Source organism: Desulfovibrio sp. 6_1_46AFAA, from assembly GCF_000224635.1.
In the GTDB taxonomy this organism is placed as follows: Bacteria; Desulfobacterota; Desulfovibrionia; order Desulfovibrionales; family Desulfovibrionaceae; genus Desulfovibrio; species Desulfovibrio fairfieldensis.
On the sequence record NZ_JH114302.1, the window covers coordinates 518,590 to 575,432 of the forward strand.

Consider the following 56,843-nt stretch of genomic DNA (forward strand, 5'->3'; position numbering starts at 1 on the left):
GGCCCGGCGGACTGCATCCGCGAGCGGCTGGCGGCGGCTTTCGGCCTGCCTGTGGCCAGCCCGCCGCACGCCGCCGTGGCCAACGCCGTGGGCGCGGCCCTGACCCTGCCCACGGCCGGGCTGGAAATTTACGCGGACACGGGCCGGGGCCTGCTGCGCGCGCCCGCCCTGGATCTGGAGGAGCGCATCAACAGGGGCTTTACTCTGGACGCCGCCGAGCGCCGCGCCGGGGAACTGCTTGCGGCCCACCTGGCCGCCGAGGGCGTGCCGGATGCGGCCGTGGAAGTGCTGGAGGCCGACCTTTTCGCCACCCTGGACGACAGCGGCTACGGCTCCAAGGACATCCGGGTGGCCTGCCAGGTCGTGCCGGGCATTGCCGGGAGGTTATAGGGGAAGCGCCGATTACTGGTCTTTTTGCCCTCTGCCGGCGCCGGGCTCACTTCACGCGAAGGTCGAATCTGTTTGAATATGCTCCCTCCGCCCGCAGTTCGCCTGTCTTGGCAGAGAACAAAAATCCTCACTACTCGGCGTTTCCCCAAGATGTCCCCATGTTGAAATGCTCTGATGCCGTACGACTGCCGCCGGCTGACTGAACCCTATGAAAAGCGAAGCGTTTCAGATCTAGAGCATTTTCACTTTGAAATTGCTCTAACGCCGCACACGGTACGGCGTGGTTTCCGCCGGAATGCCAACTTTGAAATTTGTAAAATTTCAAAGTTAATCTGCTCTAGTTTGCTCTTGGGGAGAAAGCGCATGACCGCCTCGTATATCCTGGCTCTGGACCAGGGCACCACCAGCTCGCGGGCCATTCTGTTCGACCGCCGGGGCCGCATGCTCCAGGTGGCGCAAAAAGAATTCACCCAGATCTATCCCCGGCCCGGCTGGGTGGAGCACAGCCCGGACGAGATTTTCGACACCCAGGCCCATGTGGCCCGCGACTGCCTCAAGCAGGCCGGGGTGCAGGGGCATGAGCTGGCCGCCGTGGGCATCACCAACCAGCGGGAAACCACCGTGGTCTGGGACCGGGCCGGCGGCGCGCCGGTGTATAACGCCATCGTCTGGCAGGACCGCCGCACCGCCGCTGTCTGCGACCGGCTGCGTGCCGAAGGCAAGGCTGAAATCATCCGTCAAAAGACCGGCCTGGTGCTGGACGCCTATTTCTCCGGCACCAAGATCGGCTGGATTCTGGACAACGTGCCCGGCGCGCGGGCCAGGGCCGAGGCGGGCGAGCTGCTCTTCGGCACCGTGGATTCCTGGCTGATCTGGAATTTCAGCAAACGCGGCGCGCATCTCACCGACCCCTCCAATGCCAGCCGCACCTTGCTGTTCAACATTCATACCGGCCAATGGGACGACGAGCTGCTGGACATGCTGGGCGTGCCGCGCGCCATGCTGCCCGAGGTTGTTCCTTCCTCCAGCCTCATGGCCCGCGTCCATCCCGAGTTTTTCGGCCACCCCGTGCCCGTGGCGGGCGCGGCGGGCGACCAGCAGGCCGCCGCCTTCGGCAATGCCTGCCTGCACGAGGGCATGGTCAAAAACACTTACGGCACGGGCTGTTTCCTGCTGCTGAACACCGGCGCGCGGCCCAGGGAGAGCCGGAACAACCTGCTGGCCACCGTGGCCTGGGAAACGCCGCGCGGCAGAAGCTATGCCCTGGAGGGCAGCGTTTTCGCGGGCGGGGCCGTGGTCCAGTGGCTGCGCGACGGCCTGGGCTTCATTCGGGATTCGTCGGAAATGGAAGGGCTGGCCGCCAGCGTGCCGGACAACGGCGGCGTCTATCTGGTGCCCGCCTTCACGGGCCTGGGCGCTCCGCATTGGGACCAGTATGCGCGCGGCATCCTGGTGGGTCTGACCAGGGGCACGGAGCGCGGGCACATTGCCAGGGCGGCCATTGAGGCCATCGCTCTCCAGACGCTGGACGTCATGGAGGCCATGCGGGCGGATGCCGGTCTGGATCTCAGCCTGCTGCGCGTGGACGGCGGGGCCAGCCGCAACAATATGCTCATGCAGTGCCAGGCCGACCTCACCGGCGTGGCCGTGGAACGACCGGTGGTTACGGAAACCACTGCCCTGGGGGCCGCCTGCCTGGCGGGTCTGGCCGTGGGCTTCTGGCAGGACGAGGAGGAAGCGGCCTCCCTCTGGCAACTGGACCGCCGCTTTGAGCCAAAAATGCCTGAGGAGCGGCGCGCCGAGCTGCTCCACCACTGGCGCCGGGCCGTGGAGCGCTCCCGCCGCTGGATCGAGACCGAGGAGTGAAGCCCGCATGCGGATAGTTCTTTTTGAGCCCGAAATCCCTCCCAATACCGGCAATGTGGCCCGGCTCTGCGCTGCCACCGGTACGGAGCTGCACCTCATCGAACCCCTGGGCTTCAAGCTGGAAAACCGCTATCTCAAGCGCGCCGGTCTGGACTACTGGCCCAATGTGCGCCTGTTCACCTGGCCGGACTGGCGGGTTTTCGCGCAACGTCCCGGCAGGCCCGCGACGGAGCGCTGGGTCATGACCTCGGCCAAGAGCCGCCACGGCAGCGCGCCTGTGCAGCATTTCGCCTTCCAGCCGGAAGACAGCCTGATCTTCGGCCCGGAAACGCGCGGCCTGCCTCCGGAAATGCTGGACGCCTCGCCGCATCATGTGCGCATCCCCATGCGTGAGGGCGGGGTACGCAGCCTGAATCTCTCCACCTCGGCGGGCATTGTGCTGTATATGGCTCTGGCCGCCAGCGGCCTGCTGGAACAATGGACCTGAGCCTCCTGCGGTCTTTGTTCCCGTACTCGGTGTGGGACTGCTGGTGGCTGGCCCCCGTGGCCCTGCTGCTGGATCTCCGGCTGGGCGATCCCGCCTTGCCCTGGCCGCATCCGGTCTGTTTCGCGGGCCGTCTGCTGGGCCGCCTGGAAGGCCCGGCCCGGCGCTGGATGCGGCGCGGCGGCGCGGCAGGCGAAAAACGGCGCGGGCGGCTGGCGGGGCTGGTCTGCCTGTTTTTGCTGACCGGCGTGAGCGGTCTGGCGGTCTGGCTGCTGATTTCGCTGCCGTTGCTGGGGGTGCTGTCGGCCGTGTATCTGGCCTGGGCCGGACTGGCCATGGGCAGCCTGCTGGATACGGGTAGGGAAGTGTTGCGCCGGGTGGAAACATACCCCGAGCCTGAAGCGCGCGAGGCCCTGTCCTGGCTGGTCAGCCGGGATACCGGCCGTATGGACCGTCCGCTGATGCGCAAGACCCTGGCTGACACCCTCTCGGAAAATTTTACCGACGCGCTGCTGGCCCCGTTTTTCTGGCTCTTGCTGGCCGGTCCCGTGGGCCTGTGGATGTACAAGGCCGTAAGCACCACGGATTCCATGTGGGGCTATCTGACGGAGCGCTGGCGCTGGCTGGGTTGGGCCGGGGCCCGCGCCGACGACTGCCTGGCCTTCATTCCCGCGCGCCTTTCCGTGGGGGCTTTACGGCTGACGGATGTTCTGCTGCGCTGTCTGAGGCCCGCGGCGCGGATCTGGGACGGTTCATGGCCGGGCTTACGGCTGGTGGCCCGGCAGGCGGTGGGCATGCCCAGCCCCAATTCCGGCTGGTCCATGACCGCCTGCGCCTGGCTCTGCCGGGCGCGCATGGCCGGGCCTTCGGTCTATTTCGGCGCACTGGTGGGCAAGCCCTGGCTGGGACCGTCGCGTGAATCCGCCGCCCCCTGGGACCGCGCCCGCCTGCTGGCCTTGTGCGCGCTTATGCGCTATAGCGCCCTTTACGGCGGCCTGTCGCTCTGGCTGGCCTGCCTCTTACTCCGTTTTTTCTTTGCCTGAAGGATGCTCCATGTTGCTGGCCGTATTGTATGCCTTTTGTCTGGCTGTGGGCTTTCTGACCGGGGCCACCGGCGTGGGCGGCGTGCTGGTGCCGCCCGCCCTGGTGCTGTTGAGCGGGCTTGAAACCCATACGGCTATGGGCACGTCCCTGGCCGCCATGTTTTTTCTGACCCTTCTGGGCACCTGGATGTTCTGGCGGCTGGGCCTGATCCGCTGGCGCGAGGCCCTGCCCCTGGTCCTCGGCGGCGGTCTGGCGGGCTGGCCCGGCGCCTGGTGCAACGCCCGTCTGGACGCCGGGCCGCTGATCTACATTCTGGGCGCGGTCATTGTGCTGGCCGGGCTGTGTGCCCTGCGGCCGCCGACGGCCCGCGACAAGGGCAATCTCTTCTGGCATGGAAAGGCGGGCCTGTTCGGCATCGGCGCGGCCACGGGCTTTGTGGCCGGGCTCACCGGCGTGGGCGGGGGGGTGCTCTCCGTGCCCTGGATGATCATTGTGGGCTATGCGCCGCTGACGGCCGTGGCCCTGTCCATGCCTTTCCAGGTGCTGGCGACCCTGTCCGGCTCCCTGGCCAATGTGACCGGGGGCTATCTGGATTACAACCTGCTGCCCGGCGTGACCCTGGCCTGTCTGTTCGGCTTCTGGCGGGGCGTGGCCGCGGCCCGGCGCATGTCGCCCCTGCTGCTGCGCCGGGCCATCGGCGTGGTCTGCTGCGCTTTGGGCGTTTTTTTGCTTGTGCGCCAGCTCATGTCTTAGCATACTCCAGCCATGAATATAGCCGCCGTATTCATCCGCCGTCCGGTCGCCACCGCCCTGCTCATGCTGGGCATGCTCTTTTTCGGCGTTACCGGCTACCTTTCCCTGCCGGTGAACCAGCTGCCCAACGTGGACTTTCCCACCATCCAGGTCATGGCCGACCTGGCGGGCGCGGACCCGGAGACCATGGCCGCCTCCGTGGCGACGCCCCTGGAAAAGGAATTTTTCACCATCGCGGGCATTGATTCCATTTCCTCGGTCAATGCCGTGGGCCGTACCCGCATCACCATCCAGTTCGCCCTGGACAGGAATATCGACGCGGCGGCCCTGGACGTGCAGTCGGCCATCGGTCTGGCCCAGCGCCGCCTGCCCACCAGCATGACCACGCCCCCCAGTTTCCGCAAGGTCAACCCGGCGGACATGCCCATTCTCTATCTGCGCGTTTCCTCGCCGACCCTGCCGCTGTACCAGCTCAACGAATACGCGGATACGCTCATCGGCCAGCGCCTGTCCATGGTGGAAGGCGTGGCCCAGGTGGTCATTTACGGCCAGAAGAAATACGCCGTGCGCGTGCAACTGGACCCGGACGAGCTGGCCTCGCGCGGGCTGGGCATCGACGAGGTGGCCGACGCCGTGGCCGCCGCCAACTCCATGCTGCCCACCGGTTCCCTGGAGGGCGAGCAGCGGGCCAGCTCCATCAAATCCTCGGGCCAGCTGCTCAACGCCCGGGCCTTCCGCGACACGGTGGTGGCCTACCGTAACGGCGCGCCCGTGCGCCTGCGCGATCTGGGCACGGTGGAAGACAGCGTGCAGCAGGACAAACAGATCTCCTGGAGCAACGGCGGCGTGCCCAGCATCACCCTGGCCGTGGAGCGCCAGCCCGGCACCAACACCGTGCAGGTGGTGGACGCCATCCGCAAGCTGCTGCCCGCCCTGGAGCGCCAGGTGCCGCCTTCGGTCAAGGTGGACGTTTTTTACGACCGTTCTGAATCCATCCGCGAATCCGTGGCCGACGTGAAGTTCACCCTGGTGCTCACGGTTTTTCTGGTGGTGCTGGTCATCTTCATCTTTCTGCGCAATCTCCCGGCCACGGTCATTCCCAGCCTGGCGCTGCCTATGTCCGTGATTTCCACCTTCGCGGTCATGGCCATGCTGGGCTACAGCCTGGACAATCTCTCGCTCATGGCCCTGACGCTCGCCGTGGGCTTTGTGGTGGACGACGCCATCGTCATGCTGGAAAACATCGTCCGCCACCAGGAAATGGGCAAGGACCCCCTCAGGGCGGCTTACGACGGCTCGGCGGAAATCGGCTTCACCATTGTCTCCATGACCATCTCCCTGGCGGCGGTCTTCATTCCCGTGCTGTTCATGGGCGGCATCGTGGGGCGGCTGTTCCGAGAGTTCGCGGTGGTCATCATCACGGCCATCCTCTGTTCCGGCGTGGTTTCGCTCACGCTCACGCCCATGCTCTGCGCCTATTTCCTGAAAGCCGGGCAGAAGCACAAGGCCGGATATGAGGGCATGTACGGCAGGCTGGAACGCATGTTCGACTGCCTGGCGGCGGGTTATGCCCGTTCGCTGGATTACGTGCTGCGCCATCGCCTGGCCGCGCTCGGCGCCTCCCTGGGCCTGCTGGTCCTGACCATCTGGCTGGGCGTGGTCATGCCCAAGGGTTTTCTGCCCGCCGAGGACATGGGCTTTCTGGTCGCCAGCACCGAAGCGGAGCAGGGCGTTTCCTTCCAGGGCATGGTGGAGGCCCAGCACAAGCTGGATACCCTGCTGGAAAAACAGCCCCATGTCTCCATGTTCAACTCCGTGGTGGGCATTGTGGGCTCCAGCCAGAGCATGAACAACGGCATTCTGCTCATGCACCTCAAGCCTCATGACCAGCGCCCGAACATCGAGACCGTGGCCCAGCGCCTGCGGCGGGAGCTGAACACCTCCCCGGCCCTGCGGGTTTTTGTGCGCGTGCCCCCGGCCATCAATATCGGCGGGCGCTCCTCCAAGGCTCTCTATCAGTATACCCTGTCCGGACCGGACATGGCGGCCCTTTACGACAGCGCCCAGAAGGTGGAGGAGGCCCTGCGCAAGCTGCCCGAAATCCAGGATGTGAACAGCGATCTGCAGCTCAAGAACCCGGAGCTGCGCGTGACCATCGACCGCAACCGGGCCGCCGCTCTGGGCGTGAGCCCGCAGCAGATTGAGCTGGCCCTGCAATCGGCCTACGGCTCGCGCGAGATTTCCACTATTTACGCGCCCACCAATGACTACAAGGTCTTTGTGGAACTACAGAAGCGCTTCCAGCAGGACAGCTCGGCCCTGTCCCGTCTGTATGTGCGCTCCAAAGACGGGGATCTGGTGCCTCTGGACACCCTGGCCAAACTCTCGCCCGGCGTGGGACCTATCGCCGTGAACCACAACGGGCAGTTCCCGGCCGTGACCATCTCGTACAATCTGCGGCCCGGCGTGGCTCTGAGCCAGGGCGTGGGGGCAGTGGAAGCCACGGCCCGGCCTTTGCTGCCCGATTCGGTGACCGCCGAATCCCAGGGCACGGCCCAGGCCTTTCAGAATTCTCTTCAGGGCATGGGCTGGCTGCTGATCCTGGCCATTGTGGTCATCTATCTGGTGCTGGGCATCCTCTATGAGAGCTTCATCCATCCCCTGACCATTCTCTCCGGTCTGCCTTCGGCGGGTTTCGGCGCGCTGGCGACGCTCTGGCTGTTCGGCCTGGAACTGGATCTCTACGGCTTTGTGGGCGTGATCATGCTGCTGGGCATTGTCAAGAAAAACGCCATCATGATGCTGGACTTCGCCCTGGAGGCCCAGCGGCGCGACCCCTCGATTACGCCCCTGGCCGCCATTACCGAAGGCTGTCACGTGCGCTTCCGGCCCATCATGATGACGACCATGGCCGCGCTCATGGGCGCGCTGCCCATCGCCATCGGCATCGGGGCCGGGGCCGAGGCCCGGCGGCCTCTGGGCCTGGCCGTGGTGGGCGGCCTGTGTTTTTCGCAGATCGTGACCCTCTACATCACGCCGGTGTATTACTATTATATGGAAAAGTTCTCCCGCCGCCTGAACCGCAACTACGGCGGGCGGTTCCATGACGGCGGAGCGGAGGCCAGAGCCGATTCCGGCGCATGATGCACGAGGTTACTGTGAAAAAGATATATGTTCTTCTGCTGGCGTTGCTCTGCGCCGCCCCGGCCGGGGCCGCCGAGAGCACACGCTGTTTCAATGCCGACGGCCCCAAACTTTCCGTGCAGTCTGGCGTGGTGCGCGACGGACTGCGCCTTCTGCTGCGCGTGCCCGGACTCAGGGGGGACAACTTTCTGCGCGCGGCGCGCAACTACGTCAACAGCGAGTCGTCCTGGAAAGCCCCGCGAGGCTATACGATCACGCGCGTGGCCCTTAAAAACTGCGGCGCCGAACTCCTGCACAAGGACGGCGAGCCCCGTGAGCGGGCGGTTTTGCTGTTGCACGGCGGGGCCTATATCCTGAAACTTTCCAATATCTACCGCGGCATGGCCGTGCGCTATTCGCGCATGGCCGGGGATGCCGACGTGTTCAGCCCGGACTATCGCCTGGCCCCGAAACACGTCTTTCCGGCGGCCCTGGACGACGCCCTGGACGCCTGGAACTGGCTGCTGGCCCAGGGCTACAAGCCGGAAAACATTCTGGTGGTGGGGGACAGCGCGGGCGGCAATCTGGCTCTGGCCCTGACCCTCAGTCTGCGCGACGCGGGCAGGCCGCTGCCCCGCGCCCTGGTCTGCATGTCGCCGTGGACGGATATGACCGGCTCGGGCGAATCGCACATCAAAAATGCGGATATTGATCCCATTTTCGGCAACAATCCCGAATATATGCCGCCCAAGGACGGGGCCATGCCCAAGACCCTGCCCTTTATCTTGAGCTATGTGGGCAAGACAGACCCTAAAAATCCCTATCTTTCCCCGGTCTTCGCCTCCTACACGGGCTTTCCGCCCATGCTGATCCAGGTGGGCACGGACGAAATTCTGGAAAGCGACTCCGAAATCGTCTACCGGCATGCCGTGGACGCGGGCGTGGACGCCACCCTGACCCGTTATTACGGTTTGTTCCACGTTTTCCAGATTTTCGGGGACGCCCTGCCGGAAAGCAGGCACGCCTGGGGAGAGGTCAGACAGTTCATCGCCCTGAAATTTCTTGCCCCGCTGCCGCACTGACATGTCGACGCCCATGCCTGAAACGCCCGCTGCGCGCTGCCGCCGTTGCGGAGAATGCTGCCTGCGCGGCGGCCCGACGCTGATGCGCGAGGATGCCCCCCTGTTGGCAGGGGAGGGGGCTTTGCCTTTGGAGGCCCTGGTCTGCCTGCGGGCCGGAGAGTGGGCGCGTGACGACGCGCGCGGCGTGTTGCGGCCTCTGGACAGGGAACTGCTTAAATTGGCGGGCACGGGCGAGCCCGGCCACCCCTGGCGCTGTCTGTACTACAGGGACGGCGCGGGCTGCGGCATCTACGCCCGGCGTCCCGTGCAGTGCCGCGTTCTGCTCTGCGCGGACACCGCCCCCCTGGAGGCTTTGCTGGCCAACAGGCAAAACCTGGGCCGTTGCGCCGCCCTGGAGGTTTGGGCGGAGGCTTTGGCGGGTGCCGGGCCGGGGCTGCCGTCCGCCGCGCGCGCCTGCTGGCCGGAACTGGCCGGAGCCCATGACGAGGCCTGCCCTGCGGGCAAGGCTCTGGCCCTGGCGTCGGCTCTGGGCTTCCGGCCCCGCCTTGCGCCCGCTCCGGCCCCGCTCGCGGAGGAAGATCGGGAAGCCGCGCGCGCCGAACTGGCGGAGCTGGTCCGTTACGATGCCGCCTTCCGCGAACTCTGCGCCACGCGCGGCCGCGTGCCCGCGCGGGTGTTGCCTTTTCTGTTGGGCAGGCCGCTGGCGGCCCTGCTGTGGGACGTGGGCCTGCGGGTGGGATAAACAGCTTGGGCAATTGAATGGACAGAGCGAAAAAGAAAAATACTCTTGCGCCAGCCTTCCCGCAAAACCAGCTCCCCGCTCACTTGCCGACTGTCTCGGCCGCGTTCGCGGGAATGAGGAAAGAAGACTCACTTACGGACGCAAATGAATATCCGACGATTGAGGCATTCATTCGATTGCCCTGCGGGACAAGCCGCGCCCGGTTGACAGAAGCCCGCGCCCGCCCTACCTTTGCCGCAACCAACTCCCGATCACGACAGTAACTTTACTAAGGATGTAGTCATGCCTTTGTGCAGCGTTGAAGAAGCCGTTGCCGACATCCGGCAGGGCAAAATGGTCATTCTGGTGGACGATGAGGACCGCGAGAACGAGGGCGACCTGACCATGGCCGCCGAACACGTCACGCCGGAAGCCATCAATTTCATGGCCCGTTTCGGGCGCGGCCTGATCTGCCTGCCCATGGCCCCGGAACTGACCGACCGCCTGCAACTGCCTTTGATGACCCAGCGCAACGGTTCGCGTTTCGGAACCAATTTCACGATTTCCATTGAGGCCCGCGAGGGCATTTCCACCGGCATTTCCGCCGCTGACCGCGCCGCCACCATCAAGGCCGCCGTGGCGGACAACGCCCGGCCCGAGGATATCGTTTCGCCCGGCCATGTTTTTCCGCTCCGGGCCAAAGCCGGGGGCGTGCTGTCGCGCACCGGCCAGACCGAGGGCAGCGTGGACCTGGCCCGCCTGGCGGGCCTCAAACCGGCGGCCGTGATCTGCGAGATCATGCGCGACGACGGCACAATGGCCCGCATGCCGGACCTGGAGAAATTCGCCGCCGAGCACGATATCAAGATTGCGGCGGTCAGAGACATCATCCGCTACCGTTTGGAACGCGGCCAGGTTTCCGTGCGTTGCGACGCGCACGCCCATTTGCCCAGTCTGTACGGCGACTTCACGGTCTATGCCTACGAGAGCGAACTGGAGCCCGGCACCCATCTGGCCCTGGTCAAGGGCGACATCAGCGGGCCGGAACCCGTGCTGGTGCGCGTGCACAGCCAGTGCCTGACCGGCGATGCCCTGGGCTCGTTGCGCTGCGATTGCCGGGGACAGCTCGGCGCGGCCCTGCGCCAGATCGAACAGGAAGGGCGCGGGGTGCTCCTCTACATGCGCCAGGAAGGGCGCGGCATCGGCCTTGCCAACAAGATCCGGGCCTATGCCCTGCAGGACCAGGGCTACGATACGGTGGAGGCCAACCGCATGCTGGGCTTCCCCGACGACCTGCGGGATTACGGTACCGGCGCGCAGATCCTGGTGGATCTGGGCATCCGCAAGATCCGCCTGCTGACCAATAATCCCAAGAAAATCGTGGGGCTTTCGGGCTACGGCATTGAAATCGTGGAGCGCGTGCCCATCGAAATCGAATCCTGCCCGGAAAATGAAGCCTATCTGCGCACCAAGAAAGAGAAGATGGCGCACCTGCTGAGCGGCATCCGCTGCCATTAGGGGCTTTGGCACTATGCCTTTTTGCCCGCGCGCTGCGTTAGGTTTCACCTGCTTTTTCAGTCGAGTGCCAAAAGAGTACACTCCTTCAAAGCAGGCTTATCTTTCTTGCGGGCGAACAAAAATTTTATAGTGTCAACAGCCCCTAGTCTGTCTCTGGCCTGTCTGTTCCCGGCGCTGATTGTATTTCATGCCCGGATTTCCCATGGGAAATCCGGGCATGGCGTTTTTGAGCGTTTGCGGGTAACTAACAGACATGGCGCGCGTTCCGGGGCACGGAGTGGAACGCGCCTGCCGGGTCGAATGCCTGAGTTACGGCCCTGCATCCCGGAGGGAGGACCACCGGGAGAAAACAATGAAGATACAAGAGCTGATCAAAACCCAGTCCGAGCTGCTGTGGCGGTTCATGGGTTTCTTCCAGAGCCCCTTTCTGCGCGTGCTGCATGCGCTGGTGGTTCTTTTCGTCATCCTGCAGCTATGCAGCAGCACGTTGATGCGGGTAACGCCGGACGGAGCTTCCTGGACGGCCTGGTATCACATGCTGGAGGGGATGAGCCTGTGCGTTCTGGGCGTGATTGTCGCGGCCTACAGCCTGGGCAAGCACGGCCTGAAATATTTTTTCCCCTATCTCTGGGGCGACGTGGATCAGATCCGCAAGGACCTGATCGCCAGCCTGCACGGCCGGCTCGTGGCGCCCCGGCCCGGCGGCCTGGCTACTTCCGTACAGGGCCTGGGCCTGGGCGCGTTGCTGCTGACCGCCTTTTCCGGCCTGACCTGGTTCTTGCTCTGGCGGGACGGTTCTCCCGCCGCGCATGGCTGGCGCGTGACGCACGAGTGGCTCGCCTGGCTGGTAATCGTGTACTTCATCGGCCACGGCGGCATGGCCTTGCTGCATTTCTTTGTCTGGCAGCGGCAGGTGGCGAAAAAGTAAGGGAAGCGCTGATTACTGATCTTTTTACCCTCCGACCGCGGTTCGCCGTGCTCCAGCCGTAGCCGTGAACGGCTCAAGCAAGCCGCTGACGCGGCAACGGCTTACGCCCTTGATCGAGACAGAAATCTTCATTAATCAGCGCTTCCCCAACCGTTTTTTCGGAGTCCCGGTCCGCTTCAAGGCATCGCGATTCCGGAAAATCGCCGCGCCTTGCATCCACACCGCCCACGGGCGGTGTTTTTGCATCCGCACGGGCATTGACGAAAGGGCTGTTCGGCTCCATATGTAAATAAGAATAATTCTTTTTAAAGGGAAAGGGCGAGGCATGAAGTACTGGCTTTTCAAGACGGAACCCGGCTGTTTTTCCTGGCAGGACCTGGAGAATTCTCCCGATCAGACCTCGCCCTGGGACGGGGTGCGCAACTATCAGGCCCGCAACTTCATGCGTGCCATGCGGGTGGGCGATCTGGGATTTTTCTACCACAGCGGGCAGCAGCCAGGCATTGTGGGCATTGTGGAAATTGTGCGCGCGGCCTACCCGGACGCCACGGCCCAGGACCCGGAGAATCAGCATTTCGACCCCAAGGCCACGCCGGAAAAGCCCATTTGGGAAATGGTGGATGTGCGCCTGCGCCGCGCCCTGCCGCATCCTTTGAGCCGCAAGGAGTTGGCTGCCTGGCCCGAGTTGTCCGGCATGGAACTGATGAAGCGGGGCAGCCGCCTTTCCGTGCAACCCGTGGACGCCAAAGCCTTCGCCTTCATTTGCAACCTGGCCGGGATCCAGCGCCCTTGACCCTTCCGGTCGCAAGCCGCGTGCCGCGCGGGCATGCCTGTACAGCGGCCGCCGGGCGAGGTCGGGTCATTGCGAGCGGCTCCAGCGCCGCTGAAGTTTGCTGCTATGTTGATGGTGATACCACTGCATTTTTTTGGAAAGTCCTCTTTGCAAAAATGACAAAGCAGGCTATACAGTCACATTGTGCAAAGAATCCCAAGCGTTGGCGCGGTTTCCGCGCTCCGGGACCGGACTTTCACAGTTTTCGGGCCGCGCCGTGCGCGGCCTGTTCCCGTAAGGCAATGCGACAGCGGAAAGGTCCGTTGTTCCGGCGGTTGCGGACAGGCTCCCAGTGTCTGATTTTTCAAATGAAACACACAGAACCCGTAGGGTATCGCGGCGGCGTAGCCGCCGTGAGCCGGCGAAAACATGGTTTTTCGCCGGCGATTCCGCGAAAATTGAGGGCATGACCAGGCTCGAAATTTTCGCGATCAGACATCGGGGCGGCTCCGCCGGGGCAAAGGCCGACGTCCCGCAAAGGGCGAATCGTCCATTTGCGGAATGTTTCAGGATACGATGATGCGAGAGCGTGCAAGGAGGCTCTATGGCAAGCCAGGCGTTGATCAAGGATTTTGAGGACCTGATCGGCAAGGAAAATGTGTTCACTTCCGAGGCCGACCGCCAGAGTTATTCATTTGACTCGGCGGTGCTTGAACCCGTGGTTCCGGCGATGGTGCTCCGGCCCACGACCACCGAGCAGCTGGGCCTCTGCGTCAATAAACTTTATGACAACGGCATTCCCATGACCGTGCGCGGCGCGGGCACCAACCTGTCCGGCGGCACCATTCCGGACCACAGCGATACCGTGGTGGTCTTGACCACCGGCCTGAACCGCATCCTGGAGATCAATTCCAATGACCTCTACGCTGTGGTGGAACCGGGCGTGATCACCGCTGACTTCGCCGCCGCCGTGGCCAAGAAAAATCTCTTCTATCCGCCGGATCCGGGCTCCCAGGCCGTGTCCACCATCGGCGGCAATATCGCCGAGAACGCGGGCGGCCTGCGCGGCCTCAAGTACGGCGTGACCAAGGATTACCTCATGGGCGTCGAATTTTTCGACGCCACGGGCGAGGTGGTCAAAACCGGCTCGCGTACGGTGAAATGCGTCACCGGCTACAATCTGGCGGGCATGCTGATCCAGTCCGAGGGCACACTGGGCGTCATTTCCCAGGCCATTCTCAAGCTGGTGCCGCCGCCCAAGGCCTCCAAGGCCCTTATGGCGGTCTTCGACGACATGCAGAACGCCGCCGAGGCCGTGGCCGGGATCATTGCGGCCCACGTGCTGCCCTGTACCTTGGAATTTCTGGACAACAACACCATCGTGCGCGTGGACGACTTCACCAGGGCCGGTCTGCCGCGCGACGCGGCGGCCATCCTGCTCATTGAGGTGGACGGCCACCCCGCTCAGGTGGCGGACGACGCTGAGGCCGTGGAGCGCGTGCTCAAGGAAAACAAGGCTGTGGCCGTGCATGTGCCCAAGGACGCGGCCGAGAAATTCAAACTCTGGGAAGCCCGGCGCATGGCCCTGCCGGTGCTGGCCCGCTGCCGTCCCACCACCGTGCTGGAAGACGCCACCGTGCCCCGTTCGCAGATCCCGGCCATGATGAAGGCCGTCAACGACATCGCGGCCAAATACAAGGTGGAGGTGGGTACCTTCGGCCATGCCGGCGACGGCAACCTGCACCCCACCTTTCTTTGCGACAAGCGCGACGCCGAAGAGTTCAAGCGGGTGGAGGAGGCCATCGACGAAATGTTCGACACGGCCATCAGGCTCCAGGGCACCCTCTCGGGCGAGCACGGCATCGGCACGGCCAAGGCCAAGTGGATGGAAAAGGAAACCTCGCGCGGCACGATCCTGTTCTCACAGCGGCTGCGCCGCGCCCTGGACCCCAAGGGCCTGCTCAATTCCACTAAATTAGTGGGGATTTAGTTCATGAACAATCTGCACGAATTGGCCCAGCGCCTCATGGCGCTGGACGACAGGATCACCGCCTGCATGAAGTGCGGCATGTGCCAGTCGGTCTGCCCCATGTTCGGGGCCTCCGGCAAGGAAGCCGACGTGGCGCGCGGCAAGCTTTTCCTGATCAACAATATGGCCCATGAGCTGCTCAAGGACCCCGAGGCCCTGGCCGACAAGCTCGGCCGCTGTCTGCTCTGCGGCTCCTGCCAGGCCGCCTGCCCTCCGGGCGTGAAAATCATGGAAGTCTTCATGGAGGCGCGCGAGCTGGTCAACGCCTATATCGGCCTGCACCCGGTGAAGAAAATGGTTTTCCGCACTCTGCTGGCCAAGCCCGGCCTGTTCAACTTCGCCATGCGCGTGGGCGCGCCCATGCAAGGCCTGATCTTTCGCAAAACCGGCGACGCCCAAGGCACGGTCTGCGCGCCCATGCTCAACTTCATGCTGGGCGACAGGCATATCCGGCCGTTGGCGAAAAAGCCCCTGCACGCCGTTTACGGCGCGCTGGACGAGCCCCGGCCTTCCCGGTCCGAAGGCGGCCTGAAAGTGGCTTTTTACCCGGGTTGCCTGGGCGACAAGATGTACACGGACATGGCCGAAGCCTGCCTCAAGGTGTTGCGTCACCACAAGGTGGCGGTCTTCATGCCCGTGGGCCTTGCCTGCTGCGGTATTCCCGCGCTGTCCTCCGGCGACGCCGAGGGCATGATCAAGCAGATGAAGGTCAATCTTGAAGTGCTCGGCAAGGGTGATTTCGACTATTTGCTGAGCCCCTGCGCTTCCTGCACCTCCACCATCAAGGAGCTCTGGCCGCGTTACGCCGGACGCCTGGGCAGCCTGGAACAGAAACAGGCTGAAAAACTGGCGGAAAAGACCATGGATATCAACGCGTTTTTGGTGGACGTGCTCAAGGTGGAAGCAGCGGCTGCCTCTGGCGATGCCGTGCCCGTCACCTATCACGATTCCTGTCACCTCAAGAAATCGCTGGGCGTGACCGCGCAGCCGCGCGCGGTCATCGCGGCCAACCCCGGCTACAAGCTCACGGAAATGGAAGAGGCCGACCGCTGCTGCGGCTGCGGCGGTTCCTTCAACCTTTTCCACTACGATTATTCACGCCGGATCGGCCAGCGCAAGCGCGACAATGTGGTTGCCACGGGCGCGCAGGTAGTGGCGGCGGCCTGTCCGGCCTGCATGATGCAACTGGAGGATGTGCTTTCGCACAACAACGACCCCGTGCGGGTCAAACATCCGGTGGAAATCTACGCGGAAAGCCTGAAGTAGGCGTCAGGCTCCGTATCGCCCCCCGGCGGCGGTGGAATGCGAACAACGTTCCGCCGTCTGCCGTTCGGCGCGCTTCACGCTGTATATCCGTTCAAGTCAAAAGGTGTTAACGCCGTTCAAAGGAGTACGCTATGCCCCCTGTGAACCCGGAACTGGTAGAGGCCTTCAGCGCCAAAGCCGCCATAGTCAACGCCGTGGTGCAGGAAGTGCCGTCCATGGCGGCGGCCCTGCAGTATGTGGTGGATGTCTGTGAAAACAAAGCCCCGGCCGAACTGCTGGCCGACGAGCCCGGCGTGCAGCAGGGCCCGCTGGGCCCCAACAAGGTGCCCACCCGTGTGCAGCGCATTGTGGCCGCGCCGGACCTTGACGACGAGGATTTCGCCGCCCTGGCCCTGGCCTGCGAGGAAAAGGGCTTTGCCTGCCTGCGCAACGGCCTGCGCAACCATCTGGCCGGCATCGACGTTGGCCTGTCCCGCGCCGATCTCGGCGTGGCCGGCAGCGGCACCTGCATGATGAACACGGATAACGAGGACGTGCGTCTGGCCGGCATGATCTCGGAAATCCACGTCATCCTGCTGCGCAAGTCCGACATTTATCCCGATCTTCCTTCCATTGCCCAGCTTCTGCGCGAACGCATGAACGCCGCGCCCGCCACGTACACCACGCTGATCACCGGCCCGAGCCGCACCGCGGACATCGAGCGGGTGGGCGCTGTGGGCGTGCACGGCCCGCTGGAACTGCACATCATTCTTCTGGAGGACTGAGGCCATGCATGAAGCCCCCAAATCTCTTTCCGATTACCGCAAGCAAATCGATGAGGCCCTGCAGGACGATTTTCTGCGCCGCACTCTGGACACCTTTGCCGTGTCCTACCGGGCCAACCGCGAAGCCGTCTTCCAGGAAGTGGACGAGCGCGGCCTCATCGCCAAGATAGCCGAAGCCAAGGACTACGCCTGCCAGCACATGGAGGAACTCTACCAGCAGTTCAAGGAGCAGGCGGAAAAGCGCGGCGTGCACGTGCATCGCGCGGCCACGGCCAAGGAAGCCAATGAGATCATCGCCCGCATCGCCAAGGAAAACGACGTCAAGCGGGTGGTCAAATCCAAATCCATGACCGCCGAGGAAATCCAGCTCAATCCCGCACTGGAGGCCGAAGGCCTGATCGTGGACGAGACGGACCTGGGCGAATGGATCATCCAGCTGCGCCATGAAGGCCCCTCCCACATGGTCATGCCCGCCATCCATCTTTCGCGCTACCAGGTGGCCGACGACTTCACCAAGGCCACGGGCGAAAAGCAGGACACCGACGTCCAGAAGCTGGTCAAGGTGGCCCGCGTGCAGTTGCGCCGCAAGTTCATCGCGGCGGACATGGGCGTCAGCGGCTGCAACTTCGCCGTGGCCGAAAACGGGGCCGTGTCCACCGTGACCAACGAGGGCAATGCCCGCATGGTCACCACCCTGCCGCGCGTACATGTGGCCATTGCCGGTCTGGACAAACTGATCCCCACCCTGGACCAGGCCCTCACCGCCCTGCTGGTGCTGCCGCGCAACGCCACGGCCCAGCGCCTGACCTCCTATGTGACCTGGATGTGCGGGGCCGGTCCCTGCGCTTCCGCGCCGGGCAACAAAAAGATCATGCACGTGGTCTTTCTGGACAACGGCCGTACCGAAATCGCCAAGGACCCGCTGTTCTCGCAGATTTTCCGCTGCGTGCGCTGCGGCGCCTGCGCCAACGTCTGTCCGGTGTTCCGCCTGGTGGGCGGCCACAAGATGGGCTACATCTACATCGGCGCCATCGGCCTGATCCTGACCTATTTCTTCCACGGCAAGGACAAGGCCAAGGTGCTCTGCCAGAACTGCGTGGGCTGCGAATCCTGCGCCAATGTCTGCGCGGGCGGCATCGACCTGCCGCGTCTGATCCGCGAGATCCGCAGCCGGGTCACGGAAGAGCAGGGCGGCGGAGCTCAGGCGGCTCTTCTGGCCTCGGTGATGAAAAACCGCAAGCTTTTCCACAGCCTGCTCAAGTTCGCCAAATACGCCCAGAAACCCTTTACCGGCGGCACGCAGTTCCAGCGTCATCTTCCGGCCATATTCCTGGGCAAGCACGGCTTCAAGGCCTTGCCCGCCATTGCGAACAAGTCCTTCCGCGACCGCTGGCCGGAAATCGCGCCCAAGGCCCAGAATCCCACCATGCGGGTGGCCATCTTCAGCGGCTGCGCCCAGGATTTCGTCTATCCCGAGCAGCTTGAAGCCTGCGTGAAGATTCTGGCGGCCAAAAACGTGGAAGTGGAATTTCCCATGGAGCAGACCTGCTGCGGCCTGCCCCTGGAAATGATGGGCCAGCGCAAAACCTCGGTGGACGTGGCCAAGCAGAACATTCAGGCCTTTGCCGTGGGCAAGTACGACGCCATCATCACGCTTTGCGCCAGTTGCGCGTCGCATCTGAAGCACACCTATCCGAAAATCCTGGAGAATGAGCCGGATATCCTGCCCCAGGCCAAGATTTTCGCGGACAAGGTTATCGACTTCAGCTCCTTCGTGCGCGACCGCCTGGGCCTCAAGCCCGAGGACTTCACCAATTCCGGCGAAAGGGTCACCTACCACGCCTCCTGCCACCTCTGCCGGGGCCTGGGCGTCAAGGAGGCCCCGCGTGAACTCATCGCGGACGCGGCCCAGTACGTGCCCTGCGAGGAGGAAGAAGTCTGCTGCGGCTTCGGCGGCACGTATTCCATGAAATTCCCGGAAATCTCGGCCCAACTGCTGGACAAGAAGCTGAAGAACGTCCGTGAAACACGCGCCGCCCGCCTGGTGGTGGACTGCCCCGGTTGCGTCATGCAGCTGCGCGGCGGCGCTGAAAAGACGGGTCTTAACGTCAAAGTGCAGCACATCGCGGAACTTCTGGCCGAAAACCTCAAACGTTAGTGCGGCGCGCCACGGAGGCAGGGGCGCCGGGGGCTCCCGTTCCGGGAACCCCCGGCCGCGCCGAAAAAAACCTCAAATAAGGGCACGCCGTTGCAAAGAAAAAAGCGGCGTGCCCTTGCGTTTTTATAGCGTTTTACGTTATCGATGAAGAACTGGTATCAAAGGTGCTCTGTTCCGCGTGCCGGCGCGGAGGGGGCGGGATCGGCCTGGAAAAAACGCCGGATGTTTTCCGGCGGAGGAATGGCCTAGGGCAGTTCACGCATGACGTGCGTCAACTGCTCCGGTCCCGCGGACCCGGTTAACTAAGGGAGGTTTTCATGTCTATTGGAATGCTGGCGTTACTGGCGGTCATCCCCATTGTGGCGGCCCTTGTCCTGATGGTGGGTTTGCGTTGGCCCGCCACACGGGCCATGCCCGTAGCCTGGCTCGCCTGCGTGATCTGCGGCCTGATCGGCTGGAATCTGGACGTCATGTATCTGCTGGCGCTTTCCCTGCAAGGCGTGGTGGTGGCCGTGGGCGTGCTGATTATCGTCTTCGGCGCCATTCTTATTTTGTACACCCTGGAAAAAAGCGGGGGCATGGAGACCATCCAGCACGGCATGCAGAATGTAAGCCGTGACCGGCGCCTCCAGGCCATCATCATCGGCTTCATGTTCGGCGCGTTCATCGAAGGCGCGGCGGGCTTCGGCACACCGGCGGCCCTGGCCGCGCCCCTGCTGCTCGCCCTGGGCTTCCCGGCCATGGCGGCCGCGGTGATCTGCCTGGTCTTTAACAGCGTGCCCGTGACCTTCGGCGCGGTGGGCACGCCGGTCATCGTGGGCTTCGGCTTCCTGAAAGGCCCCGTGGCCGAAGCCGTCGCCAACAATCCCAACCTCCCTTTCACCACGTATGACGGTTTCTGCAAAGCCGTGGGCCAGTGGGCCACTTTCATGCATGCCCCCATGGCCATCATTCTGACCATCTTCATGCTCGGCTTCCTGACTCGCTTCTTCGGCGCGGAAAAGTCCTGGTCCATCGGCTTCCGGGCCTGGAAATACTGCGTGTTCGCCGCGGTCTGCTTCCTGATCCCCTATCTGCTCTGCGCCTGGCTGCTCGGGCCGGAATTCCCCAGCATGCTCGGCGGCCTGCTCGGCCTGGCCGTGGTGATCTGGGGCACCAAGAAAGGCTTCTGCGTGCCCAAGGACGTCTGGGGCTTCGCGCCGCACAGTGAATGGGACCCCTCCTGGTCCGGCACCGTGCCTTTGAACACCAAGACCGAATTCCAGGCCCACATGAGCCAGTTCATGGCCTGGTTGCCCTATGTGATCATCTGCGCTCTGCTGGTCATCTCCCGTATTCCCCAGCTGGGCCTCAAGGCCTGGCTCACGGCCCAGAAGCTGAACTTTGTCGACATCCTGGGCTTCAAGGGTGTCAGCGCCAGCATTGATTACCTCTACGTGCCCGGCACCTTCTTCATCGTGGTGGCCCTGCTGACCATTCTGCTGCATAAGATGCCCGGCTCCGCCGTGAAGGACGCCTGGGCCGAGAGCTTCCGCAAGATGAAGGCCCCGACCATCGCCCTGATCTTCGCCGTGGCTCTGGTGTCCATCTTCCGCGGCTCCGCCACCAACCCGCTGGGCGCGCCCTCCATGCCCTTGGCTCTGGCCCAGGCCGTGGCCGCCGCCGCCGGCAGCGTCTGGCCCATGCTGGCCGCTTTCGTGGGTGGCCTCGGCGCGTTCATCACCGGTTCCAACACGGTTTCCGACCTGATGTTCGGCGAATTCCAGTGGGGCATGGCCGCCACCCTGCACCTGCCCCGCCAGATCATCGTGGCCGCCCAGGCCGTGGGCGGCGCCATGGGCAATATGATCTGCGTGCACAACATCGTGGCCGCCTGCGCCGTGGTGGGCCTCTCCGGCCGTGAAGGCGAGGTGCTCAAGCGTACCTTCTGGCCCTTCATGCTCTACGGCGTTGTTGTGGGCATCATCTGCTGGGTGCTCATCGCCATGAATCCCAACGTGTTCTAAAATCTGATCCACAGGCGTCCGGCCCCGTACGGGGCCGGACGCCTGTGGGCCTTGCCGACGCTATGCCTTTTTGCCCTCCTGCCGCGTGCGGCAGCCTCGGTCGAGTGCCAGATCTCTGCTGTCCTTATTCGTAAGCAGCTTCGCTGTAACGGCTGAGGCAAGAGTACACTTCCTCAAAGCAGTTTTCTCTTCCTTGCGGGCGAACAAAAATTCTATAACCTTGACAGGCACTGGAGCGTTGACAACATCAACGCGGTCAAAAATCAGAAGCAGGTCACGGCGTTGCCGTGCCGCGAGCTGCCCGAAGGGTGCCCGGCAAGTTTTTCTGAAAACGAGCCGATGGCGGCACAAGCACCGTGCAAGCGGGGTTTGCCATCAGTCTGAGAGGGGCGGCCATGATCCATTCTCTGCTTGCCATCTGCGTGGGCGCGTCGGCCGGGGCCGTCTTGCGCTGGCTGCTCGGCCTGGCGCTGAACCCCGTCTTTCCGACCCTGCCCTTGGGCACCCTGGCCGCCAACTGGCTGGGGGGCTATATCATCGGCCTGGTGCTCAGCATTTTTGCCTTTTTCCCTTCGCTGGGCGCGGAATGGCGCCTACTGGTGGTGACGGGCTTTCTGGGCGCGCTGACCACCTTCTCCACCTTTTCCGCGGAAGTGGCGACCCTGATTCAGCAGGGGCGATTGTTCTGGGCCGGAGGAGCCGTGGCGCTGCATGTCTGCGGTTCTCTGGCCATGACTTTTCTGGGCATGGGCACCTTTGCCCTGATCCGCTGTCTTTTGGGCTCGTGGCGCTGACAAGTCGTCTTTTGCTGTCGGCCCTGAAGCGCTACGACGGACATCGCGTGAACACCCGTGAATGACGTGCACTGCGGGCGGGCAAGGCGGAACGCGCAAGCCGCGGGGAATGGGTTCATTCTCAAGACACATTCATCTGAGGAAGGAGGCGGGCATGCGGGGCTGGCAACTGACGTTTTACACGCAGCAGGGCCGCAGCCACGGCACGCGCAGCATTGCCGAATGGCTGGTGGCGGAGGCAAAGGCTCTCGGCATCAGCGGCGCGACCATGAGCACGGCCCAAGGCGGTTACGGACGAGACGGCAGGCTGCATTGGGCCAACTTTTTCGAGCTGTCCGAGCAGCCGCTGGAAGTGACCATGGCGCTCAGTGACGAAGCGGCGGAACGCCTGCTCGCCCGCATTGCGGCCGAAGGCCTGCGCATTTTTTATACCAAAGTGCCGGTGGAGTTCGGCATTACCGGCGAAAAATAGGCGCGCTTCTGATGTTCCAGAGCGCGCCTGTCATAAGAATCTGTCCGGGAAAGCATGGCCGCTGTGGCGGTCATGGGCGGAAAGGCGCGGGATTGCCTTGGCGGCGAGTATTCAGAATCTCATGAACGGCAGCGTGTTCTTTGCCGCGCACTACACGCCAACGGGCACTGCCGCCCCTATTGGGAACAATGTCAATACCCAGAGCGGCGCAAGGAGACCCTTGCTCCGCTTGCCGTCAGATTTTTCTTCTCTGATTTTTTCAGGCTGGACCGGCTGTATCACGCCTAAGGCATTGTACCCCTGAAACAGCAGCATCCGCTGCAATCCTTCCCGACGCGGCCGCTTTTTCGCCATATTTCGCTCAGAAGCCATAAGAGCGCATGATCCCAGGCGTTTTTCCCGGCCGCGTGAGGAGGGCTTATGCCCGGCAGGCTCTAGTGCGCCGGCAGCGACGGAATACGCCACCAATACCAGAGGCTGACCAGGGTATTGTCCTGAGGCTGCCACTCGCCGCAATGCTCAAAATGGTGCAGAACCTGCTGCTCAATGGGGCTCAGAACCCGGTCCGGGTTTTCATGCTGCCTGAGGCGGAAGAAGATGGCCAGGCATTCAAAAAGACTGAAACAGTCTTCATCGCCGGCAATACCCGCTCCCAGCAGCTTGACGAATTCCTGGTAGAACGGATTGGTCTCAGGTACGCACGCGTCAAAATCCGCCACATTTTCTATGAGGAATTTCAAGCCCTGGCAGAACAGCAATTGGGTCGGCTCCGATGAAACATGCGCCAGACGGGCCGAGTACAGTTTTTCCATATCGTTCAGATATGTGGAAAGGGGCATGGTTTCGCTCCTGTGCGGGTGAATTCTGCTGGATTATAGTCAAACTTTTATAAAAATCCAGTTTTTATTTGTTTTACGATATTTCTGGAAAATCAAATAAATAGCTCAAGTTCGGCGGCAAAAAGCCCGCCGTCTCCACTTCGCCCTGAACTAATTCAGGCTACGGCGGGGTTGCAGATACTGCGGCTGAAAAAACAGACGGTACCTTTTTGCCGGGGAAAGATGGGCCGGCTTAGCTACTTGCCCTTCAATGGAGAGAGGCTTGTCGGAAAGACCGAAGGGCTGAAGTTGGTCCGGCGAGGGCGCGGCGCGCGCGAAACCTTCGCCTGTAAGATAAATCACCGGCATGCTGCTGGCGGCGCTGCCCGCCATCAATACCGTGCCGCCGGTCAACAGTCCGCCGTCGGCGGCGTCCCGCGCCGCAGTGGCGTTGAGCAGGCTGGGCATACGGACATCGGTGCGGCGCAGCACATCCAGAAAATCGTTGCCCGTGCGTCCCACAAAGGTCAGCAGGGAGGAACCGTCGCCGGATACCAGCAAACTGACCGGCATAGTGCCCCCATGAATGCCCATATATGTGGGCCGCGCTCCGGCGGGCATGATTACCCAGCCGTCGGCGGCCTTCACCCCGCTGTCCACAGCCGCCGCGCACATCCCCGGAAACGCCGGTGCCGGCAGCAGGCATAGCATGCAAATGATCAGTATCTTCATGCTGTTATACGAACCCCAGCTGGTTTTGAGGGCGTCTTTCCCTACGCCCGTCGCCGGACCCGGTCAGAAATGGATAGATATATATCCCGGGGAGCGGTTTTCTGGCCCCACGGACCGTCGTCCGGTATAAAACCGGCTTTGAAAGCATCTATGTACTGTGGAGAGGCTAGTGATTCGCACTAGCGTTGTCAAGCCGCCGGTACCTTTCGCAACGCGGCTCAGCGAGAGCGGTGCTGCCGTGGACGCGGCGCGGGCGCGGGGAGCTGCGGCGCGGGCGGAGGCGGCGGCGTCAGGTCCGGCGGCGGGGGAATGACGGGCAGATTTTTACCGCTGCCCAGAACATGAAGAAAAAAGTCGCTGAGGGCGTCATCCATGTGCCGGTGAATGGCCCGGCGCTCCTCCGGGCTCACGGAGCGGCAGAGTTCGGGCAGCTCAGCGGCCAGGGCCTCCGGGCAGGGAGACATCAGCGCGCCGGTATCCGCGCCCGGAAGACTGAGATAGCGAGCCTTGCCGTTCAGCAGCCGGGCAATGGCATCGGCGTGCAGGGACGGGCGGTTCATGGCGTCGCTTTCGGCGGCGATCAGCAGCAGCGGCGGGTAAAAATAGCGGAAGGACGCGGGGCTGAACAGCATGCCGAAACTGGGGGCGGCAGCGGCCACGGCCTTGATCCGGGGATCGGCCAGGCTTTCCGTCAGCGGCAGGCTTTGGCAGATGGCGTTTACCCGGTCCCTGGCCCAGCGGTTGCAATACATATCCCGGCGTCCGGCTTTTGCGCAGTATTCCGGCCAGGAGGCGCAGTCAGGCAGGGCCCCGCCCAGCAGCAGGGCGGCGGTGCCCCCCGTGCCGAAGCCCAGCAGGCCGATGCGGTTTTTATCAATGCTGGCGGCAAGCTCCTGGTCGGCCAGCAAAAGGTCGATGGTGGACGAAAGTTCTTTGGCCCTGGTTTCCAGCTGCCGCCAGGTGAAAAGCAGGCTCATATTGTCCATGCAGTCTTGGGAATGGGTGGGCGCGGCCACCACAAAGCCGCAGGAAGCCAGCCAGGCGGCTGTGTCATGGTAGGAAAAACGCGTGCCCGGCGACGCGTGGGACAAGAGCAGCAGGGGAAAGCGCCCCTCCACCGGCTTGCCGTTACGCGCGGCGGCAATGGTCCAGGGCGCGTAATTAAGTTCGCGCGGGGGCCGGAGGCTGGGATACCAGATATTGACGTCCAGGCGCAGATTGGTGTCCGCCGACCACTGTCCCAGCGTGCGGAAGCCTACCTGGTAGGAATCGGCCGCCGCGGCGCTGCCTGCCGGGACAGCCGACAAAAGAAAAAACAGCAGCGGAATGAAGAGCCGGATGTGGTATGGTGAAAATGCGCGCCGCCCCGGCGGACGTTGGCGTCCGCACCCGAGGGCGGAGCACGCGCCGAGAAGAGGCGGATGGGCAAAGGGGGTCTGTTCTGAGAGATATCGGGGCATAGGCGTTGTTGTGCCACAAGCCGGCTTGCGGTACAAGAGTGGGGCCGGAACGGGGCGGAGTGCCCGCCGCGAAACCGGCAGGCAAGGAGATCATCCCGGATGGAAATGGTCAGTTATTTTCTGGATTTTGTGCTGCACATTGACGTGCATCTGTTTGAGCTGGTGGAGCAGTACGGGCTCTGGGTCTATGCAATTCTTTTCGTCATCGTCTTTTGTGAAACCGGCCTGGTGGTCACGCCTTTTCTGCCGGGCGATTCCCTGCTGTTCGCTTCCGGCGTGGTGGCGGGCGCGGGGCTCATGGGCTACGGCGAGATCATGCTGGTGCTGCTGGCCGCCGGTATTTTGGGCGACGCCGTGAACTACTGCATCGGACGGCATGTGGGACCGGCCATTTTTTCCCGCGAAAACCGGCTGATCAAGAAAGAGCATTTGCTCAAGGCCCATCAGTTTTATGAGCGGCACGGCGGCAAAGCCATTGTGCTGGCGCGTTTTGTGCCCATTGTGCGCACATTTGCGCCCTTTGTGGCGGGCATCGCCCTGATGCACCCAACCACCTTCTTTTTCTACAATATTACCGGCTGCATTCTCTGGGTGGGCGGGCTTGTGTCCGCCGGTTATTTCCTGGGCAACCTCACCTGGGTGCGCGAGAATTTCGGCATCATCGTCTATGCCATTATCGTCATTTCCGTATTGCCGGTGGTCATTGAACTGATCCGGGCCCGATGGGGCGGCAGAAAAAAGGGGGGCCACGCCTGAGGGGACGCGTCGCCTTATTCCTGAGCGTCGATCAGGGCCAGCAGGCGCCGCGGCGCGAGAACTTCAATGTGGGCACGCTGCACCACCAGCAGCCCCTCGGCCTGAAGCTGCTGTAAAACGCCGCTGACCGTGGGCTGGGTGGAACCGATCATGGCGGCGATCTGCTCTTGCGAAACGGGCATATCGCCCCGTACCGGAGCCTGCCAGGCCGGCGCTGCGACGTCGGCGGGCAGGTTGTCGCAGACGAGACAGAGCAGCAGACGCAGCAGCCGGTCGCGCACGGTGGAGGATGTCAGGCGACAGATATGATCGTTGCAGTAGCGCAGGCGGTTGCCGAGCACATTGATCACCCGCCGGGCCATGCTGAAGCGGCTTTCCAGCATGGCGCTGAATGCGGCGGCATCCATGACGTGGATGACGCTGGGCATCAGGGTCTGGGCATTGGCCATGCGCAGGCTGCCTTCCAGCACTTCCGAAAGGCCGAACATTTCGCCTGTGCGACGCAGAAAAAACATGGGTTCCTTGCCGTCGCCGGCCACGCCGAAAATCCGCACCAGTCCCTTTTCCATATAGTAGCAGGCGTCGCCCGGGTCGCCGCGCGAGAAAAGACGTTCGCCTTTCTTCAGGCACAAACGGGTCGCGCGGGAAAGAAAGAGGGCTTTTTCCTGCTCCAGCCCGTCGAAAAAACAGCTCTTGCGTAGAACATGCAGAAAAGACATGGCATTCCCGCAAGCGCGGCGTCCGGCCTGTTCCCGGAGGTAGGGGCCGGACGCCGCGCGGCTTCGCGGTGGGTCAGTTTGTCCGGTTTCGATAGCTGTATGTGCTTTCGACGCCGTTGATGTCGCGGCATTTCCAGGTAATGCTGTTCCTGCCGAGGATGGGGCGCAGCCGTGCGCCGAAATAGCCTATCTGGTACGGGATGCGCAGCTCCAGCGCGCCCGATGGACAGACCTTGATGCAGGACATGCAGTCCCAGCATTCGTTGGCGGCGCGGCAGAAAGCCTTGCCGCTCTGAGGGGAAACGGCCATGAGGTCGCCGGGGCAGGCCCTTTCGCAGAAGGATTCCTCCTTCCCGGCGCAGCCCGTGCATCTGCTTGCATTCACTAGAGGCGGCATGTTTATGTCCTCATTATTGCGGCGCGTTGCGCCGGATCAGCCCCGCGTCCTGTCGCCGGGCAGAATCTGTTCATAGGGGCGGGTGAAAACACGAATTTCTCCGCTGGCGGGGTTGCGCACGGATTCCACAAAGCAGTCGAAGTTGACGTCATCCCGTTCCGGATAATCGCTGCGGGTCTGCCAGCCGTTCCAGCGGGTTTCCCGGCGGGCCTTGAGATGGTGCACCACGGCCTCGGCCACATCCACGCGGTCCATGGTTTCATGGGCCTGCATCAGATCATGGAAGCTTTGCGCGCGCAGCAGGGGAAACTGCTTGCGGAGCATGGCGATATGCTTCAGGGCGTAGTCCAGGCGTTCTTCGTTGGTGCGGTAGAACTGGCTGACGCCGCCCGCGTATTCGTCCATCAGGCGCTGGAGACGTTCCTTCATCTCCACAGGCCGCACGCCGTCCTCGCGGCGGGTGAGAAGCGGGGCGTAGACGCGCGCCATTTCGGCCCGCATGTCCTCGTCGCCCGCCGTCACGACGACGGGCGGCACGGACTGCATATAAGCACGGGTGCCCCTGGCGGCAAGCTTGCCTTCCGCCGCGCAGCCGCCCACGAACTTGTTGGGATTGCCCCCGGCGGTTTCCCCGGCGGCGAACAGACCGGGCAGGGTAGTCATGCGGTTGATGTCCACCCAGTAGCCGCTGCCGGTATGCCCGCCCACGATGTAGGGATCGGAACCGTAGATTTCGATGGGCTCCTTGGTGACGTCCTGGCCCCGGCTGGCCAGAAAGAGCACGAACGAGGGGCGCTCGTTGAGATAATCCTCCATCATTTCGCGCGCGGCCTGCGGGGAAAGGACGGTGGTGTCGCAATAGCACGGCCCCCGGCCGTTAAGCCATTCCTCCATGGGCGCATTGGCGCGGATGTAACGCGGCGCGGCGTCGCCCCCCAGATGGCTGTAGCGGCTCATGACCCGTTCGCCTCTGGCGTTGATGATGGGCGAGTGATAGCCCACGGAAATGGTATCCACCGGACCGCAGAAATCCTTGGTGCGGGTGGCTACCCAGCGCTGCTCCAGACTGGTGAGCTCCGCGCCCTGGCGGTAGCCGATGGCGTAGCCTGAGCCCACGCAATAGGGGCACATCCAGATTTGCGCGCCGCAGTCTGTGGAATCCGCCGTATAGGACTTGTACAGCGTACCCGCGCCGCCGGTGGCCACTATGGTGGCCCTGGCGCGAAAAATATAGAACCTGCCGTCGCGCACGCCCAGGCCTGTAGCCCCCAGACAGACGCCGCCGCGCACGATGAGCGAGGTCGCGGCGACGCGATTGTACACGTCGGCGCTTTCAATGGCCTTTTCGGCCATGATGGGTTTAAGCTGCTCGCCGTGGATGGAAATATCCCAGCGGCCCCGGTAATGTTTGTTGCCGTCTTCATCCTTGAGAAAGGGGACGCCCCAGCGCTCCAGATCATCCACGCATTCGTTGAGTTCTCTGGCGTTGGACAGGGCCAGATCTTCGCGCAGGGGGCCGCCGCCCACTTGCGCGCGGCTCCAGCGCACCAGGTCTTCGGGGCTTTTGTCCGCCGGTATGTATGTGTTGATGGCGTCCATGCCCGCCGCGCACGCGCCGGAACGCATGATGTCGGCTTTTTCCATGATGACGATTTTCAGAGAGGGGTCCAGCCTGGCCGCCTCCCAGGCGGCGAAGCAGCCCGCGTTGCCGCCGCCGATGATCAGCAGGTCGGCGTCGACGACGACGGTTTCAATGTCGGCGGGCGTTTCAGGAAAGCGATCCGAAGCCCGTCCGGCGGCGATGTATGCCATAGTTCTCTCCTTGTCTGGCCCGGTGCGCAGCCGGGATGCTTTGAACATATTCCAGCAGATCAGCTTTGACGTTACCCACAGTTTTCTCTTTGTACCGTACCCGCTCCGGCGCTTGATCGCGCAGCTTAGAGCATTTTCAGTTTGAAAAGCTCCGCGTTTCAAACTGAAAATGCTCTAAAACGGCCAGGGTGCGGCCGGATCCCAGACGGGCATGCCCCAGAGGGCGTACCAGGGGGCCATGATGCACAGGCCGTAGGCGATGGCGATGCATACCGAAACGCAGCCCGCCTTGGCGTAGTCGCCGGGAGTGAAGGTGTCCGTGCCGGAGGCGATGACCGCCGCCGTGATCTGGGTGGGCAGGATGTAGGCAAAGGTGTCCGTATCGCAGACCAGCATGGTGAAGGCCACGGGGTGCAGGCCCAGCTTGGGAGCCATGGCGAAGACCACCGGAGCCAGCATGGCCACGGCCGCCACGTTGGACAGCATGCCCAGGCGGATGACGTGCGTGCCGACCATCAGGGCCAGCACAGCCTGCCACCAGGACATGCCGGTGACCAGGGCGTGGATGATGTCGGCCAGCCATTGGGCCAGACCGGACTGGGTCATGGCCGTGGTCATGGTCATGGCGCCGCCCAGCAGCAGAAAGGTGCCCCAGATGGTCTTTTCCTGAATGGCCTTCCACGAACAGGGCAGCAGGCCGGGCGCGAAGAGAAGCAGCATGCCCAGCAGGCCGATGACGCCCAGAGGCTGGCGGTGCAATTCGAAAATGAAGCTGCCCTTGCCGGTCATGAACATGACGCCCGCCAGCAGAAAGACGGCCAGCAGGGTTTTTTCAGACAGGGTCATGGGGCCGAGGGCCCGGCTTTTTTCCCTGATGGAGGCCTCGCCCCCGGCGATGTGAATGCCGGAGGTTTTGAAATAGTGCCGAATCCAGATCTGGGTCAGTACGAACATGCCCAGGTAGGGCAGTTGCAGCAAAGCCCAGTTGAGATAGTTCAGATTCGTGAAACCGCCCTTGTCGAAAATGCCCACCAGAATCATGTTGGGCAGATGGGCCGTCATGATGAACATGCCGCAGATCATGGAACCGTAGACCAGGGACTGGATGACGATGGCCTTTTTGGCCGAGCGTTCTTCGGGCGTATCGCCCATCAGATTACAGATGCCCTGCACCACAGGCAGCAGGGTGGCGGCCCTGGCATTGGCCGCGGGCACCAGAAAGCCCAGAACAATGTTGACGAAAAACATGCCCCAGATGATGCGCCCTACCGACGAGGCCTTGAGGCGGGCCAGGATGCTCAGGGCGATGCGCCGGTCCAGCCTGATGAGCTGCATGGCCGCGCCCGCCAGAAAGGCGAAAAGGCAGAGCCAGATCACATGGTTGGTGAAACCGGCGAAAATGACGGCCATGGGCGGCTTGCCGTTTTCCCAGGGCAGAGCGCGGGTGATGAGCAGCAATGTGGGAATGGAAATGCCCGTGATGCCCACGGGCATGGCTGAGCTGACCCACATGGTCGAAGCCCAGAGCACGATGCCGAGCACTGTCATGCCCTCATGCGAAAGGCCGGGAAAGGGGGGAAGGATTGTCCAGAACAGGACAAAAAGACTCCAGGCGAGCAGAAATCCCGCGAAGACGCGCGCGGGATTGTGCCCTTGCCTTCTGACATTGTCGCACAAGTATTGCCGGAACGTCTCGGACGTATTGGCGCTGGACATGAAGAACCTCCCGAAGCCGCGAACTGGATATGTTCGAAAGATAGACCTCGGGGCATGTTCTTTCTATTCGCCCGCTGATAAAGGGCGTATTTTTGTGAAAAAAGGGGCGCATTGCTGCCGGCCTGGAGCGCGTCGCGCTTTGAAGCGTAAAAAGGCGCGCGGCAGAGGTGACGGGGTCAGCGCAGGACGGTCAGACGCCCGTTTTCCATGCGCGCCTCGCGATTGATGCAGAGGGGGGCGTCCTCCCCGTGGTGCGAGACAAAAACCAGATGCGCACTCAGCCCCCCGGTTTCCGCCGGGGCGGCCAGACAATCCAGCAGGGTCAGATAGCGGGCGCGGCTTTCCGCGTCCAGGCCGGAGCAGGGTTCGTCCAGCAGCAGAACGTCCGGACGCCCCACCAGGGCGCGGGCCAGAAACAGACGGCGCAACTGCCCGCTGGAGAGGCGACGGATGGATGTTTCCGCCACGCGGGCCGCGTCTCCCTCCGGGAAAAGCCCGGCCATGACGCGTAAGGCCTCGTCCCGTTCCGCTTCCGTAAATTCCCGGTATACGCCGATGCTGTTGTCAAAGCCGGAGCAGACCAATTCCAGCCCGTTGAGCGCGAAACCGTAGAGCGCCTGGGAAAGGTCCGATACCAGACGCACGCCCTTGCGTACATCGGCCAGCATTTCCACATGGCCGCCCTGACCCGGCAGCCAGCGGCTGATAATACCTCCGGCGGCCACGAACTCGTCCCCGGCCAGCAGGCGCAGCAGGGTGGACTTGCCCGAGCCGTTGGCTCCGGTGATCTGCCAGTGCTCGCCCTCGTGCAGGCTCCAGGTGACGTCGTGCAGTACCTTGTGGCGGTCAATGTAAACCGACACGTTTTCCAGGGCCAGCAGGATGCGGCCCGTGGCGCTGTAAACCGGACGTCCTGCTTTTGCCGGCGGGGCGCTGCCCATTTGGGCGGCGGGCAGGGCGCGGGCCGGGGGTGGCGCATCCAGCAGGCGGCCCGCGTGAATGTGGCGGCGCTCCGTGCACCAGGGCGGCAGGGCGTCAGCCCGGTGCGCGGTAAGAATCACGGTGCAGCGGTCGGCGTATTCCTCCAGCACGTCAAAAAAGACTTTTTTATGGGCCGCGTCCAGGCCGTCGGCGCATTCGTCCAGCAATAACAGAGCGGGAGCGCGCAGCAGGGCCCTGCCCAGCAAAAGCAGGCGCAACTGCCCCTGCGAAAGAGTGGGCAGGCTGCGGGCCAGCAGGCCCAGGGCTTTCAGGCGCGCGGCCAGGGCCTCCACGGCGGCGGCCTGCTCGTCACCCCTGGGCATGCCGGAACAACTGTAGGGCAGGGGGGTGTCCTCCAGGCCGGTGAGCAGTAGGTCGCGGCCCGTGATGTCCCAGGCCTGACGCTGGTAGTTTTCCTGCTGGGCCGGGGAGACCAGGGCGGTCATGGAACGCCCGGCCAGGGGAGATTCCTCCGCGCCCTCCTCCGTATGCCAGTAAATATGGCCGCTTGCGGGCCAGAGTTCGCCGCGCAGCAGGCGCAGCAAGGTGGATTTGCCCGAGCCGTTGGGGCCCAGCAGGGCACAGTGCCGCCCGCGTTCCACTCGCCAGTCGATATGGTGTAGTACCATTTCCTGGCGGGGATCGCCGGGCAGAAACAGGCTGACGCCGTCCACCGTGACCAGGGGGATACCTTGGGGCCTCGTGGCGGCGTCGGGCAGAGACGGTCTGGGCTGGAATTGGGACATGGCTCGTGTCGGTGTTGTGGTGAGAGCATGTAACACTTGAACTGCTCTAGAGGGTGTCGTCATGAGATGGATTTTCGTGTTATATCAAGGAAGACGAGCCCGCTTTGAAGGAGTGTACTCTTTTGGTACTCGACTGAAAAAGCGGGCGAAGTCTGACGCGGAGATAACCGAAAAGACGCTCATGACGACACCCTCTACAGGGGGAGGGTCGTCATGCGCCCCTTGTCGAAAAACACATGTTCCCTGAAGCCGAACGCTTTGGCGTAGGAGGCCAGCCGAGCGAAGCCGTGGGCCACGTCGTCCACGCCGTGGGCGTCCGAGGCGAAGCTGACGGGCAGGCCCAGCTCGGCGGCCAGGGCCATGATGGGCGGGGCCGGATAGATTTCGCGACAGGCCTTGCGCAGCCCGGCCGAGGAGATTTCCATGGCCATGCCCGCGTCGCGCAGGGCCGTGAGGCAGCGGCGGATTTGCGCCGTGCTCTCCGCTTTGGCGAGCCAGATGTGGAATTGTTCCACAGAGAAAATTTTGATCAGGTCCGGGTGGGCCGCGATATTGAACAGGCCCGAGCGGATCATGGCTTCCCAGGCCGTGAAATAGGCCGTATAGCGGCTTTCGCATTCTTCCTGGGAGGCGCTTTTCCAGGGCTCCACGCCGTCGTCAAAGCCCCAGCGCCCGAGAAAGTGCACGCTGCCCAGCAGATAGTCGAAGTCATAGGCCGTGCACGCGGCGCGGGTGTAGTCTTCCTGCCCGTCCAGCCAGTCCATTTCCATGCCGAACAACACGCGACAGGGGCCATGGCCCCCCTCACGCGGCGCGGCCTTGAGCGCGAGCACCTCGCGCGCGTAGTCCGGCAGATGGCGGGTGAGCTGCTCGCGGTACTCGTGCAGGTAGTCGAAACCCAGCGGGCGGGGCGAGTGCTCGGAAAAGCCCAGCAGGGTCAGTCCCTTGTCCAGGGCCGAAGCGTACATCTCGGCGGGCGAGTTCGCCCCGTGCGAGTATTTGGTGTGGGTGTGCAGATCGACTGTTATCATGTTCGGCTGTCCCAGGTGCGCGGCTTGCCGGAAAAAGATAAAAATTTATGGGAGAGGAGGCAAGCTCCTCTCCCATGACACCATAGGAATTTTGTCCGTCGGCAAGGCAGGCACGCGCCCGCGCCGGGCCGCGCGGCCTGACACAGTCGGCGGGCAAAAGAACATGGCGTCAGGCAAGCAGCCTCTTGACGATTTCCTGCCCGGCCCGCCGCCCCGCGCCCATGGCCAGAATGACCGTGGCCGCGCCGGTGACGATGTCGCCGCCGGCAAAGACGTTGGGAATGGAGGTTTCGCCGGTTTCCTCATTGGTCTGGATGTAGCCCCACTTGTTCTGCTCCAGGTCGGGCGTGGCGTCCAGAAGAATGGGATTGGAACGGGTACCCAGAGCCACGATAGCCAGATCCGTGGGCAGATCGTAGACTTCGCCTTCCACGGGCACCGGACGGCGGCGTCCAGAGGCGTCGGGTTCGCCCAGCTCCATCTTTTGCAGGGTCACGGATTGCAGGCGCATTTCGGCGTCGCCGTTGAAACGCAGGGGAGAGGCCAGCATGGCGAACTGCACGCCCTCTTCCTCGGCGTGTTCGATTTCCTCGCGGCGGGCGGGCATTTCCGCCTTGGTGCGACGATAGACGATGTAGACGTTTTCCGCGCCCATGCGCAGGGCTGTGCGGGCCGCGTCCATGGCCACGTTGCCCGCGCCGAAAACGGTCACGTTTTTACCGGGGAAGGCCGGGGTGTCCTGCTTGGGGAAATCGTAGGCCCGGCCCAGGTTCACGCGGGTGAGGTATTCGTTGGCCGAGAACACGCCCACCAGGTTTTCGCCGGGCACGCCCAGAAAGACCGGCAGGCCCGCGCCCACGCCGATGAACACGGCGTCGTATTCCTTGCGCAGTTCGGCCACGTCCAGGGTGCGGCCGCCCACATAGTTCATGTGAAAATCCACGCCCGCCTGGCTCAGCCCGTTGATTTCCGTAGCCACCACATTCTTGGGCAGGCGGAAGGCCGGGATGCCGTAAATCAGCACGCCGCCCGGCTCGTGCAGAGCTTCGAAAACGTCCACCTTGATGCCCGCTGCCGCGCAGACGCCCGCGCAGGTCAGGGAAGAGGGGCCGGAACCGATGCAGGCCACTTTTTTGCCGCACTGGGGCACGGCGCAGGCATTGGTGCCCGTGACCTGCTCACAGGCCGTGGTGGCGATGTAGGTGTCGGCCACAAAGCGTTCCAGCCGCCCGATGGCGATGGGCTGGCCCTTGGCCTTCAGGATGCACTTGCCCTCGCACTGGTTTTCCTGCGGACAGACGCGGCCGCAGACCGCGGGCAGGCTGTTGGTGGATTTGATGATCCGGTAGGCCGCGTCCATGTTGCCGCGCGCCACCTCGCCGATGAAGTCGCGAATGGGCACTTCCACGGGACAGCCCGAAACGCAGAGCGGCTTTTTGCACTGAAGGCAGCGTGAGGCTTCCTCCATGGCCATTTCCCTGGTGTAGCCCAGGGCCACTTCCTTAAAATTGGAGCGCCGCACTTCGGCGGGCTGACAGGGCATCTCCACCCTGGGGGCCAGCGGTTTTTTGGCTTTCTTAGTTTCCATGAGCGCACCCGTTGTAAGAGTCGAAGGAGATTCTTTCCTGGTCGCGGTAGGCGGAAAGGCGGCGGCGCAGTTCGGGGAAGTCCACTTCATGCCCGTCGAATTCCGGCCCGTCCACACAGGCGAATTTTGTTTTGCCGCCCACGCTTACGCGACAGGCGCCGCACATGCCGATGCCGTCCACCATGATGGGATTGAGGCTGACCGTGGTCTTCACGCCGAAGGGGCGGGTAGTGTCGGCCACGGCGGCCATCATGGGCACCGGGCCCACGGCCACCACCTCAAAGACGGTCTTGTCCTTTTCCAGGCGGTCGCGCAGCAGATCCGTGACCAGGCCCTTGTGGCCGTAGCTGCCGTCGTCGGTGGAGATCAGCAGTTCGTCGGCAAAGGAGGAGAGCTCTTTTTCAAAGAGCAGCAGGTCCTTGCTGCGCGCGCCGATGATGCCCACCACCCGGTTGCCCGCGCGGGAGTGGCCCTTGGCGATGTGGTGCATGGCCGCGATGCCCGTGCCGCCGCCCACGCAGATCACAGTGCCGCGTTTTTCAATGTGCGTGGGATGGCCCAGCGGACCGCAGACGTCCGGAATGGCGTCGCCTTCCTTGAGGGTTTCCAGCAGGGCCGTGCTTTTGCCCAGGACCAGATAGACGATGGTGATGGTGCCGTTGGCCGCATCCGTATCGGCGATGGTCAGGGGGATGCGTTCGCCCGTGGGGCTCATGCGCAACATGACGAAATGTCCCGGATGCGCTTTTTGGGCGATGTGCGGCGCGTGCAGGACCAGTTTGCTGGTTTTGCCCGGGATCAGGCTTTCCTTGTGTAGAATGGGGGTCGGCATATGCTCTCCTGTGCTGCGATTGGGCTCTTAGTGTCGCGTCAAGCGACACATGTCGCAAACCCGCAAGGGGTTGCGCGCCGCCGCAGGCGGCGTAAGCACAGCAAAAACCGCGTTTTTTGCTGTGTGATCTTCACGCCGAACCGACAGGTGAGGCGTGGCATCTCATTAGAGCGGTTTACCTCTGAAACGCTACGGGGTTCAGAGGGTTCATTCCGGCAAAAAACGCGGTTATCGCTGCTGTCGATCCCCGTATGGCTCCGTTGTCGCCAACAGGGACTGCCCATCGGGCTGCCTTCGGTCGCTTTGCCGGAATCCACGCCGCGTTGCTCTCGATGCCTGTACGCCCTTTGGGCTACAGGCACGGCCCTACGGGCCGCCCGTCGGGTCGGTCTTCGCGGCGCGCCTCAACGTGTTCGGCGTTGCGTCCCCTTGGAACAAACTTGCAACAAGTGACGCAATGCCGGTCGCCGCCCTCGTGGGCGGCGGGCGAGTCGAAAACCGCGTTTTCGGCGAAACGATTTGCGCCAGATTAAACGCGAATGAACGACGTGGCAAGCGCGGCCACCCGGCAACCGTCTAATTTCATATGCCTTTATAGGCCGCCAGAGCCCGGTTTGTTTGAATATTCAGTCAAAATAATTTTTATAAATTTTTTTTATCCTCCCCTAATGGCCGCTTCCGGCGGGCCGATAAGAATACTGTTGAGTGGGGAAAGGGGAGAACGCAACACCAAACGTAAGGAGGCGGATCAGACCACCCCGTTGCAGGGAAGCAGTGATCCATTCAGGGAGGAATGGACATGTCGCTAATCATAACTGACGCATCCCGAACGGCGAAGGCCGCGCAGGATGACGCCGACCCCGAGGCCAGACAGGAACTGGCCCGGCTCACGCGTTATCTTGCCATTTTGGAAGACAATAAAAAGGCCAGCCGCTTTGTCCCCGACGACGCGGCCCTGGCTCTGGATATGGCCGGTTTTGTGCGCAACCGGCTGCGCGGCGGGCGCGCCGCGCCGGGCAGCCCTTTGGCGCGCCTGGCACTGGCGCTGGTGCAGACCAGCCCGGACGCGCCCGCGCAATAACGCGCCGACCCACCCGCGCCCAAGCCTTTGGCGACAGGCGCGAAAACAGCCGCCGCGCGGCGTGGAACGCCGTCAGGCGGCATAACCGGAACGCATCACCTTTCCGTGACATGAAGGGGTACGCGGCTGATCCGCGTTCCAGCAGATCTCCACTCAGAATGGGAGGGGCCGTGGGGGCCCCTCCTTTTTTTGTCTGCGGCTGTGGCGGGCGGCGGCACGCTATGCGCGCTTCATGTCCTCGATGAGCGTGGCCAGAATGCGGGCCTGTTCCGCCAGGTCGCTGACGGAACGGGAGGACTCGGCCATGGCCCGGGCCGTTTCCCCGGCAATGGCGTTGACCTGGTCGATGGAACGGCTGATTTCTTCACTGGAAGCCGACTGTTCTTCCGAAGCCGTGGCTATGGCCCGCACCTGGTCCGCGGACTGCTCCGCCATGCTGACGATTTCCTGCAAGGCTCCGCCGGACTGGCGGGCATAGTCCGTGGCCGCGTCAATGGTGGCCACGGCATTGTCCACCTGGGCCATGCTCTGCCGGGTGCTGCCCTGAATGGCGGCAATGGCGTTGCCCACCTGCGAGGTGGAGGCCATGGTTTTTTCGGCCAGTTTGCGCACCTCGTCGGCCACCACGGCAAAACCGCGCCCGGCATCGCCCGCGCGGGCGGCCTCAATGGCCGCGTTCAGCGCCAGCAGGTTGGTCTGGTCCGCGATGTCGGAAATGACGCCCATAACCTGGGAAATGGACTGGGCGTGCCCGCTGAGCGTCTCCATATCCTCTTTCAGGGCCAGAGACTGCCGTTGCACGTCCCGGATGCTGTCCACCACGTTTTTGACAATGTCTTCGCCGCTGATGGCCTTTTCGCGCGTATGGGCGGAAACGCCCGCGGCCGTGCCCGCATTGCGTGCCACTTCAACCACAGTGGCGTTCATCTGCTCTATGGCGGTCACGGTTTCCGCAACCCGGGCCGCCTGTTCGGAGGCGCCGCGCTCGGACCGGACGATCTGGGCCGAAAGGGACGTGGACGCCGAGGAAACCGTGCCGGCCACTTCCTCCAGCCGTTGCGCCGCCGCCAGCATGGCCGCGGTTTTGGCTCCGGCCTGCTTCTCGGATGCTTCCGCCTCCAGCATGGCCGCACGGGCTTTCTCCGCCTGGGACCGCGCGTCGGCGCTCAGCTTTTCAGCCCGGTCAAGCCCCTCCAGAAGACCGGCGATCATGTTCTTCAGGGAGGTGCTGAGCCGCCGGACTTCCCCGCCGAAACGCTCATCCCTGATTTCATGATGCAGATCGCCCCCGGCAATGGCCTGCGCGGCGTCGGCCAGGTGGGACAGGGGCCTGACCGAGGCGCGCACGATAAGCATAATAAAGCCGGTCACCAGCAGAATGGCGGCAATGCTCATGACGATAGTCAGCATGCTGATGCTGCGCACGCCCGCCAGCACTTCATCCATGGGTACGATCAGGGCGAGATACCACACCTGATCCGTCTTCAGCAGGGGCACGGGCGCGTAACAGCAGAAGATCATGCCGCCGCCCTTGGCGTCCCGGCGCAATTCCATATAGGGCTCGCCCTTGCGGAATGCCTCCTCCGCCTTGTCGGCGGAAATCCAGCCCATTTTGAAAATGTTTTTGTTGATGACATCAGGGTTGCGGTGCGCCACCAGTGTGCCGTCCTGCGTCATCAGCTGGGCGTAGCCGGTGGAATAGGCCTTGATGCGGGTGACCTGCTCAAGCAAGCCCTTCAGCTCCACGTCAACGGTCACGCCGCCCCGGTATGTTCCGTCCACCAGAACCGGGGCCGCCGCCGTGGTCATGGGCACTGTCCGGCCGCCGACCTCGTACATGTACGGCGGGGTCAGGTAGGGCTTTTTTCTGGTTTTGGGTTCCAGGTAATAGTCGGCCTTTTCGTACTCCGTAAGCAGGGTAACCCGCTCGCCTTGCGCGGTATAGGGGATGAACCTGCCTGCGGCATCGCTGCCGGGCGTATTCCTGAATTCCGCGTCGCGGCCGTCAAACGCGCCGGGCTCCCATACCGCTCCCGAGCCGATGGCGGCGCTGTTGCCGGAGTGCAGCCCTTCCAGCATGGCCACGAGCAGCTCGCGCGAAACGGGAATGCCGCTTTTGAGCGCCTGGCCCAGGCCGCCGGCCAGGGTGTCGGCCTGCGTCAGGGCAGCGCTCAGAAAGGTGGAGATGGGACCGGCCTGTGCCGTGGCGAGATCGGCCAGTTCGCGTCTGGCCATCTCTTGGGTGGCGGCGGACGTTCTGGTCTGGATCTGCCAGGTCAGAGTGCCCAGCACGGCGATCAGCAAAATGGAAACCGGAACAATGATCCGGGGGGCCATGCCCAGACGGGTATACCATGCCATGACGTGATCCTGTTTTTGACAAAATGGGTGAATATGAAGGGTCGGGCGTGTATATACTGCTCGACCGGCGATTTCAAATGTATTTCCGGTCAGTTCCGGAATTTTTTATGAAAGGTTTTTCCACAGGGCCGCGGCGGGCAGGCCGGGCTTGTCGGCCGCCTGCCCGGCTGCTAGATTCAGAATCTGCCTGAACCTCCCCCGGCTGTCGCAGCCGTCTGGTCTGTGGAAGGCGCGTTGATGTTCTGTGTGATACTCAGGAGGGATTATGCTTCTGCTCAGCCCCAGAATGACGCCGGAGGAATACGCCTTCGCGCTCACGGATGAGGCCTTTGCGGCCTGGCGGCCCGTGGAGGGCAAACAACAGTTCTGTTTCGACTATGACGGCGAAATGACCGTGTACCAGAAGCTGGAATATATGGGCGGGCTTATGCAGGGCTTTTACCGCCGATTCCGACAGGCGCGGGCCGCCGGTGGCCGGGAGGCGGAGTGAGAGAAGCATCGGGTTTACGAAGCGCTGAACGGCGGAAACAGACGCCGGGCGCTATGTTTTTTCCTGCCGCCGACCGTGGCTGAAGTCCGCCGCGTACAGGCGCGAGGCCGCGCCCTTTTCCAACTCGCCGGGCAGGATCAGAAAAACGGTCTGGCGGGTGATGCCGTGTTGTTCCACGCAACGGGCCAGGCCGTCCAGGGTGGTCCAGTGCAGTTGCTGGTCCGGCCAGCCCACGCGATGGGCGCAGAGCACCGGCGTTTCCGGGGGCAGGCTGCGGGCCAGTTCCGCCTGAAGGCCAGCGGCGGAATGGGCCGAGAGATAGACGGCCAGAGAGGTCCTGTGCGCGGCCAGGGCGGCCAGGCGTTCACGTTCCGGCACGGGAGTGCGGCCTTCCATGCGGCTGATCATCAGGCTCTGGGTCACTTCCGGCACGGTAAAGGTCACGCCCGCGGCGGCGGCCGCCGCGCAGGCCGCCGTGACGCCGGGGATCACCCGCCAGGGGATGCCGTCGCGTTCCAGCAGGGCGATCTGTTCGCGCAGGGCTCCGTATAATGAGGGGTCACCCGTATGCACGCGGGCCACGTCCTTTCCGGCCAGGGCCGTCTCGCGCACCAATTGATGGCATTCTTCCAGGGTCAGCGGCGCGGAATCCGCCACCCGCGCGTCCGGCCCGGCGCAGGCCACCACCTCCGGGGGCACCAGGGAACCGGCGTAGAGCACCAGCCCGGCTCCTTCAATAGCTTTGCGGCCCTTGAGGGTCAGCAGTTCCGGGTCGCCCGGCCCGGCCCCCACAAAGAAAACCATGCCTGTTTTCGCGTTTTCGGACTTTGTGTGCGTGTTCGGCATGAATGCTCCTTTTCGCCCTCTGCCGGCGTCAGGCTCGCCCCGTGCGAAGGCCGGGTTTGAATATACTCCCTTCGCCCGGGACTCGTTTTCTTGGCGGAGAACGAACACCCTTATTTAGAAACAGCTCCTGGCGGCGCGTCCGTTTTACTTTCCGCCGGACGCGGGTTTCTGCGCGGCCAGCAGAAAAACCGGATTCAGGGCCGCCAGGTGCAGATCTCCCGCCAGCTCGCGGGCCTCGGACGCCTGAATCTGCATAATTTCCAAGGGCCAGTCCAGACCTTCCAAAAAGCGGCGGCAGAGGCAGAAGGTGTCCAGCAGCACGCAACTGGCAACCAGGCGTCCGCCGGGCGGCAGGCGGTGGCAGACATGGCCCAGAATATCCTCGGCATCCTCGCCGGACAGGCCCCCGCCGATGAAGACCCGCTGCGGATCAGGCAGGGAGGGCAGGCATTCCGGGGCCTGGCCCAGGCAGACGTCCAGAATGGCGGCCCCGAAGCGGCGGCGGTTTTCCTGAATGCTCATGGCCCGCCCGGCGCTGCGCTCCACGGCCACCACCCGGCCTTCATGGGCCAGCACGGCGGCTTCCAGAGCCACGGCCCCGGAACCCGCGCCGATATCCCAGACCACATGGCGCGGTCCTACGCGCAGCAGGGACAGCGCGGCGGCGCGTACCGGCTTTTTGCTGATCAGCTTGCCTTCCACGGCCAGCTCCTCAGCGTCCAGGCCCAGATGCGGCCTGCGCGGGAGCTCGCCGGGGATCAGCAGCAGGGTGCAGGCCGGGCCGAAAGTGCGACAGGCCGCCTCGGCCAGGTTCAACTGATGCCGGGCTTCGTCGGGCGCGCCCATGCGCTCGAAAATATGCGCCGTGAACCAGTCCACGCCCCGGTCCAGCAGATGGCGTGCCAGCACGTCCGGGGTCATGCGGGCGTCGGTGAGGATGCAGAGCGGCGCGTCCTTGGCCACGGCCACATTCAGCGGGCCCAGGTCGTCCCGGCCGTGCAGGGAGAGGCAGACGACCTTGTGCCAGGGCAGGGCCAGGCGGGCGCAGGCCTGCTGCAGGGAGCTGACCGCCGGAATCAGACGCACGGCCTCCGCGCCCAGCTGGCGCACCAAGGTGGCCCCGATGCCGAAAAAGAGCGGGTCGCCGTCGGCCAGCAACAGCACGCGTTCCCCGGCGGCGCGCATCTGGCTCAGGCGGCTGAGCAGGGGTTCCAGCGGCAGGGTGAGCGGCAGAAGGCGGGCCTTGAGTCCGCTTTGGCCGTCCTGAGCTTCAAAGGCCGCCAGCAGTTCCCTGCCGCCGCAGAGCACGTCGGCCGCTTCCAGAAGGGCGCGCTGTTCCGGGGCGAGGGCCGCCGGGCCGCGCGCGCAGCCGCAGCCCAGGCCCAGTACGGTGATGGGCGCGGGCTCCGGCGTGGTGGGTTCAAAAACAAAGAGCGAATGGAGCATGTCCGCCATGGGCGGCCAGCCGTCCGCCTGTCCTGTTTCTTTTATCGCTTCAGCTTGCGGGGACGCGCCCTCGGCACGGTCTTCCGCGTCCACCGTGTCCACGGCGGCGTCCGTGGGCCGGGGCGTTTCCGTGAACGCAATGCCGGGAAGCACAATCTGCTTTTTCATAGTGCCATCAATTCCCTGCCGTCAGTGTGAAAAAGGTGCAGGCTTACGGGGCGACCCGCGAAAGCCCATGCGGTTTGGGCCGCCCGACGGATCACGGCGGCCAGCGCATCCGATCCGGCGGGGTCGGCCAGCAACAGTTCCAGGGCGTGCGATGCGGTCACGCAACGGGCCACAGCCGGGGCGCAGGCCGTGCCCGCCTCATTACAGAGATGCGCCAGAGCCGCCATATCCAGCTCGGCGTCGCGGGCGTGGGTATAGGCATGGCCTTGGGCGAGCTTGACCAGTTTGCCGAAAAAGCAGCCCCAGACCAGCCGCTCAAAGGGCAGAGCTCCGGCGGCGCGCAGGGAAAATTCCGCAAAATCGGCAGCCTGCACGAAACACCGGGGCGCAAGCTCGGGGTAGCGGGCCATAAGCAGTTTCTCCGAGCGCCGTCCGGTGGAAAGGCAGACTGTGCGGCAGCCCGTGGCCTGGGCCACATGCAGGCCCTGTTCGATGGTGGCGCGCCAGGCGGCGTGGCTGTATGGGCGGACCGTGCCCTGGGTGCCCAGAATGGAAATGCCGCCCATAATGCCCAGGCGCGGGTTAAAGGTGTGCCGGGCGATTTCCGCGCCCTGCGGCACGCTGATGATCACGGTCAGAGGCGGGCAGGGGCCGCGTCCGGGGACCGGGCGCGCGGCCTGACGGCCCAGGGCGAAGCGAAGCTGCTCCCTGGGCACGGGATTAATGGCCGCCGTGCCCACGGGCAGGGGCAGGCCCGGCAGGGTCACACGGCCCACGCCGGGGCCGCCCTCGATGCGCGTAAAGTCGGGATCGTCCGGTGCCCAAAAAGGCGCTTCGCAATCGCGCAGCAATACGCTGGCCGTGATCAGCGCGCCCGAGGTGGCGTCCGGATCGTCGCCGCCGTCCTTGCGGATGGAGGCGTGGGCCGCTCCGGCGACCTGTGCCGGAGCCGGGAGAAAATCCGGAATCAGCTCCGCCGCCGGGCCCGGCGCGCAGTCCGCCACCGGCAGAACGCACCGGCCGCGCGGGCCGCGCCCGGCGAAAGATTCTTCCCCGGCGGCGGGCGCGAAGGGCGGCAGGGGCACGTCCACGCTGTCGGGCGCGCGACCCGTGCGCAACAGGGTGAGCGCGGCCAAGGCCGCGCCCGTGGCCGCCGTGCCGGTGGTGAAGCCTTCGCGCAGGGGTCGCGTCACAGTCCGGGCCACGTCGAGCTCACGCCGCGTCGTCAGGCAGCCAGACCTGCCCCCGCGCCACCAGAGAAACCGGGCCGTCCACAGCGGCCAGACGTTCCTCGCCCTCGTTGAACAGCCGCACGTCCAGGGCCGAGCCGCCGGGCTGCATGATGGAAAAATCGCGCCGCCCGCCCGCGCGGGACAGGCTGAGGGCCAGAGCCAGCGCGCCGGAACCGCAGGAACTTTCCAGGCAGGTGGTTTGCGCGTCGCGCACATGGACCAAGGGCAGCATGTCCAGCTGGCCCTGGCATTCCCGCCACCAGATGGCCCCCACCGCAGCTTCCCCGTCCAGGCCGCAACGCCGGCGCAGCAGGGCCGCCGCCGTGTCGCAGTCCTCGGGAAAGGGATGCAGGGCGGCATTGAGCAGCACATGGACAATGCCCGGCAGGCGCACCAGGGCCAGGCCCTCGGCCAGAGACCGCAGGGGGCAAGCGGGCAAGCGCAGCACGGCCTCCACTTCCCAGTGCGGGCAGCTGCCGCGCACCGCGAGGCGCACCGGGCTCTGCCAGCCGGAAACCCGTATTTCATAGTGCCGTTCCGCTGTGCCGTCGCGCGGCGTTTCGGGCAGCCCCTCCAGAGCCGCCTGGCGGGGCCCTTGCTCGTGTTCGCTGAAGGCCAGCAGCGCGCCGAAGGCCCGGCTGGCATTGACGCAAAATTCGCCCCCGGCCATGCGCAGCCGCTGTTCGCGCGGGTCCACGAAACCGGCCTGCTCGCCGCCGAGATGCTGCGGGTCCAGAGCCAGACGGGCCAGGCGCGCCTGTTCGGGGGCGCTTTTGCCCTCGGCCGGGAAAAAAAGCGTGGTGTTGCCGCCGGGGCTCCATTTGGAAAAGGTCAATGCGGGCATGACTGGGTTCCTTTATTTCTAAAAGAAAGTATGCCCGAGCCGCGCCGCACTGTCCAGCATCCCGCACAGTCCGTAACGTTTAGCCGATGTGCCGGGTCGCGTCCGGACCTCCCGCGCGTCCGGAATCGCCCGGAATTCCCACATTACGGCTTGCGGTTTTTCCTGAATCTGGTTATGGAAAAAGCAGTTATCGTCTCCATGCCTGCGCGGCAACGAGCCGGTAATATGGCGGGCAAACCGTGATTTACTGTATGTTGACGGTAATTCAACGACACACAACAACGTTTTGGGAGGCACTATGAAATCAGTTCGTCTTCTTGTTCTTGCGGCTGCTCTTGTACTGAGCTACGCCGTCGCGGCGGTCGCCGCCACGCCGGCGTGCAACAAAAAAATCGAGAGCTTCGACTTCGTCGTGGACTATTCCGGTTCCATGATGATGCAGAACAAGCAGCTTAAACAGGATAAAATCGTTGTGGCCAAAAATGTGCTGCAGCGCGTGAACGCGGCCATTCCGGCCCTGGATTATAACGGCGGCCTGCACACCATCTCGCCCAACGGCATGATCATCGCCCAGGGCCCCTGGGACCGCAACGCCATGAGCGTCGGCATCGACAAGCTGCGCTCCGGCTTCCAGATCTTCGGCCGTATGACCAGCATGGGCAACGGCCTGCAGAAGTATGAACCCTTTATCTCCAGCATGAAGCGCGACGCCGCTCTCATCCTGGTCACCGACGGCGACAACAACCGCGGCACCGACATCGTGGAAGTGGCCCGCCAGCTGTATGCCAGCCAGCGTAACATGGTCATCCACATCATCTCCTTTGCCGACACCCCCCATGGTGAAGCCGTGATCAAGGAGATCGCCGCCATGAACCCCGGTTCCGTCGTGGTTCGCGGTGAAGAGCTGGCCACCAGCGACGCCGCTGTGGAACGCTTCGTGCTGTCCGTGTTCTGCCAGGACGAGGACGTGATCGTGCTGCGCGGCGTGCACTTCGCTTTCAATTCCTATGCTCTTGACGGCAAGGCCATGGGTATCCTGAACGAAGCCGCCAGCCTGATCAAGGCCAATCCCAACAAGCGCGTGATCCTCAACGGTTGGACCGACTGGATCGGCACCGACGCTTACAACAAGGTTCTTTCGCAGAACCGTGCCAACGCCGTGAAGAACTATCTGGAGAAGCAGGGTATCCCCGCCAGCCGGATGACCGCCATCGGCCGCGGCAAGTCCTTCAAGTACGACAACAAGACCGAAGAAGGCCGTTACATGAACCGCCGCACCGAAATCTCTTTCGACTAAGCGGACCGTGTAGCGTAATTGCAGAAAAAGCCGGGCGGCGCTTGCCGCCCGGCTTTGATTATGAGGTATGTCCATGCGAATTTTACTGGCTCTTATTCTGACCCTGGGCCTTGCGACCGGCGGCTGCGCCTGGTTCAGCAGCAGTGATGACTCCGAAACGCAGACCCCCGCCGCGCAGCCGCAGGATCAGGCCACCGCCTCCGAAGCCGCGCCCGAGCCCGCGCCGGCTCCGGCCAAGGACGTCCCCGGCAAGAGCAAATCCAAGACCAAGGCCAATGCTGAAAAAGCCTCGGCCCAAAAAGCCCCCAGAGGCGCCAAGTCCGAAGCGGAAATCAGCGCCGAACTGGACAGGGTGGGCCACAAACTGGCGCTCCAGGCCTCCCGCACCGTCATGCCTTCCAAGGCCAGCAAGGAAGTGCGCAAGGACGGCAAGGATTATGTGGCGAGCTACGTGGAAGTGGACACGTCCAACGTGACCACGGAACTGCGTCCCGGTGCTTCGGGACAGTATGTGGGCTTTATCCGCTATCAGGAAAAAATTTATGAATGCCGCGGCGCCAGCAAGAAGGAAGCGCTTTCCGCGTCCTGCCAGCAGGTGCGCGCCCGCCGTCTCAACGAGCTGATCCGTTACGACGGCAAGGAATGGCAGTTCTAGGCCGCCACCGGCATTGAACAGATCTTGAAAAGCGGGGCTTGCGCCCCGCTTTTCGTTTGTTCCGCCATTGCTCAGCGGATGAGAGCCCCGGCGGCCGCCATAGCAATCGGGCGTCAGCCTGTCAGTGCATTTTAAGTGGTAAATGTTCTAGGGCCTGTTCACACTATGCTGAATTTTTCCAATGATTGAAAGGGGTTGAAGGAAAATTCAGCATTGCTCAAAAATGAGGATAACCATTTGTAAAAATTATGTTTATTCTTTGTTTGTGTGAACAGGCCCTAGAGCGTTTTGATATTGAAAATATCTCAACGCGCTGTGCGGATTTTCTGCGGAAATCCGCACAGCGAAATTATCGCAAGGCGAATTTACTTCGCCGCCAAGCGATAATTTTAAGCGCAAATTGCTCTGGAACATGGCGACGGCGCCGTGAAAATGGCATGGCTCAGGCATCGGCGGTGAGCAGATCCGGCGGCAAATGCCTGAGGATCCACTGGGCGCATTCACGCGGGTTTTTGCCTTGGGAGTCGCAGCGCAGATCGGCCCAGGCCGCATACAGGGCCTCCCGCTCACGAAAGATGTCGTCCAGGGTCTGGCCCGGCGCGATGGCCAGCCCGCGCTGGGGATTGCGGGCTATGCGTTCTTCGATCACGGTCAGGGGCAGGTCCAGATGGACGATGGGACCCAGCTTCGCCAGGTGGCGCATGGCTTCCTCCCGGTAGACCACGCTGCCGCCGGTGCCGATGACCGTACGGTTGGCCTTGATGGCCCGGATTACCGTGCATTCCGCATCCAGAAAGGCTTCCTTGCCTAGGGCGTCAGTCACGTCCTGGAGGCGTACGCCGTATAGGGCCTCAATCAAATGGTCGCTGTCCAGAAAGGCCCAGCCCAATTCGCGCGCCAGCACGCCGCCCACCGTGGACTTGCCCGCTCCGGCCATGCCGATGAGGACGATGCAGGGGGCGAGTCGGGCCGGAGCCGCGACGAGATCGGGCGTGGGCATGTTTTCTCCTTAGAGTATTTAACACTTGAAATGCTCGCTTACGGCGAGCAAGGCCCGCCTGCTCGCATTCCGTGACAAGGATTTGCGGACAAATCCCTGCGGAGCAGTTGGCGCATTTCATGCGTGAACTGCTCCGCAGCATTTAACACTTGAACGGCTTTGGAGCTGGATAGGCTTTGAATTTGTGTCCAATATCAGGCGGCATTGTCTTCGCGGCAACCGTTTAGCTGCTCCCGAGCTTCGTGCCCGGCTGATTTCGAAAACTCTGCCCAAGCCGGACGGTGGTGTCAAGGAGCATGGGGCGGAAGCGGCAGCGGAAAAATATTGCCGCGAAATCCGGAGAAATGCGGGTTCCGCTCTAAAGTGGCTGGGGAGCGGGCCGATAAGCCGGGTAGAGGTGTAGTCTCATGCGCATGTTGATTGTTTTGACTGTTTTGCTGGGGCTGGCCGCGCCGGCCCTGGCTGTGGAATCCCGCTCCCTGTCCTCGTCCGCCGCGCCGGGCTATCTTGCCGGGCCGCAGGCGCCGCTCGTGTCGTCGCCCACAGTGGGCGCTCCGGTGGTGCCGTTGCCGCCGCATCTTCCGGCCCGGTTGCCCTCGGGCGGCGTCAACCTGGATGAAGCCTGGATTCAGGACGGCGGAGCGCGCCTGTACTGGAATACGCTGGTGATCCCGCGCCAACTCCGGATGGGCGGCGCGAGTTTTGTGGACCCGGCGGCCGTGCCGGGACTTCTGCCTGTCGACAGCGACAAGATCGTGCGACCCGCGCGGCGGCGCGTTCCGGCCAGAGCCGCGGCTTCCGCGGAAAAGCAGAAGTCCGGGCAGCGGACGGCTCCGGCAGGGGCGGGTTCCACCGCGCTCAAGCCGCCCGCAGCCGCCGCCCCGGCCGCCAAGAAGGGGGCCTCCCCAGCGCCGTCGCCCGAGGCCGCCAAGCCTGTGGTGGCAAAGCAGGCCGCGCCGTACAGCGGTCCCGCGCCCGCCGTGGCGGTTCCGCCCGTGCCTCTGCCGATTATGCCCGCGGACCCGGTCGCGCCCAAGGCTCCTGCGACGCCCCGTTGATCCGGAAAATTTCTCCGGGCATTGCGGAAGGTCGACCGGCTGTCGAGGCCCGGTCCGGGCGGCCGCGCGCCTTTTTCCGCCGGGACCGGAGCGATCCTCGTCATGTGCGCCGCTTGACGAGGGGACGGCGGGCGTGTATGTAGCTTCTTCCATATATTTTACCGTTCAGGGTTCAGACCGTTTTGTGCAGCCGCGCGGGTATGCCGTCGGCGCGAAACACGGGTAAAACCCGCAGCATCCGCGTCCGCCCCTGTTTCCGGGCCGATAGTTCCGGAGTCCGGCAACCTGTCGCGCCACTGTCGCGGGCGGAGTGCGTAAAAAAGAGAAGGGAGCAGAGTCATGAAAAGAACATACCAACCCAGTAAAATCAGAAGAGCCCGCACCCACGGTTTCCGCGCCCGCATGGCTACCCCCAGCGGCCGCGCCATTCTGCGCCGCCGTCGCGCCAAGGGCCGCAAAAACCTGAGTGCCTAGCCGGACGGGTATGACCGCCCTTGTCGTACGCCGGGGGCTTTTGTGTCGCGTCTGACCTTTCCACGGCACGTCCGTGTTCGCCGCAGGGCGGAATTTACCGCCTGTTATGAGCGGGGCAGACGTTACCATACCGAGCATTTCCTCCTGTTTGTGCTTCCGAGAGAGCATGTCGGCGATTGTACGCGCACGGGCATGGCTGTTTCCCGCAAAGTAGGCAATGCGGTGGTCCGCAATCGCGTCAAGCGTTTGCTGCGGGAGTTTTTCCGTTTGCACTCCGACCTCCTGCCGGTCCATGCCGATCTGGTGGCTGTGGCGAAAAGGCATACCGGCGGTGACGCGCTGGACCTTTCCCGCGTGACCGCCGAATTTCTGCCGCTGCTGCGGCGGATAGCCCGGCGCGGGCGGGCGGCCGAAGCATGCGATTGAATCGAAAACGCCCCACGGGCCGAGCGGCTCCGAGCCGTCGCGGTCCGTGGGAGGGCGTCTCCTTTGGGGGCGCCGGGCCGTTGCCGCGCGCGACGGCCCGAGGTGGGGTGTGATGAAAATGCTGCTGCGCGGCCTTTGCGTTTTACCCATACGTATCTATCAGCGCTGCATATCGCCGGTGCTGCCCCCCGCCTGCCGCTTTTATCCCACCTGTTCCGCCTATGCCGTGGAGGCCATCCTGCGCCACGGCGTGTTGCGCGGCGGCTGGCTGGCGCTGCGTCGTCTGGCCCGCTGCCATCCCTGGGGCGGTTCAGGTTATGACCCTGTTCCACCCCCACGGCGTCGCCGCGACGTCCCGCCTCTGTCCCAGGAGTGAGCGTCCACATGCAAGACAGCAAAAATTTGATTCTGGCCATTGTGTTGTGCTTAGTGATTCTTTTCGGTTGGGGACGCCTGGCCGAATACATGGGATGGGTGCAGACGCCCGACCCGGCGGCGGTGGCGCAGCAGCAGGAGGCCGTCCGTCAGGAGGCGGTCAAGGCGGAACAGCGCAAGGAAGAAGCCGCCAACGCCGCGACGTTGCCTGCGTTCACTCCGGCTCCAGGCCGCGACCTGACCGTTGATTCCCCGCTGTACGAAGCTGTTTTCTACACCGGCGGCGGCCCGCTGCGCTCCTTCAAGCTCAAAAAATTCCAAACCGGTCTCGCGCCGGATTCGCCCTTGGTGAACATGGTGGACGAACGCACGGCCGCCGTGGCGCCGTTAGGCCTGGTGATCAACAGTCAGCCGTCCTGGAGCACCGGCCAGTGGTCGCTGGACAGCGGCGAGCAGAACCTGAAGCTGGACGCCGGTCAGCAGGGCGCGTTGCGCCTTGTGGGCGTGGTGGACAACCTGCGCGTGGTCCGCGAACTGACCTTCAACGCGGACTCCTATCTGATCAAGGAAAAAATCCGGCTCATCAATGCCGGGGATCAGCCCCGCAGTGTGCGTGTGAGCTACACCGTGGCCTCCGACGCCAGCAATGCGGCCGGCGGCCGCTATGATTCCATGCGCGTGGCCTGGGACAACGACGGCAGCCTGTCCGAGGAATCTTCGAGCAAAACCCTGGAAAGCACGGGCGTGCAGGCCACGGGCAAGATTTACTGGGCCGGGGCCATGAGCACTTATTTCCTGTCCGCCGTGCTGCCCGGCGAAACCAACAACGTCACGGTCAAGGGCCTGTTGCAGAAAACCGTCTACCGCACCGCCGTTGAAGAGCCTGAAAACCTTCTCGCGCCGGGGCAGGAAAAGGAACTGACGGTTTCCTACTGGCTGGGCCCCAAGGACCGCACCCAGTTGCTGGCCGTGTCCGACCAGCTGGCCAAGAGCATCGACCTGGGCATGTTCAGCATCATCGCCAAGGGTCTGCTCTGGTTGCTGGAGTTCTTCCACAAGTACGTGCATAACTGGGGCGTAGCCATTATTCTGCTGACCATCGTGATCAAGGCCGTGTTCTGGCCCCTGACGGCCAAGAGCTATGCGTCCATGGAGAAGATGAAGAAGCTTCAGCCCATGATGACGGCCATCAGGGAAAAGTATAAGGACAACAAGGAGCTCATGAACAAGGAAGTCATGGCTCTGTACAAGACCTACGGCGTCAACCCGGCCAGCGGCTGTGTGCCCATTCTGATCCAGCTGCCGGTTTTCTTCGGCCTGTACCAGGCCCTGCTCACGTCCATTGAGCTCAGACACGCGCCGTTCATCATGTATCTGCCCTTTACGGACAAGCTCTGGCTGGCCGACCTTTCGGCCAAGGATCCCTATTACATCACGCCGGTCATCATGGGCCTGACCATGTTCCTGCAGCAGAGGATGAGCCCCCCGGCCACGGATCCCACCCAGCAGAAGATCATGATGTTCCTGCCTCTGATCTTCACGGTGCTGTTCCTGGGCTTCCCCTCGGGCCTCGTCATCTACTGGCTGGTCAACAACATCCTGTCCATCTTCCAGCAGTGGCTGATGATGCGTAAGAACAAGGCCGCCGCGCGGGCCGAGGCGTAGAACGGTTCAGGTGTAGAGGTAGAGCGATTCACGATTGAACTGTGTAATATTTCAATCGAAAAACGCTGTAAAAATGTTGAGCCGCGCGGCAGGGATTTGCCCGCAAATCCCTGCCGCGTGTTGCCTGCGGGCGGCCTTTCCCGTCCGAAAAGGCAATGCGGGATTTTAAAGATGCGCCCGCTTTTATTGTATCTGACTGCAAAAATTCGAGCATGGTTATGCTCTCAATTTTCGCAGGATCGTCAGCGAAAAAATGTGGTTTTTCGCTGACTCACGGCGGCTGCGTCGCCGCAAAGCCCTATGGGGTTTGTGCGTCTAGAGCAGATTACCTTTGAGAATTGACATTCTCAAAGTTTTTAAGCCGCTCGCTCTGCTGTCCTCGCCCGTAAAGCTCGAAGACTCGCTAACGGGCGAGACAACCGCGCAAATAAACTGCGCTTACGCCTTCGTGGCGGGCGTCTGCTTATGCAGCCGCCAGAGCAATTTCAAAGTGAAATCGCTCTAATTTGAAAATTAGACATGAGGCGTGGCCGGCGTATGCCGCGTTGGAACATCCGTCGTGCTCCGGCATCGAGCTGATTTTGTCCTCTCTGTGTGAGTGAGGTTCGTTATGGAAGGGTTCAAAGAATTTCAGGGCAAAGACCTGGACAGCGCCATCGAGGAAGCCTGCGGCTACTTCAACACGGCGCGGGAAAAGCTGGAGATTGAAATACTCCAGGACGCCAAGTCCGGCATTTTCGGCATCGTGGGAGCGCGCAAGGCCAAGGTGCGCGCGCGCAGGGCCCATCTGCGCGAGGCTGTGGAAAGCATCCTGGGCAAAAAAGGCGCTGCCGCCCCCGACGAAGAAGGGGAGTCCGCAGGCGCGGCTCCGCGTATCCCGGAAAAGAACGCCCGGCAGGAACGCCCCCGGCGCGGGCGGGAGCAGAGCCAGGAGCGCGGGCGTAAAAACGCCGCTTCCATTGCCGCTGAAGAGCCTTGTGCCCGCGCGGCGACGCCGCCCGAGTCCGGCGCGGCTCCCGCTGGGGAAAAGGAAGAGAGGGCCCAGGCCGCGCCGTCCATCCGTTCCGCACCGGAGCCGGAAGTGGGTGCCCGCGCTGACGTCGCTCCGGCTGGGGACGAGAATCGTCCTGAAGGCCAAAGCGAGGAGCGGGAAGCCGCGTGCGCCGCAGACCGTGACGAGGCCCGCGCGGAAACACGCGCAGGCGGGCGGCGGGAATCCTGCCGCGCTTCCGGGCGTGCCCGGCCCCGGCGCGAGGAAAGCCGCCCTGGAAGCCAGGAAGGAACGCCCGGCGAGGGACTGGATCTGTCTGGGGAGGATCTGGACGAAGCCGGTGAAGGTCTGCCCGTGACGCCTGTGGAGCAGCTGGATGCCGTCCGTCTGGAGGCTCTGGTTCAGGAGGCCGTGCGCGAGCTGGTGCGGCCCATTGTGGGTACGGAGATGTGCCTTGACGTCAAAGTGGGCGAGGGCCGGGTGCAGGTCTGCGTGGACTGCGACGAGGACTCCGGCCTGCTTATCGGGCGTGAGGGCCAGACCCTGGCGGCTTTGCAGTATCTGGTGTCGCGCGTTGTGTCGCGGGGTATGAACGCCGCCGTGCGCGTGCAGCTGGACGCCGGGGAATACCGTCGGCGCCAGGACGAAAAATTGCGGGAAATGGCCCTGGCCCTGGCTGAAAGGGTCCGCCAGAGCGGACGTTCGTATTCCACGCGACCCCTTTCTTCCTATCATCGGCGCATTGTGCATGTCTGCCTCCAGGACGCCGGAGATGTGCAAACCCGCAGCACCGGCGACGGTCCCATGAAAAGAGTGGTCATCATGCGCCGGAAGCTGGAAAAAGCGTAGCGGACGATTTTGGAGCAATTTCAAAGTGAAATTGCTCTAACGCCGCACCGTGTGCCGGCTTTGAAATTTGTAAAATTTCAAAGCTGACGATACGTTTACTCCGCCGTTCAGCCCGGCTGTCCTCGCCGTAAAGCTCGTAAGCACGCTGACGGAGAAGCGACAGCGCAAATAACGTGCGCGTACGGTTTCGTAGTAAAGCATTCCAATGTTGAGATGCTCTAAAATGCTCCAGGGAGCAAAGCTGTCCATGTCCACCATTGCCGCCATAGCCACGCCTCCCGGAGCCGGGGGCATCGGCATTGTGCGCCTTTCCGGCCCGAGGGCCAAGGCGTTGCTGGCGCGCATGTTTCTGCCCCTTTCGCCGCGTTTTGAAAATTTTCGCCCCTGGTTCCTGCACCGTGGCCGGGTCCTGGACCGGTATGGTGAAGCCCTGGACGACGTGCTGGCCGTGTTCATGCCCGGCCCGCGCACCTTCACCGGCGAGGATATGGCCGAAATCCACTGTCACGGCGGCCCGCTTATTGTCCAGGCCGTGTTGGAAAGCATTCTGCGTCTGGGCGCGCGCCAGGCCGAGCGGGGCGAGTTTTCGCGCCGGGCCTTTGTCAACGGGCGCATGGACCTGAGCCAGGCCGAAGCCGTGGCCGAACTTATCGCCGCGCCCTCGCGCGAAGCCCTGCGTTACAGCCTGAACCGCCTGGACGGCCTGCTGGGCCGCCGCGTGCTGGCTCTGCGGGAAGAGCTGGAAGCTCTGCGCGTCCAGGTCTGTCTGGCCGTGGATTTTCCCGAGGAAGAGGTGGAATGCCTTGCCCCGGCGGCCTTCGGCCGGGCCGTGACTGAAGTGGCCTGCTCCGTGCGGCGCCTGTTGGCCGGGCAGAAGCGGGCCCGCGTCATGCAGCAGGGAGCCGTCGTGGTCCTGGCCGGAGCGGTGAACGCGGGCAAATCCAGCCTGCTCAATGCGCTGCTGGGCCGCAACCGGGCTCTGGTCACGGACATTCCGGGCACGACCCGCGATTTTCTGGAAGAAGCCTGCGATCTGGACGGGCTGCCCGTGCGCCTCACGGATACCGCCGGTCTGCGCCAAACCGAGGAAGGCCGGCACGGCGCGGATGCCGTGGAAGCCCTGGGCATGGCCCTGAGCCGGGAAAAACTGGGCGAAGCGGATTGCATCCTGCTGGTGCTGGACGGCGCGCGCCTGGGTGAGGCCGGAGCCGCCGCGGAAAGCTGCCCCGACGCGGCGGCACGCCAGGTGCTGGAACTGGCCGGAGATACGCCCGTGCTTCTGGTCTGGAACAAGAGCGACCTCTGCTCGCCGGAATTGTTCCCGCCGCGCTGGGCAGACGGCCTTTCCTGTTGTAAGGTAAGCGCGCGTTCGGGCGGCAATGTGGACGCTCTGGCCATGGCTCTGCGGCAGACCCTGTTGGCCGACGGATGCGACAGGCCGCCGTCCGACGGCCTTGCGCCCAACGCGCGGCAGGCTCTGGCTCTGGAAGAGGCGTTGGCCGAGCTGGAAGCTCTGGAAGCGGACGTTCGCGCGGGCCAGCCCTATGACTGCTGCGCCGTGCGCCTGGATACGGCGGCGGCGCACCTTGGTGAAGTGACGGGCCTGTCCAGCCCTGCGGAAGTGCTGGACAGGGTCTTTGCCCAATTCTGCATCGGCAAATAAATGCATATGGACCTGAATATGCTGCGCCGCCGCTTGAGCGGCGATGAAATCAACGCCATGCCCCTCTGCCATTATCAGGGGCCGGTGCATGTGATCCGCGTACTGGAGGACTGGAAGCAGGCCCTGCCCGATCTGCGCGCGGACGGCGTGCTGGGCTTCGATACGGAAACCCGGCCCACCTTCCGCAAGGGCAAGATCAACGCGCCCTCGCTGATCCAGCTCGCGACGGAGCGGGCTGTCTATCTGGTCCAGCTGGCCTGGCTGCCCTTTGGCCCGCATCTGGCCGAAATTCTCGCCGATCCAAATGTCATCAAGGCCGGTGTGGGCATCCGCGACGACATGCGCGAGCTCTCCAGACTGCACGACTTTGAGCCCGCCGGTCTGGTGGATCTGGGCAATGCGGCCCGCGCCCACAAGCTGCCCAGCCAGGGGCTGCGTACCCTGGCCGCCAATCTTTTCGGCTGGCGCATCTCCAAGGGCTCGCAGTGTTCCAACTGGAGCCTGATGGAGCTGAGCCAGCGCCAGATCGCCTATGCCGCCACGGATGCCTGGATCGGACGCCTGATTTTTCTGCGCATGCGCGAGTTCGGCCTCATTCCCCCGGTTCCGGCCAGTGCGGCCAATCTGCTTGTCCCGCCCGCAACCCCCAAGCCGGAGAGCGGCGCATGAACGGCGACGGCCAGAATCGTGGGGCGGCTTCCCTGCCTCCCCCTGCTTCCGGCCTGATCCCGGCCTTGGGGCCGCGCCTCGTTTTTTTTACCGGCGGCACGGCCTTGCGCGATTTAAGCCGTCAGTTGACCCGCTATACCCACAATTCCGTCCATCTGATCACCCCCTTTGATTCCGGCGGCAGTTCCGCCGCTCTGCGCCGGGCTTTTGCCATGCCCGCCGTGGGCGATATCCGCAACCGCCTGCTGGCTATGGCCGACAGCGCCGTGGTGCCCCGGAACGTGCTCGATTTCTGCGCCCGCCGCCTGCCCGGAGAAGGGAATGCTGAAGCCCTGCGCGCCGAACTGCGGTCTCTGGCAGCGGTGGAGCATCCGTTCTGGGCTGCCATGCCGGAGATTTTCGCCGGGGCCCTGCGCCTGCACATGCGTTTTTTTCTGGAGCGCATGCCCCGGGATTTTGACCCGCGCCTTGCCAGCCTGGGCAATCTGATCCTGGCCGGGGGCTATCTGCACCACAAGCGTAATTTCGGGCCGGTCCTGGCCTTTTTCAGCCGCCTGCTCCAGGTGCGCGGGGTGGTGCTGCCCATTGCGGGCGAAAGCCTGCATCTGGCGGCGGAGCTGGACGACGGTTCGCGCCTGGTGGGTCAGCACCGCTTCAAGGAGCTGACGCGTCCCGTGCGCCGCCTTTTTCTTACCGTGCACGAACCGGACCGCGCCGGGGCCGCCGTTCATCCCCAGACGCCCTGCCGTCCGCCGCTGGCGCCCGCCGCGGCCGCCTACCTGCGCTCGGCCGGGGCCATCTGCTATCCCATGGGCAGTTTTTACACCAGTGTGCTGGCCAATCTGCTGCCGCAGGGCGTGGGCCGCAGCGTAGCCGCCGCGAACTGCCCTAAAATCTTCATCCCCAACTCGGGCCATGATGTGGAAGTGCACGGCCTTTCCCTGGTCGGGCAGGTGGGCATGCTGCTGCGTCATCTGCGCGAGGACGCGTCCGAGGCGCGCACTGAAGAGCTTCTGCACTGGGTGCTGGTGGACAGCCGGAACGGCCGCTACGAGGGCGGCTTGGGGCCGGAAGTCCGCCACGCTCTGGCGGATTTGGGCGTGCCTCTGCTGGAACGCGACATGGTCTGCGAGAGAGATCCCCAACGGCATGATCCGGAATTGACGGCCAGAGCCCTGCTGGGCCTGTTGCCCGACGGCGGACGCGCCGGGGAATCGGAACTGGGATGAACGCGCGCGAACTCCGCGTTGATGCTGCGCTGGCCGGACAGCGATTGGACCAGGCCCTGGCCGCGCTGACGCCCGAACTGGGGCTGCGCGGACGCCGCCGGTTGATCGCGCGCGGCGCGGTGCTGGTCAACGGCAGGGTGGGAGATGCGGGGTGCCGTTTGCGGCCGGGCGACGTCCTTGCCCTGCGCGGCACGGAGGACGGAACAGGTGCGACGCCGTGTTCCGCGGACATGCCGCGCCTGCTCTCCCGCCAGGGAGACTATTGT

At 63.7% G+C, this 56,843-nt stretch carries 49 protein-coding genes and 1 pseudogene (1 of these 50 running past the window's edge); 33 read left to right on the plus strand and 17 right to left on the minus strand.

The features are described 5' to 3' along the window. The 18 genes and pseudogenes from HMPREF1022_RS18555 to HMPREF1022_RS09030 all read left to right on the plus strand — a co-directional run. A pseudogene (locus HMPREF1022_RS18555) lies at positions 1–390 on the plus strand (hydantoinase/oxoprolinase family protein); the annotation flags it as partial. Positions 391–753: 363 nt separating this feature from the next. Continuing rightward, the gene (gene glpK / locus HMPREF1022_RS08950) at positions 754–2,256 is read left to right on the plus strand and encodes a glycerol kinase GlpK (protein WP_009302851.1); all 1,503 of its coding nucleotides are present in this window, start codon (positions 754–756) and stop codon (positions 2,254–2,256) included. 7 nt (positions 2,257–2,263) lie between these two features. Next, positions 2,264–2,743 carry a tRNA (cytidine(34)-2'-O)-methyltransferase gene (locus tag HMPREF1022_RS08955; RefSeq protein WP_009302852.1) on the plus strand — a complete coding sequence of 160 codons (480 nt, stop codon included), beginning with the start codon at positions 2,264–2,266 and terminating at the stop codon, positions 2,741–2,743. Continuing rightward, positions 2,734–3,783, plus strand: coding sequence for a CobD/CbiB family cobalamin biosynthesis protein (locus tag HMPREF1022_RS08960; RefSeq protein ID WP_009302853.1), 1,050 nt, complete (start codon positions 2,734–2,736; stop codon positions 3,781–3,783). The genes HMPREF1022_RS08955 and HMPREF1022_RS08960 overlap by 10 nt, the downstream gene beginning before the upstream one ends. 10 nt (positions 3,784–3,793) lie before the next feature. Beyond that, positions 3,794–4,537, plus strand: a complete 744-nt coding sequence (locus HMPREF1022_RS08965) for a sulfite exporter TauE/SafE family protein (RefSeq protein ID WP_009302854.1) — start codon at positions 3,794–3,796, stop codon at positions 4,535–4,537. 12 nt (positions 4,538–4,549) lie between these two features. Further along, positions 4,550–7,681 (plus strand): efflux RND transporter permease subunit, encoded by a 3,132-nt coding sequence (locus tag HMPREF1022_RS08970; protein ID WP_009302855.1) that lies wholly within the window; start codon positions 4,550–4,552, stop codon positions 7,679–7,681. A gap of 14 nt (positions 7,682–7,695) precedes the next feature. Continuing rightward, the gene (locus tag HMPREF1022_RS08975; RefSeq protein WP_232221581.1) at positions 7,696–8,742 is read left to right on the plus strand and encodes an alpha/beta hydrolase; all 1,047 of its coding nucleotides are present in this window, start codon (positions 7,696–7,698) and stop codon (positions 8,740–8,742) included. 13 nt (positions 8,743–8,755) lie between these two features. Continuing rightward, on the plus strand, positions 8,756–9,484 hold the full coding sequence (locus HMPREF1022_RS08980; RefSeq protein ID WP_198005342.1) for a YkgJ family cysteine cluster protein: 729 nt from the start codon (positions 8,756–8,758) through the stop codon (positions 9,482–9,484). Between the two features lie 282 nt (positions 9,485–9,766). Further along, on the plus strand, positions 9,767–10,981 hold the full coding sequence (locus HMPREF1022_RS08985; protein ID WP_009302857.1) for a bifunctional 3,4-dihydroxy-2-butanone-4-phosphate synthase/GTP cyclohydrolase II: 1,215 nt from the start codon (positions 9,767–9,769) through the stop codon (positions 10,979–10,981). Positions 10,982–11,333: 352 nt separating this feature from the next. Then, on the plus strand, positions 11,334–11,909 hold the full coding sequence (locus tag HMPREF1022_RS08990; protein ID WP_008681978.1) for a cytochrome b/b6 domain-containing protein: 576 nt from the start codon (positions 11,334–11,336) through the stop codon (positions 11,907–11,909). 325 nt (positions 11,910–12,234) lie between these two features. After that, positions 12,235–12,702, plus strand: coding sequence for an EVE domain-containing protein (locus HMPREF1022_RS08995; RefSeq protein WP_008681973.1), 468 nt, complete (start codon positions 12,235–12,237; stop codon positions 12,700–12,702). A gap of 583 nt (positions 12,703–13,285) precedes the next feature. Beyond that, positions 13,286–14,671 carry an FAD-binding oxidoreductase gene (locus HMPREF1022_RS09000; protein ID WP_009302858.1) on the plus strand — a complete coding sequence of 462 codons (1,386 nt, stop codon included), beginning with the start codon at positions 13,286–13,288 and terminating at the stop codon, positions 14,669–14,671. A gap of 3 nt (positions 14,672–14,674) precedes the next feature. Further along, positions 14,675–15,976, plus strand: a complete 1,302-nt coding sequence (locus HMPREF1022_RS09005; RefSeq protein ID WP_008681968.1) for a (Fe-S)-binding protein — start codon at positions 14,675–14,677, stop codon at positions 15,974–15,976. A gap of 131 nt (positions 15,977–16,107) precedes the next feature. Continuing rightward, positions 16,108–16,740: a LutC/YkgG family protein gene (locus HMPREF1022_RS09010; protein ID WP_009302859.1), complete on the plus strand. Its 633-nt coding sequence runs from the start codon at positions 16,108–16,110 to the stop codon at positions 16,738–16,740. Positions 16,741–16,744: 4 nt separating this feature from the next. Then, complete coding sequence (gene ldhH, locus HMPREF1022_RS09015; RefSeq protein ID WP_009302860.1) at positions 16,745–18,898, plus strand: L-lactate dehydrogenase (quinone) large subunit LdhH; 2,154 nt, start codon at positions 16,745–16,747, stop codon at positions 18,896–18,898. A gap of 317 nt (positions 18,899–19,215) precedes the next feature. After that, positions 19,216–20,904: an L-lactate permease gene (locus HMPREF1022_RS09020; RefSeq protein WP_008681962.1), complete on the plus strand. Its 1,689-nt coding sequence runs from the start codon at positions 19,216–19,218 to the stop codon at positions 20,902–20,904. Positions 20,905–21,299: 395 nt separating this feature from the next. Further along, positions 21,300–21,698, plus strand: coding sequence for a fluoride efflux transporter CrcB (gene crcB / locus HMPREF1022_RS09025; RefSeq protein ID WP_008681960.1), 399 nt, complete (start codon positions 21,300–21,302; stop codon positions 21,696–21,698). A 154-nt stretch (positions 21,699–21,852) separates the two neighbouring features. Further along, complete coding sequence (locus HMPREF1022_RS09030; RefSeq protein WP_009302861.1) at positions 21,853–22,170, plus strand: DUF190 domain-containing protein; 318 nt, start codon at positions 21,853–21,855, stop codon at positions 22,168–22,170. Positions 22,171–22,604: 434 nt separating this feature from the next. Here the strand turns inward: HMPREF1022_RS09030 and HMPREF1022_RS09035 are convergent, their stop codons facing one another. The 3 genes from HMPREF1022_RS09035 to HMPREF1022_RS09045 all read right to left on the minus strand — a co-directional run bounded on the left by HMPREF1022_RS09035 (position 22,605) and on the right by HMPREF1022_RS09045 (position 25,027). Then, on the minus strand, positions 22,605–23,009 hold the full coding sequence (locus tag HMPREF1022_RS09035) for a hypothetical protein (protein WP_008681954.1): 405 nt from the start codon (positions 23,007–23,009) through the stop codon (positions 22,605–22,607). Positions 23,010–23,159: 150 nt separating this feature from the next. Next, a complete protein-coding gene (locus HMPREF1022_RS09040) occupies positions 23,160–23,663 on the minus strand; it encodes a hypothetical protein (RefSeq protein ID WP_232221582.1) in 504 nt (167 codons plus the stop codon). 275 nt (positions 23,664–23,938) lie between these two features. Further along, on the minus strand, positions 23,939–25,027 hold the full coding sequence (locus tag HMPREF1022_RS09045) for an alpha/beta hydrolase family protein (RefSeq protein ID WP_232221583.1): 1,089 nt from the start codon (positions 25,025–25,027) through the stop codon (positions 23,939–23,941). 252 nt (positions 25,028–25,279) lie between these two features. Here HMPREF1022_RS09045 and HMPREF1022_RS09050 point away from each other — a divergent pair, with 252 nt between their 5' ends. Next, the gene (locus HMPREF1022_RS09050) at positions 25,280–25,936 is read left to right on the plus strand and encodes a DedA family protein (RefSeq protein ID WP_008681948.1); all 657 of its coding nucleotides are present in this window, start codon (positions 25,280–25,282) and stop codon (positions 25,934–25,936) included. A 14-nt stretch (positions 25,937–25,950) separates the two neighbouring features. On the opposite strand, the gene HMPREF1022_RS09055 is transcribed toward HMPREF1022_RS09050, so the two are convergent. The 8 genes from HMPREF1022_RS09055 to HMPREF1022_RS09090 all read right to left on the minus strand — a co-directional run bounded on the left by HMPREF1022_RS09055 (position 25,951) and on the right by HMPREF1022_RS09090 (position 35,758). Continuing rightward, a complete protein-coding gene (locus HMPREF1022_RS09055) occupies positions 25,951–26,655 on the minus strand; it encodes a Crp/Fnr family transcriptional regulator (protein WP_008681946.1) in 705 nt (234 codons plus the stop codon). Between the two features lie 73 nt (positions 26,656–26,728). Beyond that, complete coding sequence (locus HMPREF1022_RS09060; protein ID WP_009302863.1) at positions 26,729–27,052, minus strand: 4Fe-4S dicluster domain-containing protein; 324 nt, start codon at positions 27,050–27,052, stop codon at positions 26,729–26,731. A 36-nt stretch (positions 27,053–27,088) separates the two neighbouring features. Beyond that, positions 27,089–28,864, minus strand: coding sequence for an FAD-binding protein (locus HMPREF1022_RS09065; RefSeq protein WP_009302864.1), 1,776 nt, complete (start codon positions 28,862–28,864; stop codon positions 27,089–27,091). A gap of 174 nt (positions 28,865–29,038) precedes the next feature. Then, the gene (locus HMPREF1022_RS09070) at positions 29,039–30,580 is read right to left on the minus strand and encodes an SLC13 family permease (RefSeq protein WP_009302865.1); all 1,542 of its coding nucleotides are present in this window, start codon (positions 30,578–30,580) and stop codon (positions 29,039–29,041) included. A 176-nt stretch (positions 30,581–30,756) separates the two neighbouring features. Next, positions 30,757–32,307: an ATP-binding cassette domain-containing protein gene (locus HMPREF1022_RS09075; RefSeq protein WP_009302866.1), complete on the minus strand. Its 1,551-nt coding sequence runs from the start codon at positions 32,305–32,307 to the stop codon at positions 30,757–30,759. Between the two features lie 194 nt (positions 32,308–32,501). Next, positions 32,502–33,338: a histidinol-phosphatase gene (locus HMPREF1022_RS09080; RefSeq protein WP_008681936.1), complete on the minus strand. Its 837-nt coding sequence runs from the start codon at positions 33,336–33,338 to the stop codon at positions 32,502–32,504. Between the two features lie 169 nt (positions 33,339–33,507). Continuing rightward, on the minus strand, positions 33,508–34,926 hold the full coding sequence (gltA, locus tag HMPREF1022_RS09085) for an NADPH-dependent glutamate synthase (protein WP_008681934.1): 1,419 nt from the start codon (positions 34,924–34,926) through the stop codon (positions 33,508–33,510). Beyond that, entirely contained in the window at positions 34,916–35,758 is an 843-nt protein-coding gene (locus tag HMPREF1022_RS09090; RefSeq protein ID WP_008681932.1) for a sulfide/dihydroorotate dehydrogenase-like FAD/NAD-binding protein, read from the minus strand. The genes gltA and HMPREF1022_RS09090 overlap by 11 nt, the downstream gene beginning before the upstream one ends. A 799-nt stretch (positions 35,759–36,557) precedes the next feature. Here HMPREF1022_RS09090 and HMPREF1022_RS09095 point away from each other — a divergent pair. Next, positions 36,558–36,839 (plus strand): hypothetical protein, encoded by a 282-nt coding sequence (locus tag HMPREF1022_RS09095; protein WP_009302867.1) that lies wholly within the window; start codon positions 36,558–36,560, stop codon positions 36,837–36,839. Positions 36,840–37,058: 219 nt separating this feature from the next. Here the strand turns inward: HMPREF1022_RS09095 and HMPREF1022_RS09100 are convergent, their stop codons facing one another. After that, a complete protein-coding gene (locus HMPREF1022_RS09100; protein ID WP_009302868.1) occupies positions 37,059–39,200 on the minus strand; it encodes a methyl-accepting chemotaxis protein in 2,142 nt (713 codons plus the stop codon). A 265-nt stretch (positions 39,201–39,465) separates the two neighbouring features. Between HMPREF1022_RS09100 and HMPREF1022_RS09105 the strand changes: the two genes are divergently transcribed. Next, complete coding sequence (locus HMPREF1022_RS09105) at positions 39,466–39,690, plus strand: hypothetical protein (RefSeq protein WP_008681929.1); 225 nt, start codon at positions 39,466–39,468, stop codon at positions 39,688–39,690. 51 nt (positions 39,691–39,741) lie between these two features. On the opposite strand, the gene cobM is transcribed toward HMPREF1022_RS09105, so the two are convergent. From cobM to HMPREF1022_RS09125, 4 genes are all read right to left on the minus strand, one after another. Then, complete coding sequence (cobM, locus tag HMPREF1022_RS09110) at positions 39,742–40,536, minus strand: precorrin-4 C(11)-methyltransferase (RefSeq protein ID WP_009302869.1); 795 nt, start codon at positions 40,534–40,536, stop codon at positions 39,742–39,744. 144 nt (positions 40,537–40,680) lie between these two features. After that, positions 40,681–42,150: a precorrin-6y C5,15-methyltransferase (decarboxylating) subunit CbiE gene (gene cbiE / locus HMPREF1022_RS09115; protein ID WP_009302870.1), complete on the minus strand. Its 1,470-nt coding sequence runs from the start codon at positions 42,148–42,150 to the stop codon at positions 40,681–40,683. After that, positions 42,147–43,355 (minus strand): cobalt-precorrin-5B (C(1))-methyltransferase CbiD, encoded by a 1,209-nt coding sequence (cbiD, locus tag HMPREF1022_RS09120; RefSeq protein ID WP_009302871.1) that lies wholly within the window; start codon positions 43,353–43,355, stop codon positions 42,147–42,149. Before cbiD ends, cbiE begins: the two co-directional genes overlap by 4 nt. Positions 43,356–43,362: 7 nt before the next feature. After that, entirely contained in the window at positions 43,363–44,226 is an 864-nt protein-coding gene (locus HMPREF1022_RS09125; protein WP_009302872.1) for a hypothetical protein, read from the minus strand. 298 nt (positions 44,227–44,524) lie between these two features. On the opposite strand from HMPREF1022_RS09125, the gene HMPREF1022_RS09130 reads away from it, so the two are divergent. Together HMPREF1022_RS09130 and HMPREF1022_RS09135 are read left to right on the plus strand one after the other, a co-directional pair. Beyond that, complete coding sequence (locus HMPREF1022_RS09130) at positions 44,525–45,523, plus strand: OmpA family protein (RefSeq protein WP_008681923.1); 999 nt, start codon at positions 44,525–44,527, stop codon at positions 45,521–45,523. Between the two features lie 73 nt (positions 45,524–45,596). After that, positions 45,597–46,178: a hypothetical protein gene (locus tag HMPREF1022_RS09135; protein WP_009302873.1), complete on the plus strand. Its 582-nt coding sequence runs from the start codon at positions 45,597–45,599 to the stop codon at positions 46,176–46,178. Positions 46,179–46,620: 442 nt separating this feature from the next. Here the strand turns inward: HMPREF1022_RS09135 and thrB are convergent, their stop codons facing one another. Continuing rightward, positions 46,621–47,178, minus strand: coding sequence for a homoserine kinase (gene thrB, locus HMPREF1022_RS09140; RefSeq protein ID WP_009302874.1), 558 nt, complete (start codon positions 47,176–47,178; stop codon positions 46,621–46,623). Positions 47,179–47,591: 413 nt separating this feature from the next. Between thrB and HMPREF1022_RS16610 the strand changes: the two genes are divergently transcribed. The 10 genes from HMPREF1022_RS16610 to HMPREF1022_RS09190 all read left to right on the plus strand — a co-directional run. Continuing rightward, positions 47,592–48,236 (plus strand): hypothetical protein, encoded by a 645-nt coding sequence (locus HMPREF1022_RS16610; RefSeq protein ID WP_198005344.1) that lies wholly within the window; start codon positions 47,592–47,594, stop codon positions 48,234–48,236. Between the two features lie 339 nt (positions 48,237–48,575). After that, positions 48,576–48,710: a 50S ribosomal protein L34 gene (gene rpmH, locus HMPREF1022_RS09150; protein WP_008681909.1), complete on the plus strand. Its 135-nt coding sequence runs from the start codon at positions 48,576–48,578 to the stop codon at positions 48,708–48,710. 42 nt (positions 48,711–48,752) lie between these two features. Next, a complete protein-coding gene (rnpA, locus tag HMPREF1022_RS09155; RefSeq protein WP_008681907.1) occupies positions 48,753–49,136 on the plus strand; it encodes a ribonuclease P protein component in 384 nt (127 codons plus the stop codon). A gap of 112 nt (positions 49,137–49,248) precedes the next feature. Next, a complete protein-coding gene (gene yidD / locus HMPREF1022_RS09160) occupies positions 49,249–49,512 on the plus strand; it encodes a membrane protein insertion efficiency factor YidD (protein ID WP_008681905.1) in 264 nt (87 codons plus the stop codon). An 8-nt stretch (positions 49,513–49,520) separates the two neighbouring features. After that, on the plus strand, positions 49,521–51,176 hold the full coding sequence (gene yidC, locus HMPREF1022_RS09165) for a membrane protein insertase YidC (RefSeq protein ID WP_009302876.1): 1,656 nt from the start codon (positions 49,521–49,523) through the stop codon (positions 51,174–51,176). Positions 51,177–51,786: 610 nt separating this feature from the next. Beyond that, complete coding sequence (gene jag, locus HMPREF1022_RS09170) at positions 51,787–53,016, plus strand: RNA-binding cell elongation regulator Jag/EloR (protein ID WP_009302877.1); 1,230 nt, start codon at positions 51,787–51,789, stop codon at positions 53,014–53,016. A 247-nt stretch (positions 53,017–53,263) separates the two neighbouring features. Beyond that, the gene (mnmE, locus tag HMPREF1022_RS09175; protein WP_035061085.1) at positions 53,264–54,679 is read left to right on the plus strand and encodes a tRNA uridine-5-carboxymethylaminomethyl(34) synthesis GTPase MnmE; all 1,416 of its coding nucleotides are present in this window, start codon (positions 53,264–53,266) and stop codon (positions 54,677–54,679) included. Between the two features lie 18 nt (positions 54,680–54,697). Continuing rightward, complete coding sequence (locus tag HMPREF1022_RS09180) at positions 54,698–55,348, plus strand: 3'-5' exonuclease (protein ID WP_009302879.1); 651 nt, start codon at positions 54,698–54,700, stop codon at positions 55,346–55,348. Continuing rightward, the gene (locus tag HMPREF1022_RS09185; protein ID WP_009302880.1) at positions 55,345–56,577 is read left to right on the plus strand and encodes a GAK system CofD-like protein; all 1,233 of its coding nucleotides are present in this window, start codon (positions 55,345–55,347) and stop codon (positions 56,575–56,577) included. The genes HMPREF1022_RS09180 and HMPREF1022_RS09185 overlap by 4 nt, the downstream gene beginning before the upstream one ends. Next, a protein-coding gene (locus tag HMPREF1022_RS09190; RefSeq protein ID WP_009302881.1) for a pseudouridine synthase crosses the window boundary here: on the plus strand, positions 56,574–56,843 show its start. The gene runs 789 nt beyond the window's last position; only the first 270 of its 1,059 coding nucleotides appear in the window; it begins with the start codon at positions 56,574–56,576; its stop codon lies off the right edge, out of view. The genes HMPREF1022_RS09185 and HMPREF1022_RS09190 overlap by 4 nt, the downstream gene beginning before the upstream one ends.

Excerpts from the sequence above, each read along its gene's own strand:
- glpK (WP_009302851.1), top strand. The coding sequence starts at position 754 with ATGACCGCCTCGTATATCCTGGCTCTGGACCAGGGCACCACCAGCTCG.
- HMPREF1022_RS08955 (WP_009302852.1), top strand. The coding sequence starts at position 2,264 with ATGCGGATAGTTCTTTTTGAGCCCGAAATCCCTCCCAATACCGGCAAT.
- HMPREF1022_RS08960 (WP_009302853.1), top strand. The coding sequence starts at position 2,734 with ATGGACCTGAGCCTCCTGCGGTCTTTGTTCCCGTACTCGGTGTGGGAC.
- HMPREF1022_RS08965 (WP_009302854.1), top strand. The coding sequence starts at position 3,794 with ATGTTGCTGGCCGTATTGTATGCCTTTTGTCTGGCTGTGGGCTTTCTG.
- HMPREF1022_RS08970 (WP_009302855.1), top strand. The coding sequence starts at position 4,550 with ATGAATATAGCCGCCGTATTCATCCGCCGTCCGGTCGCCACCGCCCTG.
- HMPREF1022_RS08980 (WP_198005342.1), top strand. The coding sequence starts at position 8,756 with ATGCCTGAAACGCCCGCTGCGCGCTGCCGCCGTTGCGGAGAATGCTGC.
- HMPREF1022_RS08985 (WP_009302857.1), top strand. The coding sequence starts at position 9,767 with ATGCCTTTGTGCAGCGTTGAAGAAGCCGTTGCCGACATCCGGCAGGGC.
- HMPREF1022_RS08990 (WP_008681978.1), top strand. The coding sequence starts at position 11,334 with ATGAAGATACAAGAGCTGATCAAAACCCAGTCCGAGCTGCTGTGGCGG.
- HMPREF1022_RS08995 (WP_008681973.1), top strand. The coding sequence starts at position 12,235 with ATGAAGTACTGGCTTTTCAAGACGGAACCCGGCTGTTTTTCCTGGCAG.
- HMPREF1022_RS09000 (WP_009302858.1), top strand. The coding sequence starts at position 13,286 with ATGGCAAGCCAGGCGTTGATCAAGGATTTTGAGGACCTGATCGGCAAG.
- HMPREF1022_RS09005 (WP_008681968.1), top strand. The coding sequence starts at position 14,675 with ATGAACAATCTGCACGAATTGGCCCAGCGCCTCATGGCGCTGGACGAC.
- HMPREF1022_RS09010 (WP_009302859.1), top strand. The coding sequence starts at position 16,108 with ATGCCCCCTGTGAACCCGGAACTGGTAGAGGCCTTCAGCGCCAAAGCC.
- ldhH (WP_009302860.1), top strand. The coding sequence starts at position 16,745 with ATGCATGAAGCCCCCAAATCTCTTTCCGATTACCGCAAGCAAATCGAT.
- HMPREF1022_RS09020 (WP_008681962.1), top strand. The coding sequence starts at position 19,216 with ATGTCTATTGGAATGCTGGCGTTACTGGCGGTCATCCCCATTGTGGCG.
- crcB (WP_008681960.1), top strand. The coding sequence starts at position 21,300 with ATGATCCATTCTCTGCTTGCCATCTGCGTGGGCGCGTCGGCCGGGGCC.
- HMPREF1022_RS09030 (WP_009302861.1), top strand. The coding sequence starts at position 21,853 with ATGCGGGGCTGGCAACTGACGTTTTACACGCAGCAGGGCCGCAGCCAC.
- HMPREF1022_RS09035 (WP_008681954.1), bottom strand. The coding sequence starts at position 23,009 with ATGCCCCTTTCCACATATCTGAACGATATGGAAAAACTGTACTCGGCC.
- HMPREF1022_RS09040 (WP_232221582.1), bottom strand. The coding sequence starts at position 23,663 with ATGTGCGCGGCGGCTGTGGACAGCGGGGTGAAGGCCGCCGACGGCTGG.
- HMPREF1022_RS09050 (WP_008681948.1), top strand. The coding sequence starts at position 25,280 with ATGGAAATGGTCAGTTATTTTCTGGATTTTGTGCTGCACATTGACGTG.
- HMPREF1022_RS09055 (WP_008681946.1), bottom strand. The coding sequence starts at position 26,655 with ATGTCTTTTCTGCATGTTCTACGCAAGAGCTGTTTTTTCGACGGGCTG.
- HMPREF1022_RS09060 (WP_009302863.1), bottom strand. The coding sequence starts at position 27,052 with ATGCCGCCTCTAGTGAATGCAAGCAGATGCACGGGCTGCGCCGGGAAG.
- HMPREF1022_RS09065 (WP_009302864.1), bottom strand. The coding sequence starts at position 28,864 with ATGGCATACATCGCCGCCGGACGGGCTTCGGATCGCTTTCCTGAAACG.
- HMPREF1022_RS09070 (WP_009302865.1), bottom strand. The coding sequence starts at position 30,580 with ATGTCCAGCGCCAATACGTCCGAGACGTTCCGGCAATACTTGTGCGAC.
- HMPREF1022_RS09075 (WP_009302866.1), bottom strand. The coding sequence starts at position 32,307 with ATGTCCCAATTCCAGCCCAGACCGTCTCTGCCCGACGCCGCCACGAGG.
- HMPREF1022_RS09080 (WP_008681936.1), bottom strand. The coding sequence starts at position 33,338 with ATGATAACAGTCGATCTGCACACCCACACCAAATACTCGCACGGGGCG.
- gltA (WP_008681934.1), bottom strand. The coding sequence starts at position 34,926 with ATGGAAACTAAGAAAGCCAAAAAACCGCTGGCCCCCAGGGTGGAGATG.
- HMPREF1022_RS09090 (WP_008681932.1), bottom strand. The coding sequence starts at position 35,758 with ATGCCGACCCCCATTCTACACAAGGAAAGCCTGATCCCGGGCAAAACC.
- HMPREF1022_RS09095 (WP_009302867.1), top strand. The coding sequence starts at position 36,558 with ATGTCGCTAATCATAACTGACGCATCCCGAACGGCGAAGGCCGCGCAG.
- HMPREF1022_RS09100 (WP_009302868.1), bottom strand. The coding sequence starts at position 39,200 with ATGGCATGGTATACCCGTCTGGGCATGGCCCCCCGGATCATTGTTCCG.
- HMPREF1022_RS09105 (WP_008681929.1), top strand. The coding sequence starts at position 39,466 with ATGCTTCTGCTCAGCCCCAGAATGACGCCGGAGGAATACGCCTTCGCG.
- cobM (WP_009302869.1), bottom strand. The coding sequence starts at position 40,536 with ATGCCGAACACGCACACAAAGTCCGAAAACGCGAAAACAGGCATGGTT.
- cbiE (WP_009302870.1), bottom strand. The coding sequence starts at position 42,150 with ATGAAAAAGCAGATTGTGCTTCCCGGCATTGCGTTCACGGAAACGCCC.
- HMPREF1022_RS09125 (WP_009302872.1), bottom strand. The coding sequence starts at position 44,226 with ATGCCCGCATTGACCTTTTCCAAATGGAGCCCCGGCGGCAACACCACG.
- HMPREF1022_RS09130 (WP_008681923.1), top strand. The coding sequence starts at position 44,525 with ATGAAATCAGTTCGTCTTCTTGTTCTTGCGGCTGCTCTTGTACTGAGC.
- HMPREF1022_RS09135 (WP_009302873.1), top strand. The coding sequence starts at position 45,597 with ATGCGAATTTTACTGGCTCTTATTCTGACCCTGGGCCTTGCGACCGGC.
- thrB (WP_009302874.1), bottom strand. The coding sequence starts at position 47,178 with ATGCCCACGCCCGATCTCGTCGCGGCTCCGGCCCGACTCGCCCCCTGC.
- HMPREF1022_RS16610 (WP_198005344.1), top strand. The coding sequence starts at position 47,592 with ATGTTGATTGTTTTGACTGTTTTGCTGGGGCTGGCCGCGCCGGCCCTG.
- rpmH (WP_008681909.1), top strand. The coding sequence starts at position 48,576 with ATGAAAAGAACATACCAACCCAGTAAAATCAGAAGAGCCCGCACCCAC.
- yidD (WP_008681905.1), top strand. The coding sequence starts at position 49,249 with ATGAAAATGCTGCTGCGCGGCCTTTGCGTTTTACCCATACGTATCTAT.
- yidC (WP_009302876.1), top strand. The coding sequence starts at position 49,521 with ATGCAAGACAGCAAAAATTTGATTCTGGCCATTGTGTTGTGCTTAGTG.
- jag (WP_009302877.1), top strand. The coding sequence starts at position 51,787 with ATGGAAGGGTTCAAAGAATTTCAGGGCAAAGACCTGGACAGCGCCATC.
- mnmE (WP_035061085.1), top strand. The coding sequence starts at position 53,264 with ATGTCCACCATTGCCGCCATAGCCACGCCTCCCGGAGCCGGGGGCATC.
- HMPREF1022_RS09180 (WP_009302879.1), top strand. The coding sequence starts at position 54,698 with ATGCTGCGCCGCCGCTTGAGCGGCGATGAAATCAACGCCATGCCCCTC.
- HMPREF1022_RS09185 (WP_009302880.1), top strand. The coding sequence starts at position 55,345 with ATGAACGGCGACGGCCAGAATCGTGGGGCGGCTTCCCTGCCTCCCCCT.